Origin of the sequence: Bradyrhizobium sp. JYMT SZCCT0180 (assembly GCF_018130165.1) — a bacterium.
Taxonomy (GTDB): domain Bacteria; phylum Pseudomonadota; class Alphaproteobacteria; order Rhizobiales; family Xanthobacteraceae; genus Bradyrhizobium.
Genome location: NZ_JAFCLZ010000031.1, coordinates 1 through 56,045 on the forward strand (window position 1 = coordinate 1; position 56,045 = coordinate 56,045).

Here is a 56,045-nt window from a genome sequence, read left to right on the forward strand (position 1 = left end):
TGCGGTGGACGCTGGTTCACGCCTGACGACGGCGTGGATAAGCGTACGGCAAAACCGTGTGGTCCTGGCGCCCGTTGCCGGCGTCAAGCTGTCGGAGAAGCGCGAGCTGAACCGGCAGCGACGGAGTCAACCAAGAACTCGTCTCCGGGGAGATCACGGCATAAGCCGTAAAGCCATTGCGCAGGGAAGGCCGGGTGTTCACCGCTGCCCTGTATGCTCGTGTGCACTTTGTTTTGTGCAATCCGCACACGGGACCGCGGGTGCAGCGCGCACCCGGTCTTCCCTGCGCCCTCTTATTTGGGGGCAAGGAATTTCTGGCATAGCTCGGGCGCAATGCGTCGCGAGATCGCGGCCACACATATTCAGCTGTCATCGTCCGCGAAGGCGGGCGATCCAGTATTCCAGAGACGCTGATGATTGAATCGAGAAGCCGCGGCGTACTGGATCGCCCGGTCAAGCCGGGCGATGACGGCAAGGGCTGTTTGAAATTTGAATCCAAAGTCTGACCGCGTCATTGCGAGCGCAGCGAAGCAATCCATGCCTCAGCAAGTCGTGAAATGGATTGCTTCGCTTCGCTCGCAATGACGCGGAGAGAGACTGAGGACGTTCAGGCCCGTCAGCTTGTTGCGCTAGCTCGTGGTCGACGGGCGCACCACGCGCTTGATCTTGTCGGTCGTGTAGCTTTGCCCGCCGATCGAGAGCAGCGGCGGGGAGGCGCTGAGGTCGACCGAATCCACGACGCCCTGGACTTCGGTGGAGATCGAGACGTTGTTGCCTGAACTGTCCTTGCCGGTCGCGGTGAGGGTGTAGGTGCCGGCCGGCCACTGCACGCCGTCATTGCCCTTGCCGTCCCAGACGAAACTGGAGCCGCCCTGCTTCAGCGTATAGCTGCCGGAATAGGCCGTCTGTCCCGTCGAGTTGGTGATCGTGATCGATGCCGTGGTGTCTTTCTCCGACTTGAAATTCCAGGTCGCCGACTTGTCGAACTGCGCCTTGCTGCCGTCGACCGCCACCGTGTTGCCGACATAGACCAGCGCCTGCGTCGCCTGGGCGCTCTTTTCGATTTCGATCAGCGACTTCAACTGCTCGTTGGACCGCAGCTGCTGCTCGACGCCGGCGAACTGCACCAGCTGCTGGGTGAACTGGTTGGTGTCGAGCGGATCCATCGGATTCTGGTTCTGCAGCTGCGTCGTCAGCAGCGTCAGAAAGGTCTGGAAATTGTCCGCGATCCCCGTCGTCGCCGTCGAGGACGTGGAGCTGGTGGAGGTCGAACTGCCCGTTCCGGCCGCCGAGACGATCGGTGTCGGCATGGTTGCATCGATTGCCATAACGCTCTCCGTTAAACCCTGATGTCCACGCCGCCGCTCGCTCCGAGCATGCGGCCATAGTTGCGGCCGGCAACCGCCGCCGGAATGCTGTCTTCTTCGCTGACGACCAGCCGATGGGCATTGGGATTGGACTGGTTGCCGTCGTTCTGGCCCTGCGAGGATTGATCGCGCAGGCTGAATTGCAGCCCGCTATTGCCGGTCGAAAGCCCGGCATTGTCGAGCGCGCGCTGCAGCTGGTTGGCGTCCTGGCGCAGCATCGACAGCGTCTCCGGCCGTTCCACCGTCAGATGCGAGGTGACGTGGCCGTTGCGATCGACATCGATGCGGACGTCGATGCGGCCAAGCTCGGCCGGGTCGAGCCGGATTTCGAAACGGCTCTTGCCGCTCTTGGCTGACGCTGCGATTTCCATCGCGAGCCCGCTGAGCGGCACCGCCGCTGATGTCGCGACCGCGACGTTGAGCTGGGGTGCCGGCGTGGTGGAAGATGCCGGCTGCTGCGTCTGGATCGCGCCTGCGGCCTGCAAGCCGTTGTTCGATGCGCCAGCCAGCGTCTGGCTGACGTCGGTCGTGACCGGATGCGCATGGGTGGCCGCATTGGCCGAAGGTGCGGGAGCGCCGTTGCCTGCGACATCAGCCTTCGCGGCATCGATGACGCCGTTCTCGGCTTTCGGCTGGCCTGCGACTTCCGCCTGCGGCGTGACTGATGGAACGATAGTGCCGGGTGCCGGAGCTGCGGGAGCGGCGATCGTGCCGGCAGCCTTGTCGGACTCGCCTGTTGTCGCAGCGGCTTCTTTCGTCGCGACCGTCGTCTTGGCTTGCGTTGCGGTTTTCGACACGCCGGCAGCCGTCGCAGCTGCGGATGCAGCCAATGCGATGCCTGTGACCGTGGTGTCGGCGGGCGTGGCCTGCGCGGTGACGGCTACGTTGACCGCCGTTTGGGACTCGACCTTCGCGCCCTCTATCTTGGCCGCGTTGGCGGTCGCAGCCGGATTTGCGCCGGCATCGGCCGCCGGAGTGGTTGCCCCGGTGAGCGAGGCGGTAGCGGCAATGGCGGCCGCGGCGATCGCAAGCGGCTCCGTCGCGGTATCGGTTGTGGCTTTGGCGGTTGAGGCTTGCGCCGTCGCCGTGGCGGCAGGAATCACTGATGCAACGGCGTTGGCCGTTACCATCGCTGTCGTATCCTGTTTGGCTTCGGTCTGATCGGTGGCCGCAGCGCCTTCGCCGGAAGCGGGCTTGCCTTCCGCCTTGGTCTCGTCCGGTTTCGAAGTGTCGGACTTCGATTTCGGCTTGGAGCGGCGGGTTGCGTCAGTGGTGTCCGCCTCGGCGTTGTCGTTGCTGCCGGCATCGCGGTTGGTGGCGTCCTGGCGCGCGTCGCTGCGCGCGGCCTTGTCGGATGCCGCTTTGTCCGAAGCCGCCTTGTCCGATGCGGCGGCGTTGTCGCGCGCCCGGTTGTCCACTGGGCTTTGCGAATCATCGGCGCGTCGCGGCGCAGTGTCTTGGGAACGGTGGTCGTTGTTGCCTGCGGCCTTGTTGCTGTCGACCAGCGCCGCAAAGCTGTCGTTTCCGGCCGTCTGGTCGGAATCCGGCCGCCCGGACCTCGCCGTCGCGCCTTGAAAAGACACGTTTGCCATTAGTTCTGACGTGACACTAACCACGGGCGACCCTCGCGCTGAAACCTTGGCTACCTCTGAGCAAGGACCGGGCCACGCTGGATTGTTGGAAAATATCTTGTTATTTCAATGCCTTAATTTGATTCCGGGTCCGCCGCGGAGGCCATGGGCCGGCCCCCTTTTCTGCCCGGCGGCAAGATTTGCCGTCTATTGCCGGCCCAAAACCCGGTCCGGCTGATTGCCTCCCGGGAATACGGCCTATATTAAAGAGCGGGCTTCCGGTCCGGCCAAAAAGGGCCGGACCGGGCCATAAAGCCTTATATGTAAAAGGCTTTTTTGAACTCTTGCCGCGCGGCGCTGCCTCGCGATTGAAGCCGATTGACCTGCCATGCCGAACAGTCTGGACCTCGAAGGCCGCCCCCAGGACACACGGATCGTGGTCGCCATGTCTGGCGGCGTCGATTCCTCGGTGACGGCTGCCTTGCTGAAGTCCGAGGGCTACGACGTGGTCGGCATCACGCTGCAGCTCTACGACCATGGCGCGGCCACCCATCGCAAGGGCGCCTGCTGCGCCGGCCGTGACATTCACGATGCCCGCAACGTCGCCGAGCGGATCGGCATTCCGCATTACGTGCTCGATTACGAAAGCCGTTTTCGCGAGTCGGTGATCGACAATTTCGCCGACTCTTACGCGCTCGGCGAAACGCCGGTGCCGTGCATCGAGTGCAACCGCTCCGTCAAATTTCGCGACCTGCTGTCGACCGCGCGCGAGCTTGGCGCCAGCGCGCTTGCGACCGGACATTATGTCGCCTCGCGCCGCCTCGCTGACGGATCGCGGGCGCTGGTGTGCGCGGCCGACGCCGATCGCGACCAGAGCTATTTCCTGTTCGCGACCACGCGCGAGCAGCTCGACTATCTGCGCTTTCCGCTCGGCGACATGACCAAGCCGCAGGCGCGCGAACTGGCGCGGCGCTTTGGCCTCGAGGTCGCCGACAAGCAGGACAGCCAGGACATCTGCTTCGTCCCGACCGGTCGCTACACCGACATCATCGGCCGCCTGAAGCCCGGCGCGATCGAGCCCGGCGACATCGTCGATCTCGACGGCCAAATCATCGGCCAGCATCAGGGCATCGTTCATTTCACCGTCGGCCAGCGCAAGGGATTGGGCATCGCGTCAGCCGCGCCGCTCTATGTCGTCAAGCTCGATGCCGCCAGCCGCCGCGTCGTGGTGGGACCGCGCGAGGCGCTGCGGATGGACCGTATCCAGCTGCGCGACGTCAACTGGATCGGCGATGGCGCGCTGGAGCGCGTGATCGGCGCGGGCATCGAGATGTTCGTGCGCGTGCGCTCGACGCGCCCGCCGCAGCCGGCGTGGCTGCGTGCGGTCGATGGCGGCTATGAAGTCGAACTCGTCGCCGGCGAAGAGGGCGTTTCGCCGGGCCAGGCCTGCGTGTTTTACGACGCGCCCTCGGGGCAGGCGCGCGTGCTTGGCGGCGGATTCATCAGAAGTGCGACCGCGCGGAACGCCGCGGCGAGGGCAGGGGCACAGGCGGCAACTTCACCGCCGCTTGCCGAGGTGATGCGCGGCTAAAAAAATGCGGGGCATAAGGGCGGGGGCTTAAGGGAATGACTGCGGACATCGACCGCGAGGGGGTCGAAAAGGCTTATGGGCGCTGGGCGCCGGTCTACGATCTCGTGTTCGGCAAGGTGTTCGAGCACGGCCGTCAATCGACGATCGCGGAAGCCGACAAGATCGGCGGGCGCATTCTCGACGTCGGGGTCGGCACCGGATTGTCGCTTTCGGATTATTCGCGCAGCACCAAATTGTGCGGCGTCGATATTTCCGAACCGATGCTGCGCCGGGCGCAACAGCGGGTTCGCACGCTCGGCCTTTCCAATGTCGAAACGCTCGCGGTGATGGATGCCAAGAATCTGGCGTTCAAGGATTCGTTCTTCGACGCGGTGGTGGCGCAATATGTCATTACCGCGGTGCCGGATCCCGAACGCACGCTGGATGATTTCATCCGCGTGCTGAAGCCCGGCGGCGAACTCATCCTGGTCAATCACATCGGCGCCGAAAGCGGCCCGCGGCGCGTCTTTGAACTCGCCTTCGCACCGCTGGCGCGACGGCTCGGCTGGCGGCCGGAATTCCCCTGGGAACGATTGACCAATTGGGCTGCCAAGCATGGCGGCGTCAGCCTGACCGAACGGCGGCCGATGCCGCCGATGGGGCATTTTTCGCTGATCCGCTTCCGCAAGTCCTGAAATTGCAAGTCTTGAAATAGTCTGGAACATCCGCGGCTGCGGACCGTTTTCCCTGCATGGCAATAAAACGCTCGCTCTTTCTGTCGTGTGTTCTGATGGCGGCCTCCGGCGTGGCGGCGGCGCAGGCCCCGCCTAGTCCGGCCACTCCCCCGGCTCCGACCGCGCCGCCATCGCTCGCGCGGACCGCCAATTGCGCGCCGATGCATCCAGCGCCGCATTCCGGCGCGGCAGCACCGGAAGGCACCACCACCGGCCAGCGGGCCGAACCGCTCGGCGAAAGGTTGGCCCGTTCCGATGGCGTACTCTGCCCGCCCGCCGGCATTGATCCCGAAATGCATGCACCGGCGCCCGGTGGCGGCAAAACGCCGGTGATTCCGCCGCCCGGCAGCCCCGGCGGCGACCCCTCGATCCGGCCCAAATAGCGCCGTTTGCAGGCACTTTTCGAACCAAGCGGGTTTGCTTGACAGGTCGGCGACCGACTCCTTATATGCCGCGCGTTCGCGACTGCGGTATATTAGAGCCGTGACGGTGAACCGTGGCGAGGTAGCTCAGCTGGTTAGAGCACGGGAATCATAATCCTGGGGTCGGGGGTTCAAGTCCCTCTCTCGCTACCACACTCCCCATAACCCGTTGATTTTCCATGCTTGGCCGATTGATCTGCGCCACGAGGGATATCTCATTGATACATCCGGGCTGGTCGCGGATCAATGCGCCGCGCGGAGGAGTTTCTCCGCTACGTCGACATCCGCGCCGCGGTCGGCATCGAGCTCGCCGAGGCAGACCGCGCCTGCCATGACCTGCTCGAGGCCAACCGGACGGTGCTGATCGCGGTGGCGCGCCGGCTGTTCGAGCGGGGCAGCGTTGTCGGCGCCGAAATCGCCGCGCTGCTCGAGGCAGCCCGTTCGAAGGAGTCGCCGAAGCCGGCGACGCCGGAGCGCGGCGTTGTCCTGCGCCTCGTCGACGACCCCGGCCGGCGGGAAGGGCCGTGACGGTGTCGCGGCGCAGGCCGCTGCATTGCCTGGAGAATAGTGGTTGCGCGAGCGGAAAGGGTCATTTTACGAAGGTGACGGCAGTCCGATCCCGTACTCCTCCAGAAGGGCCAGAGCGGACCGAAGCGCTTCCTCCTTAAGAGTAAGTTCGCTTTCCAGCTTGGTCGTCACCTTCTGCTGCTCCGAGATCCGCTGCCGGGCCTTTTGCTTCACCGCCTCGATGCGCTGATGCATCTGCATCGTGACGTCGGTCACGCGAGCCTGCGCCTCCGCCTGGGTCTTTGCGATCCGATCATCGATAACCTGTTTCGCCTGTGCCTTCGCCTTGTCGAGATCGGCCATCAGGCTGGCGCGGGCGTTCGCCAGCGACTTGGCCTGACGCTGCTGCTCCGTCCACTCCTCACGGTTCAGGCGCTGCCGGCGAGGGCCCAGCCTGGTGAGGCCGCAATGCGCGGCGACGTTCTCGTAATAGTCGTCCTGCAGTGCCTTCATGGCGGCCTTATAGGCCTGCTTCTGCTCGCGCTTGGTTTCGCCGCGGGCCTTCGACGCCGCGTTTGCCTCGTAGCCGGGATGCACGCTCTGGATCTGAAGCAGCCGGTTCTCCTGGAGGTCCGGAGTGACCACCCAGTGAACATGCGGGTGAGGTTCGTCCAGGTGTTCGACGACGCACTGAAGGTTCTCGCCCCACTTGTCGGCGAGCCACGCGATCGTCAGGGCGCGCCAGTGTTCGTACTCGGCCATCTTCTGCGGATCGCTCTCGATTTCGGCGACCGTATCGGGCCAGCTCGCGACGCCGACCGCGACGACCGGGCTGTCGCACCGCAGTTTGTGCCCGCGCTGATCAACCGCCTGATCGGCGCGCGTCGATGCCAATGCGAAGGACTCTATCGGAGACCGGCCAAAGAGCACTCGCGGCTCTCTGGGCTCCGCCACATGGCTGCATGCGTGCGGCGCCCGGACCATTTCGTCGCGGATATTGAAGAGAGACGGATTTCGCCGCTTGGACCGCCACTTGTGGGCGCCGCGCCGGGCGTATACGTTCTTACGAAAAAACTGGTAACCCATGGTGAGAGAGCTCCCTCTGGCCCACCATCTTCCGGATGGCTGCAAGAGGGAAGCGCTGTCAATCCGGTTTTCGGCAACATCTAGTCGGTTCACTAGATGTCGTTCGCCGGCCGACTTACGGTCCGATGATTACGGCATGGCTCTCTACTCTGATGTCCGGTCGGACGGGAGGGGGGCGACAGGACGTTCGCTCGGCCTCGCTCGTTGGGTCGTCTCGAGTCGCCGACGAAGGGCAGGGCGGCTGACATCACCCGAAAGGATGCCCTGCCGCACCAGCAGGTCCTCCATCGCAACGAGCATGAGGTCGTTCAGCCGGCATCCTTGGGTGGCCGCCAACATGCGCAGCGCGCCATGAAGGTCCGGCCTCATAGAGACGGTCGTCCGCAAGGTTTCCCCGGCCGGGCCCTGAGAACGGTTGGACTGCGAATAGGTGAGGGCATCGCGAAGATGCCGCGAACCTGCATCGAGGGCTTCCTTGGGGTTACGGCTCATTGAGCAGCTCCAGTCGGCGCAAAATCCACTCGGTGACGATCTGAACCTCGGTAGCTGCGCGGCCGTCCGGCTCATATTCGACCACCCCCATGCCGACCGCGATGGCGTCCTGATACGCGAAGCGGTAGGCGAGCTGTCCCTGCACGACCGTGCCCAACCGGCGATGGTTGTCGGTCCATTGAACGAGGCGGGCGGTCAGGGTCGGCGGCGTTTGGGACAGAAGGATCGCAAAAGGGATGTCGTGATCAATGAACAGGTTCCTGAGACGCATTGCGACCGACGTCGCCAGCATGGTGGGCTGGGTAACGATGAGAGCAAGATGGGCTACATTGACCGCGTCGGCGATCGTGTTGCCGTCGTGCGCCGGCGTGTCGACGACAACAAGGTCAAACAGGAGACGATTGCGTGCGAGCCACCCGGCAAGTGCCTCAGAACGCAGCTCTTCCACGCACGGCCAACGCTTTCTCCTCAAGTTCCTCCACAACTGCAGCGACCCTTGCGGGTCGGTGTCGAGCACGGCGACGCGATAGCCCTGGAGCGCTGCCGCTACGGCAACATTCAGGGACGCGGTAGATTTCCCCGTTCCGCCTTTCTGTTGAACTGTCGCCAAAACCTTCATTTGCCCGCGCCCAATTTCGGTCATCGAGCATCCCAGCTGGACGCCCGCGGATCAAATTGCGCAATCGAGAGCAAAATTTGTGGACAGTCCCTGATTGCTTCAGGCGAGATTCTGCGTTTGGAAAAGGAGTCGGCAAAATTGGATAAACTTGTCCACAGCAAAATCGATCAAAACCGCCCCGACGCCTAACATGAGACTAGACAGGGGCCGATACTGCATCACTGCATCACTGCATCACTGCATCACTGCATCACTGCATCACTGCATCACTGCATCACTGCATCACTGCATCACTGCATCACTGTCGGAGGCAGCGACCGCGCTGGAGGCGACGGCTGGGTCGCTTCGCGATAGCGCTCAGCGGCAGTGGTTGCAACCGTATCGTTGGCCAAGGAGCGTGATCGCGGTCCGCGCGGCCGACAAAGACAAGCCGTGGGTCAAGGCCCTGGTGCAAAGCGCTTAGCCTAAGGGATCACCGGCTCGCCGTGTCGCGGCCTGTGCGTCGCTCCGGCCGCGAAGTCTTGCTTCTGCGTTAACCATGCCTACGTCCCCCGCCTTGCCGGGCATGTCCGTGCGAGCCATATTATGAGCGTCTGCCACCCAGAAGTGGTCGCCCGTTCTACGGTGAAACTCGTAACGGGCTGAAGACAGTGAAGGGGTTAACCCGTTCGCACGCTTTGCGAGCGGCCCACTCCCCGCCAAGCGCAGCCACGCCCTTGGTCAAAATGTACGCCTTAGGCCTTGAGGCCAAAAGGCACTCAAATCAATCCCGATGAAGTGACGTTCGACGCAGGTCGTCCGATTTCGATGCGTACCGCAAGTGCGGACCTCCGTCCGGAATCTGGCGGCGGTTTTGAGTGGTTCAAGCCTAGGAGCGGACCGGTCACGGGACTGGTCACGGTGGATGACGATGCACGCCCACGAAGACCCTTCCTCGCAAGGCGAGGCCCATAGCGACCGTGCGGGACGCGGTGAACGCTCGCGGCACGGCCGACCGTCGGCCAGGGAGCTCGCGCACTTGCGCCTGAAGGAGATCGCCGCCTACGTCTCCGTCGACGAGCTTTCGGTGACCCAGCAAGACGAAACCGACGCCGGCATGGAAGACGATGTCTCTTCCGACACCAAGCGGAAACGAAAGCAGCGGCAGGAGGACGAGGCCGCCAATCGGCACCAATTCAGCGTGAAAATGCCGAAGGATGATCCGGTGTTGAAAGAGACCATCAAGATGGTGGCGGCGAGGCTTGTTCAAGATCGTGGGTTTCACCGCGCCTTGGACGGGCTCGTGTCGGATCCTTCGCTTCGCGAGATCGTCGACTGTGCTGCTTCGTCTCCCGGTGACGCAGCGTTGATCGCCAAGGTGGCCCGGACCGGCGGCCTGTTGCAGATGGCAAAAATCGCGGATGCAAACGAGAAGCTGGCTAATTGCATGGCGCGTTTGGTTGGCGATGTTGCGCTCCTGGAGGCTGCGAGCGCATTGCTCCGCGACTTCAGCGAGGTCGCGGCCGCGGGCGGTGCGAAGGAGCCACTGGAAGCTGCCTCTTTCGCTTTGCGAGACCCCTCCGTCACGCTCAGGTTTTGCGAGGTGCGCCAGCGGGGAGGGGTCCGAGCTCGGATCCTCGGTTGGATTTTGGGTGGCAAGCGACCAGACAGGAAACCTTAGAACCGTGGCGATGGGGTCATGATTGCCCTTGTCCGCCGCATTCTGAAACTGACGTAGGAAAGGAAATTGGTGATGTCACGTTCTGACAACATGTTGTTGCGGGCCAAGCTCGGTGAAGGTGGAAACATTCTGGGATTCGAGCTGGGCAACTATTCCGGCGGCGACTCGTTTGTCCTTCGTATCCACCGGTTGGCACGGGGAGACGCGTACTGGGTTGTCGAGGGAAACGGTTACAAGGGTACGGTTTTCGTGGCGCGAGCTGAGGATCGCGCGTGGGAGAGCAATGATCTCGATGAACTCGGTCATGAAATCCTGAGGCTCTGGCGTGCGGATGTGCTGCAAAAGCGGGACGCTCAGATTCGCGATCTGATCCGGCGGCTGGAGCCGATCCTGGGACCCGCGGGAAAGTTGCCAACGATGTTGCCGACGATGGATGAGTTGCGGAGGGCCGAGAAGGAGGAGCGAATGAGCGAGTCCCCGCCCGATGCGCCCTCACTGTGAGCGCGGCGCCAAGGAAAACTACGCGCGTGGGCTGATGTGAAGAATCACTGATCGCGCATTTGCTCCCTGGATAGCCCCTCCATAACATGCGATTGCGGGCGTCGCGTTTGGAGCAATTGGCAAGGCAGCTATTCCGCCGCCTCGCTCTTCGTCTCGATCATCGGCACATCCAGCCTCTCGATCTCCTGCATGGCGCTACCGGCGATGCCCTGGAGGTCGCCGTAAAGGCCGGCGGTGGAATCGAGCACGCTGTTGAGTTGTGCCTCACGTTTGGCCCACGACCGTGTCATGGTGGCGCGCTCGCGATTGAGGTCGGCCTGCATGTCGGTGAATTTTTCCACGATGGCCTCGATGCGGTGTCGGAACCGCGGGCCGGTGAGATAGTCATACATCAACTCGGTCTTGGTCTGCTGGCCTTCCTGCGCCTGTCGACTGGCGGCGACGTCGATCAGCGACTGGCGCAGCGCGATTGCGAGTGGAATCGCAAATCGCGGCTCCGCTACCCAGACATTATCGATAAGGTCGAAACTCTCGACCTCTTTGGGAAGAACGCTTGAGACGATCAGCGCGATCTCCGCTTTGGCGGCGCGCTGGTCATCGCGCAGTTTGGCAAGCCAGGCGCCGTTCCAGGCCTTCGTCCGTTTCGACTCCCAGAGAATAGTGCCGCAGCGCTGTCCGTTTGCCGCGAGCACGCGATGCAGCACATCGCCGCCAAACTCGCCCTTGGCCACCGGCTCGATCTGGTCACGCGGGAAGCGGCCGCGGAGAAGGAACTCCAGCTCGATCTCGAGGGCTTCGCCCTGCAGCTGCTGCGAGCCCTGGTCAGCCTTGCGCCGAAGTTCCTCGATCTGGCGCGCCATGCCGGCGATCTGGGTCTCCTTTTCGGTGACCTTGGACTTCAGAGCGTCCTCTGCTTCCAACTTGGCCTTGTCGCGAACGGTCGCAAGGTTCTCCTGCACCTTTTTTTCTACGGTGAGCTCGACCTCGCGCTTGGCGTCTTCGAGCTCACGCTGCTTGCGCAGCATGTCGGTCTGCGCCTGCTGGGCTTCGGCGAGCTTCGCGTTGTTCGTGGCCAGCATCTGCTGCAGTTCCGCAAGCTGGCGGTCGCGCTGGCCAAGATCATCGGCCAGCGCCAGACGGGCCTTCCTTGCCTCGGCGTCGGCGATGGCGGCGCGCTCGGCCTTGAGCTTGGCTGCAACCTGTTCATCGATGGCTTCGCGCGCCTTGGCGAGGTCGACTTGCGTCTGCTTGAGGTGGGCCTCACGGCGACCGAAATCGGCTTCCTTGGCCGCAAGCTGCGCCTCGAACTGCTTGCGGGTCGCGGCGACGATCGGGGCCGCCAACGATTCGGTCAGCTTGATCTCGGTGCCGCAGTTCGTGCAGAGGATCTGAGGGTCGGTCACGGTGTACGTCCTGTGGTGATTGCTCGGTATTGTATCGGGATTTCCGGCGTCGCTCGGGGCGTGGCGTGGCGTTATCCCCGGCAATCGCGCCGGTCGCGGCAATGGCCAAGCCCTGTGCGTGGCCGTCGGTTTGGGCTTTTCGTCGGGATCGTGCGTCATGTCAGTTCCTCGTGGCGCGGAGGGCATCATCGCGGTGGAGGGGCCGGCCAAGCCGATAGTAGCGGGACAGGGTGCGGGCCCAGGTGCCGTCAGGATCGGCAAACCAAACCGGGGAGGTTGCGATTCTGCGGTCGCCCTGAAGGAAATGGCCGGTCACGTATCCAACAAGGTGCAAGCCCAGCGGCGTCACCGTCGCCACCCAATCTTCGAGCAGAGGCGCTTTTTCCAACAGGACGGGCGAGATAGGGCGGCGGAGCTCGAGGTGCTCGCAGTCGTCAGCCAAGGCGCGCAGCCGACGGGCCAGGTTGGGCTCGATGCGCGCGGGGTCGAGAAAGGGGAATTGGCGAGTAAGCACGGGCAACTCTCAGCAAGACGAAGCGTGAGCGGAGGAAGGCGGGCGCGCCGGGGCGGAAGTGGAAACCTTCACTGGCCGACCTCCACCACCAGGGCGCCATCGAAGTTGGGGTTCTCGGTCCCGTAGCCGTGTGGGTTACATAGGACCCTCGCCTTGCCGACGAGATAGTCGGACGAGTTGTGGACGTGGCCATGCACCCACAACGTCGGCTGGTAGGTCTCGATCAACTCGGACAGGTCCGAGATGTACGCGCCGGTCAGGTGATCGCTGCGGAACCTGGAATGGATAGAGTCCCAATGCACCGCGTGATGGCTGACCACCACGGTCGGCCCGGCAAACGGCGCCGCGAGCGTCTCGGTGATGGCGGCCTTCGACCGGTGATGCAGCAACGCCGCTTCTTGCGGCCGGAATCTCAGCCACGGCTTCTTCTGCCAACCGATCAGGCGGTGGTCGTTCATGCCCCCGGCGCAGGCGCTCATCACCGCTGCTTGTTTCACTTCGCCAAAAACACCGTAATCGGTCCAGAGTGTGGCGCCGACGAAGCGGACGCCGCTGTTGCCACCAACGCCGAGCGTAACGGAATCATTCTCAATCAGACGGATATTGAAGTTGGGCGCCTGCGAGCGAGCCAACGCCAGTTCGTCGGGGACGAATCGGCGGTAGTATTCGTGATTGCCCATCACCATCACGATCGGGATGTCCATCGGTACAAGCCGGCGTAGGTGTTCGAACGCGCGCGGGGCGCCCTCACAGGTGTCGCCGGCGACGATCACGAGATCGACGCCGGGGACAATGGTGATGGGCTTGATCGGAAAGACGTCGACGTGCAAATCTGAAAAGATTTGGACCCTCACGCGTCATCTCCATAGTGGTGACGTTCCCGGAAAGCAGCCAGCAGCACGGTCTCGACCTCGATGAACTTGCGCGGATTGTCCGAGCAGCGCCTACCGTAGGCCAGCCACGAAGCAACCAGCTCCGTCGCGAAGGAGTGGCCAAGGTCGGTCAAGCCCAGGACCTGCGCCAACACCAGCGCCGCCGCCGCGTTGCGCTCCAGTGCACACCGCAGCAGCGCCGTCATGGCGATGTCGATCTTCAGGTTCAGTTCCCCGATCGGCATCAGGGCGAAGGCGACGCCGATCGCGGCCGACAGGTCGCCCTCGAGCGCTGGCGCGAAGTCGTCACCGCCGTGGAGTACGTCGATTTGTTTGAGCGTCGTCAGCAGGTGCAGGCGCTCGGTGTCCCCGAACGCGTCCGACGGCAGCGTCCGCCACCATGCCAAGGGCGAGGCGTCGGAAGGGGCGAACGGCCAAGGGCGCCGAGCCGGATTGTCCAACACGGTACACTCGCTCTGACGGACGCTCGGCGAATTTCCGATCTCGTGGTCGTTCGTTTTCTCATGCTGAGGCTCGCCCTTCAGCACCTTCAGTTTGTCGCTCATCGTTGTACTCCCAAACCAAGAAAGCTCCACCTACAGCGTCCGCCGCAGAAGCCAGCGGAGCGGTGGCTGCGTAGCGAACTAGCGTGCGAGGCTGGTGTGCCACTGGTCCGGGCCGCGCGGCCTGGCCGACAAAATGTCGGCGACCCGCGTGCGCTGATCCGGCGCGGTACGCGCCGGCTGTTCCACCGCGTGTTCCACGGCGACCTTGGTGCGAGAGGTGGTCAGCTTGGCAATCATCGGCTCCAGAATCTGGAGCAGGCCGGCATGAACTTCGTCACAGAGCGCAGTCGTCATGTTGTTGATCTTGGTCGTAATCGGAACTCCGAAGTGCCGATCGAGTTCGTCGCCGTTGATCTTGATGTTGCGAGGAAAGCCGGAGCGCCCATAATAGTCGATCACCGCAGAATCGACATGATCGACGTCATGTCCGAGCTTCTTGAGATGGGATTGAAGAACCAGGCGTGCCGCGCGCAGATCGTTTTCGATCGGCTTGCGCGACTTCCACGTAGTCTCCCCATTCCCTCGCTTTACGTCGTAGACGCCAGCCCAGCGCTTTTCCTGGTCAATGACCGTGATGTCCATCATCGCCGACCGCACCACGCGGGAGTCCGATTTCAGCTTGATGCTGGCGAGATGCTTTTCGGAATTGTCAGAGGTCAAGAGGTCAAGTGCAGCGGCCGTGATCGGAATGGGGCTTTCAGTTAGGATTTCGAAGCGTTCACTGGCCGCCAAAGTATCAGCAAGGACCCTCTGGATCAGGAGGCCATGTTGCTGAACGACCAATCCAAAGAATGAGAACGCGCGGGAAAACTCGGTGCCGATAATCGGGTCGATCGAAGAAGTCGCGTCCAGGGCGCTGGCAACGACCTGCTTGGTAGCGCGAGAGATGGCCTCGTCCGTCGTCAGCAATCCAAAGGCGGGGTCAATCTGCATGTTTCTCTCAATGCGTGGTGATCAGTCGGATCCAAAGGTAACTGCTCATGCGCACCATGTCAGCTGCGCACGCGTGCGCAAGTGCAAAGTTGTTGCACGTCTACCGCCCGAATTGCATTATGGTTAACGTTCGAATCGGGAGGGTTGGATGGCCAAAAGGTCCGCGAGAGAGATGAAGAGCAGGAGCGGCCCCAGGGCACCAGCTGGCAAAAAGCCGCTAATGGTCATCATTGATGAAGAGCTGATCAAGGCCGCCAAGATCGCCGCGATTGAGGATGGGACGAAGGTATCGAGTACCGTTGAAGGACTCTTGCGGGATTGGCTCGCGAAGAGGAGGGCGCGGGCATAGCTGTAAACGGTTGAGAGCGCACTTGCGTTGGAGCCGCTGGAATTGTGGCGCTGAAGCGAATGGGGTGACAGCAGTCGCTCACCTCGCAGCTTCCTCGTCTTCTTGGCTCTGATCGGGAACTTATTGCGTCTTGTCGCGTATCGGTTGAAGAAGCGCTGGAGGCAGTTATGAACGAGGTCATTCCGGTTCTCGTAGTCGATGACGACACCTCAATTCAGAGTATCGTCGAAGAAACGCTCAGCGATGCCGGCTATTCGCCAACGGTCGCTTCAACGGGTGAGGAAGCGGCGCTGCTATTGAACGCCAATAAATACCGCGCGATTATCGTCGATATCTCCTTTGGTAGAGACCGCGTCAGAGGTTGGTCAGTTGCGCTGCGAGCCAGGGCATTTGATCCCGCCTTGCCCGTTGTCTACATCACGGGGGGAAACACCGACGATTGGGCTGTCGAAGGTGTTCCGAACAGCATTCTGCTGACAAAGCCCTTTGCGCCGGCGCAGCTTGTCACCGCGGTTTCGCAGCTCCTGAACGACGGTCCAACTAGCGGAATTCACTGAAGTCAGCCCAGCGGGCGACGCGGTTGGGTCTTGCGGGCTGGGAGGTGGCCCTTGGGAACTACAGCCCCATGCGGGACTTGTCTTGCATGGAAAACAGCAAAGACCACGGCATAGTTCGAGACGCACGCGGGGAAGACCAACCCAAAGACAAAAAGCGCGCTCAGCAATCGTCAAAAACTCCCGCAGCGGGACCCCACGCCAAACCAGAGCTGACGGACAACAGCAAAACGCCAGGTGCGGGCGCGCTGCCTGAGCCCGGAAAGAGCGACGACAGCACGAGCGGATAGTGCCGCGTAAGGCACGAGGCACTCCATCGATGCCATAAGCCATCGGCTAACGAATGGGGCATGCATGCCCATGGGCTGCGTGACCTGCGCAGCAATCCAGCGAGGTTATTCAGCAGAGCTCGCCACTTCCCGTTGCTTGCTCCGGCACGGTTTTCGTCGGTGCCGAGAGAAGGCCGCCGATAAGCTGGCTGACTCTGAGCGCAACATCAGCGACTGCAAGGAAGAACTTCAAGAGGCTGCCGCAGCTTGACTGTTACTTGCGAGCAAGATCGAGGACACCCCAAACAGTAAGGCGGCGCGGTGTCTTGCGGTGCGGGTTGGGGCAAGGGCGTTGCTTGCGGTGGTGTTGCCTCCGCCGCGGCCACTTGAACGGTAGATGGCGACTGCGGGGCGGGTGGCGGCGGATTCTCCGACGGCAATGTTGAAACGAACTGGGGAGCCCAACGGGCGACAACCAGCTTGGCTCCCGCTCCATACGAGGACGGCAAAACCAGGGCAGCGACAACGATGCACACCGCCAGCACCAATCGCGAGATCTAGCCATTTGTATTCGGCCGGGCTGGCGCCTTCTTTGAACAGGAATGGCCCGGTGATCGAAGCGCAGGTTGTTTAGATCAACAGATTAACCCGCCTCAGTGAACGTTCTCGATATGTATGTGAGCTGACGCACAGTGCTCGGTCGCGATTGGTCAGACAACGCCGTTTCCCGTGGATGGAGAGTTCAGCCATGACCGAATCTGCCAAGCGACGCGTAATAGTTGATGTGATAATCCTAGCGGTGGGGGCGGCAATCTTGATCGTTTCTGCCTTTGTGGGCGTACTATAACTGAATGGGCGGCTTTTGCGTTCTCAGGCGAACAGTTCGGCGCCGGCCTGTCGTCGATTTTCCCGTCATGCACATTCCGCACTTTGGGCATGGTCTGGGTAGCGGTTTAGGCATAGCAGCGGGATAAATTGGCATTTGCGGCCGTTGCCAGGCAAAATGACAGGCATGTGTATTGAAGTGTTGCCGGTCAAAGAGGCCGCGCGAGAGGATTAGTCCTTAGTGGGAAACGTCACGACCTTACGGTCACCCTGCCATATTTCAATAGTGCATCCATCAACAACGAGCGGCCCATTGTTTGGCCTCAGCCTCGTCTATGCAGGCTATTTCGACCCTATCCGTGACGTGGCTGTCCGGACCAACCAAATAGGCGCGGTATTCCAGCATGGCATTAATCCCGAACTAAGGAAAAACTTAGAGACGCTCTAAATTGGAGTCTAGCGCGTACGGGAAGATATCCCCGTTTTCTCAGCTGATCCTGTCAACTCGCTAGGTGACAATGCACGGTATCGGGAATAAGTGGCAATGACCGCGTCAGAGTGACGAAGTGGTCGCATCAGCAATCCGGCCCCAGGCCGGCGGATTCTTAAGAGATCTGACGCGGTTGCGAACGTGTAGCTCCGGATAGGTCGTAGGAGACGAGGAATGGCAGCTCAACAAGCCGAAGGGCGACAATACACGCAAGGGCTCCGTGAAGAACGCTTTGGAACGTTAAGCGGCGGCCAATGCCGACGGTCAGCCAAGGGTCGGTGGACTAGCGTTCAGAGAATCCCGGAGGGCTTCAGCGGCCGAGAATGCCAGCTTCACAAGCTCCTCGCCCTTAAGCCTGGCTGGTCGCTTTAATAGTCGGTCCCACACCATCCAATTTGTGCCGCTGCCGTCTTTCCTAACAAGGAAGCGGGGTGAGGATTCAACCATGACAGCCTTCCGTGGCAAGGCGCGGCCGGGATTGATCCCGGCCGCCCAGTCAATCGCTGCAGGAAGAATTGGGTCCTAGCCGAACAGCTCGGTCCCGGCTTGGGTGAATTTAACGTACGTCCCGCTCTCGTGCAGCAACAAGCCAGCCGCGCGAAATCGCGCGATCAAGGCCGGCGTTGTATTCGGCCGGGGTGGCGCGCTCCAAGTAGAGCATCGGAGCGTTTATTTTCTCAACGTAAATCTTTCCGTCTACCGGCTCGGTCGCATTGGCGAAATCCAGCAGCTTGCAAGCGGCCTTTTCAGGATCGGAGTAGGGGCGGTCGGTGCTGAACTTCATGCGTGTTCCGAATCCATATGCGCATCGTTAACGTGCCGATCGGTTACCGCCATATCGATCGTGGCGCCACAGAAACACCGTGCCTGTCCACTGGTCGATTGGGTCGGCAGCTGCAGGCCAGCGGCATACATGGCGTATTTCCAAGCCGTCCATGCCCGCCCGGGCCGGTACTCGTGTCGGCTTCCGTGCAGCGTGGCAGATAGTTCGTCCAGGCTCGTTCGAAACCTGCCCGCGCTTCGTCGAAGGTTGCAGCGTAGCTCCGAGCGCGAGCGACCGCGATGTGACAGTGGATAAAACCCGCAATCCAGCGCCATTGCCTAGCGTGTGTCGGCAAGCCCGATTGGACTGCGATCGTGGCACGTCTACTACGGTGAAGTTCGGGTCGCGCTGTCTCAAGCCAAATCCGCAAAGAGCTTGATACAGTCGTCAGTCCCGAATCAAGCCATCTGGGGTGAGCCGTCGTTTTTTGCTGAGGTCGAGTACCGAGACATCACCTCTGAGGGTCTGTTACGGCAAGGCTCGTTTAAGGGGCTGTCACGGAAATAGTGGGGAACCGAAGCGTATTTTTCAACGCAGTTCACGGTGATGCCCGCATGGAACATCCCACGCTACAAAGCGTTAACGACCATGGATTACGAGACTCAAGAACAGCGACCGGCTACGAAGGAAGAGCGAGCGGCCAAAAAGGAGAAGGCTCGTCAGGAAGCCGAGAAGGTCCTCTCCGAGCGCAAGAAAGAAGATGACGCCTTCCGAGCCAACTTCGAAAGGCTGAAGGCGGAACGCCTCGCCCGCGAAAGCAAATCATAGCGCAACAATGCGCTAGAGTGGTGTCACTAAGGGCGGATGCACCCCGAGTGACTGTAAGACCTCCGGCTTCGGTTCGGGGGTCTTTTCGTTGTGAGCACAGGAACCGTGGTTCGCGTCCGGCGTTTTAACTTCATGACGCCCTTGCTTGATGGAATACGCGGTGCAAATCGCGTGGGATTATCTGGAGAAGACCGGTCAGATCGACGACGGCGTATTTGCCAACCGCTTTTTGATGCAGATCGTGGAAGACATGATGCGCAAGGGCGTGCGGCATCGGCTGTTGCTGTCGAACGGCGCGATTACTGTTTATGAGGCCTATAGACGCGATCGAAAGATGGATGCGGCGGCCTGAACCTCCAAGCACGGCCGTTATCAGGGCGCGCGGGATGCCTGCGATCGTTAGGAGCAGGGGCCGCGTGTTCCTATGACGAAATATGAAGTATGCCTGTCCGATATGCCCGGGAGTAGGCTTCGTCCGCGAAAATAATCCCGACAAGGCATGGTCCATGGCTGCTAGTGTTTTGCCAGTGTGTCCGCGCTGAAGGGCCGAAGCACCTACAACGCAACCACGTGCAGGTAGAGACCCAGTAAGATCAGAACGCTGATAACGATGATCCCAATGAACAAGCGGCCCATTATTTCTCGCGCCGAACGCCTTTGAATTTCTTCGCGCTCTTCTTGACAGCCATGAACTGCCCGCCAACCTTGTTGCGCTTGGTGGAAGTCTTAGTGAGCGGGTTCTTCAGCTGCGTCCGTTTCTTCACTGCGCCCTTGCGAGCATTATCGCCTTTAGGTTTATTCACAGCCATGTCAGCCTCCCGTTTGGCCGTTAACGGGGAGGGGAATCCTTTGTTCCACCAACCGGCGTAGGGTGTATTCTTGACGAGGTAACAGTGTGGGGCGTTGCGTGAGTTTTCAGATCACGGTCCTGAAGGGTCTGGAGGGACACCCTGGCGGGTGTGCATCGCACACTGACGTCACGAGATCCGTTACTATCCTGATTTCCAGCGGCATGGATTGGTCGCAAAGGATGAAGCGCCTTGCCGCTCGTGCGCCAGACCTAGACATAATCATATTCTCTAGCGGTTACGTCATTCGAGATGCCACCAGAGGGTGGCAGATCGCCGACCTTGGCCGAGCTTTCCTGAAGTAGATCGACTCGCCGGCGCCAGATTCGGTGCTCAAGCCCGCGACCGCCCGTCGTTTCAGTTCCGCAAGACCTTTCAAATGTGGTCCAGCTGGTCGACCATCAGGGCAAGCACCGCCGGCGCGCCGCAGCCTAAAACTGCCCGGGTCGCGCAGGCCTTCGCGGGGATCACGATTTTCACCGCAGTCTCTTATCGGCTGCACCTATCCCGAGTACCTCGTTGAACCAATGCATCGGGCAATCGTTACTGGTGGCGACTAACCGGAGGAAAATCCATGCGCGCTCTTGTCATCGCCAGCCTTCTATTGGCCTCGTCGAGCCTGTCCTCCTTTGCCCAGGGCGAAGGGAAGCCGCCAATTTCTTCTCCACAAAGCGTGCCTACTCAACCCGCCCCATCCGACCAGAATGCCCAACAACCGCGAGATCAACGAACGGACCGAGGCCAATCTAAGAGCGAGGAGCGAGAAATGGGCCGGGACTGGCGGATGCGCCGGGGTGACGGCAACCGTATGAGTCGCGATGACCGTGAGATGGATCCGGATGTGCGACGCAGTGATCGCGACGAATATCGCGAGCGCGACATGGATCGGCGTCGATACAGTGATCGAGACGACCGTGACAATCGCGGCTGGGACCGTGCGGACCACCACCGTGACTATCGAAGCTACGACGATGATCGCCCTCGGCGGCGCGTGAAGATCTGCGTCGAATACGACAACGGCGACGAGTACTGCCGCTATCGGCAAGGACCATGAGGCGGTTCCGGCGCACACGTTCAAGATCCGAAAAGCAGCCTGCCGAACTGGGGCGCTTTGTCAGGTGCCGATGAGTTTGCGAGCCCTTGCGTCGGGAATGTTCTTTGCACACTCTGCTTAGCACTGGCTCAAGGCGCTGGTGGAGGTGCGGGTGCAGACCCGGCGTAGGTACTTGGGGGCCCAAGCGGGATTGGCGAAAAAATAGATGGCGCCGCCGCGAGGCACAAGCCAACGGCGCGCCCGTAAGTCGGGTGAGAATATTATCGACTTACTTGGACATTCCGCCCTTGTTCTGCTGACCGATGCCGTCCTTCGAGGCGCCGCCCGGCATCATGACCCCTTGTCATTGGCCATGCTGGGCTTATTCATGTCGGGCTGGGCGGCTGCGGTGGCGCCGGTGCCGGCCTTAAGACAGCTGACGCGGTTGCGAACCTGTATTTCCGATTGCGTCGACCTCACGATCGCTCAGGGCTTGTGCGGCGATAACAACTTCGAGGCGGTTACGGGCGTTAAGTTTTTGCATCAGAACTGTCATGTAATTTTTGACGGTCTTCTCGCTGATTTTTAGCGAGGTGGCGATCGCTTTGTTGGTAAAGCCCCGCAACAACAGGCGAACGATCTGGTCTTCGCGAATGCTGAATCTGACGGCCTCGGCCGCCACTCGCCGCAGCGACGCGTTTCGCAGTCCTGCGATGACCTGGCTCGCAAAGCTTTGTGTAATGTAAGTTTCGCCATGCCGAACCGCTTCAACAGCCTGGAGGAGCTCTTTCGCGTTGCTGCCTTTCAGTACATATCCGTTTGCGCCAGCATCGAGGGCGCGGATCGCGGTGTCGACGCCGGTTGCAGCAGTGAACGCAACTATCTTTGTGTTTGGAGCGAGCTTGATAGACGTTGCGATTGCCTCGTAGACGTCGCCCGCCATGCTTAAATCGACGATGATGACGTCTGGATGGAAACGCAAGGAAATGTCGATGATGTCTTTTGCCGTCGAACCCGTCGACAAAATTTCGAGACCCTGAGCGCGCGACAACAGCCCGACGATGCCTTCAATCATCAATGGGTGGTCGTCTACAACACCAATGGAAACTTTACTCATAATGGCCCCTGTAAAATCGACGCTACAATGACCGGCCGTTGCGGATGTTGCGAGTCGCCAGCTTTGGCCATTACCCGCAATAGAGAGGTACCTCTGGCGATCCGCTTTCACGCGCAATGTACAAAAGTGAACTTAGCAACAGGACGGCAATCTAATTCGGACGACTATGTTGTGCGGCAGCTGAACTACAGCGAATGATGCTGTCATCCGCAGGAACAATTCGACCTGCGCCCACTTGACTCATAAGCGGCCGTTTATCTTGCAGGATTCTCGATTTCATGCTGGACCTAACAGAAGACAAGATACGGACGCTGGCCTTTAAGTTGTGGAAAGATGCTGGCGAACCTAACGGTATGATGGAGACGTTCTGGTATCGAGCCGAGAGAGAGTTGTTGCAGCAGCGAAGCGACAAGCCGGCCGAAAATCTGGATTTGCGCTAACATCCTTTGGCAGGTGGGCACCCAGGGCTCGCAGCAAGGAAATGGGACTGGATTAGGTTCCACCAGGCCCGGCGCGCGAGACGACGACTTTCAAGACAAGGCGGGAATCGCATAGCGTAGTGCGGCACCGTACTCCGCAGGCGAAGCGCCTTGTTTGAGCAGCAAAAGTAGCTACCGCCGCAAGGATTCCAACCATCTTTGGGTTTAGAGAGTTCGTGGATGCGGACGGCCTGATTTCGTACGGAGCGAACTTCATCGACCCGTTTTTGCGCGTGCTGCTGAGTTTACCGACAAGAGTCTGCGTGGAGCGACGCCAGCTGACATGCCCATTCAGCAACCAGTAAAGTTTGACCTCGTCATCAATCTCAAATCAGCCAAGGCGCTCGGCTTGAATATCTCGGAGACTTTCCTTACCCGCGCCGATGAAGTGATTGAATACTGGGACCTTGATTTATCGACGGACCGGCAATCTCAGGGCTATCCAGCCCTTGCTCGGGCACACCAAATCGAAAGCGCGGTGAGATACCTCGGCATTGAGGTTGATGACGCGCCGGCAATAGCGGAACAAGTGGATGTCTGAAATAACCGGGCAGAGCGGACACACTCTGCCCGTCCTTCAGCCCCTTTGTGCCATTAGCAGACGACCGTTTCCCGCAAGTCCCTAGGTGGCTAGACAAACAAATCGGGCGTCAGATGGTGCTTGGCGCCCTTTGCGTGATCAACGGCGTCTTGCTCCGCGAGTGAAAGGCCAACCACGTGTGCTTCCGGGGCCAGTCCGTCATGTCGGATGTGCAGGCCATGTTCTGTCGAATCCGGTCCGTGGCCCACATGTAGCTCAAAGACATCCGAGGCTTTGGAGGCAACCATCTCCTTCTTGAAATGAAACGAATCTCCAAACGCTGGCGCAGCTGCCGTTTCTACCTGACCGGTGTCATCGGTCGGTTTATCCTTCCCTCCAGCGTTCAGGCCCGACCCTGAGTGTAGGTGGTTACCAGCGTTTGCGGGCACCGCGTGCGAGTCACGCTGCGATTGGCCGCGATCGACCTCGATCTCCGGTGTGGCGTCAAGCTTGGCATGCGCTGCGGAGCCGTCAGAAGCGTGTAAATCGTGCTGCGATTGCCCATGGAGCAAATCGTTTCCCTGTGGATCGTTCTTGGCATGCTGCTTGGCAGCTGCGGAGCCGTCAGAAGCGTGTAAATCGTGCTGCGATTGCCCATGATTCAAATCGCTTCCCTGTGGATCGTTCTTGGCATGCTGCTTGGCAGCTGCGGAGCCATCAGAAGCGTGTAAATCGCGCTGCGATTGCCCATGATTCAAATCGTTTCCCTGTGGATCGTTCTTGGCATGCTGCTTGGCAGCTGCGGAGCCGTCAGAAGCGTGTAAATCGCGCTGCGATTGCCCATGATTCAAATCGCTTCCCTGTGGATCATTCTTGGCATGCTGCTCGGCAGCTGCGGAGCCGTCAGAAGCGTGTAAATTGCGCTGCGATTGCTCATGACTGTGATGCTCACCCGCGCTTAATATTGCTTTGCCGTGTCCGAAATTCTGCGACGTGTCGGCCTTTGTTGTCTCGCCAAAACCGCCATGATCCATCGGATGCCCCGCGAGGGCGCTCACGGATTCTTTGGAGATCGTGTCAATGCGGTTGTCCGCCTCATTGGCGGATTTTGCATCGAGAGACCTATCCTTGCCATGGTCGCTGGCGCCATCCTCCCTTGCGTCTACACTGACAATCTGAAGTTCATCGCCGTCCATGGAGATGGTCTGGCTTCGGGGAGAATCGAAGGCGAATGACTGATCGTATTTTCCGAGACGTTGCCAAGCCAAGTCATCGAAACCGTCGTTGTTCGCATTGGCGGTGCCAGAGATGTTGAAGGCCACCAGTTCTTTGCTGCCGTTTGCAGCAGCTGATGTGGAGACCTCAGTCAGGCTATTGCCAAAATCGAATGCTTGCGCAGGTCTGCAGATGTGATCGAGCTCGTAAATCAGGACTCCGGCCGCCACCATCATGAAAGCGCTAGAGCTGCCCACGCTTAGCCTCGCTGAGTTGGCTGTCGTCAGCGTGACCGTACTGCTGGTGATATCGAAACTAGAATCGACGAGCTGGACGGCCGGTGTCGCCCTGCCATTCCCGGGATTGTCAACGCGGCCGGCTTTGAACGCGGCTCTGACCCCGACGCCCAAAGCACCGACCGATTTCCTGGGGGTGATAGTGATAGCTGCGACCTCGGCGGTGCCGTCGGCGACCATTACTGTGAAAGTACCGCCAAGCGTATCGTCGAGTTCGTTGGCGTTCGCGGCATGGCCGTCGTCCAGCGCTGCGATAATCAGAGCTGCAAGCACGCCGATCCCACCGGAAAGACGCGACAGGACAACCGCTGTGAGTTCCGACCGATTGCCGATCGGAAGCTTCTGAAATATGCGATCGAGGTCGGCCTTGACGGCGCCCGGGCTGACGTTAAGTTGGCGCGCAATCCCTTTGTTCGACAAGCCGTAGGCAACCAGACGCATAACTTTGCGTTCTTCGTTCGTCAGTGCTGCCAGAACATCCTCACCGATCGCTCCATTTTCTTCCTTGCTGGCCCGCGTCCGGTCGGGTCTTGGTGCCACCAGCCTCAGCGAGTTCAGCACCGTTTCGGGCTTCGCGCGCATTGAAATCGCGTTGCAAACACCCTCCGCAATTGCGTCTGCGACATCGCCACGTGCGACGGATGCGGTGTACAAGACTAACCGGGTAGAAAAATTTTCGGCATCGGCGACCGTAAGCAATTCAGTTGCCGTCACGTCAGAAAATCCGTCCTCTACAAGCACAACATCGGGGGTCAAATTCCGAATTGCTTCGAGGCAGCTAGTTCCATTGAGACAGGACGCAACGACCTCGAAATCGCGCTCCGCCGCCAACAGCGACGCAAAACCTTGCAGAACGATCGGGCGTCGATCTGCTATCACTAGTCGGATGCGACGCATGAGCGCTCCCCTCGCCGGCATTCGCTTTATCCCCCAAGCAACCCCGTCGCAGGTATCAACGGGCGTGCAGTGCGGCCAACCGCTCGCCATTGATGGGCCACCGAAGGAATGGCGTCCGCAGCAGCAAAATGCCACCATAGGATGAAAGCCAATATAGCTCAACGCGGAATCTACGTCCGCAGGGGTCACGAAGGACTTAAGCCAGCGCCCCGCCTCAAGTCAGCTTTGGGTCAAAACCTGACCTCGATGGAACGTCCGCTTTTGGCGCAAAGCGGTCATTCGCTGGTTTGCCCACGTCTGCTAAGTGCCATCAACGGAAGTGGGAAGTAGACTTCGGCCTCCAATGATTTAGTCAAAAGCTTCGCTAGTCCGTGGGGCGACTTCCTTATCGCGTGGCGATTAGCAAATCGTATCGGCCCGCCGGAAACAGGTGCGCGACGCGAAGACCGGCACTGGTCACGAGCTCGCAATAGGCCGCTTCGGTTCGTTCGCGGCCGCCGGGCCCGCGCAACATGTTGAGGTCGCCCAATGCCGTCGACGCGGACTTGCTGGAAGAATCTCGCGGCGGCAAGAAGCGCTCGGCGATGACGACGCGGCCCGCATCTATCAGCGCTGAACGGCAGTTGGCGAGCAGTACGGCGCAGTGTTCGTCGTCCCAATTGTGAAGCACGTTCTTCAGAAGGAGCGTGTCGAAGCCGGCAGGCAGGCCGGCAAAAAAAATCCGCGGTGAGGAAGCTTGCGCGCGACTGCATGCCGGCGGCGGTTATGGCCTGCCGGGCAGCGGCTTCGCATCGTTCCAGATCGAGGATACTGCCCGACGTTGTGGGACAGGCGCGGAGTATCTCGATGAGCAATGTTCCGGCGCCGCCGCCGACATCCAGAATTCTGCCTGCGCTGTTGAAATCGCCGGCTGCGATTAGATCACGCGCGACGAGGCGTGTCATGTTTGCCATCGCCGCGTCGAACACCGATGCGGCCTCGGGATCACGATGCATTTGTCCATATCGTCCGCCTTCGGCTCCCGCCAGCTCGGCCACCGTTCTGCCGCTCCGTACAGACTCGGAAAGCCCCATCCACGAACGCGACAGCATTTTTCCCTCGAACAGCGCCCAATTGCGCAGTGAATGCTTCGCGTCGTTGGCGAGGCATGCGCCCATATCCGTCAGTCGATAGCGGTTCGGGCCTGCCGATTGACAAATGCCGAGCGCCACCAGGGCGATTAGCAATCGATCGGTTGAAGGTGCGTGGGTCGAGCATTCATTGGCGACCTCGGTAGCGGTTCGTTCGCCGGCAGCGAGCGATTCGACCACCCCAAGCTCAACCGCAGTGTACAATGCGGCGGTGACGCGGTGTCCGCCGAGAAGGTCCAGCAAGCGATCCGCGAACACGATGCCATCCGACACGGCGTGCCTTCCGTCTATCTGACTGACTTCAGGTCGATCGACCTCGAGATTTCGACAACACGCGCCGCCTGCTGCTCTACGAGTCTCCTCAGCACGTCGGGGCCGCCACCGATCACTTGCTGGCCCGCCGCCTTTAGTTTTACGGTGATCACAGCGTCTGACAGCACCGCATTGACGTCGGCGATGACTCGCTCGCGGATGCTGGCCGGCATGTCGTTTCCCACAAACAAGCCCGCGCCGCCTATAAACGAGAGTTCGTCGTAGCCTGCCTCAGCCGCGCTGGGGACCTCTGGCAGTATCGTCGTGCGTTGCGGCTCGGTGGTCGCAACAAAGCGCGCTTTTCCGGCAGCGACCGCGGGCATCGACGTCGGAATGGCCGCGACGAAGGCATGGATGCGACCTTCCCCGAGATCGGCTTGTGGTTGGGAGGCGTCACGATAGCCGACATAGTTCATTTCGAGACCGCGTTGCTTCAGGAAAATCGTGAACACATAGCGCGGCAACGTTGGGCTGGAAGCCCATGCGAATTCGCCCGGTCGCGAACGGATGAGGGCTTCAAGTTCGGAAAGTGTTTTCACCGCAAGACTACTCGTGACGGATACGGCGACAACCACCGACACCGTAGGGACGAGTGGGACCAGGTCGGTTTGCGGATTGAACGGCAGGTTGTCTGCTGTGAGCGGCAGGACGGAGACCGTCCCGAACGTAGTGTAGAGCAGCGCGTGCTGATCGCGCGCGGAGACAAATGCACTTGTGCCAATGATCGTCTCCCCACCGGGCTTGTTCTCGATCACAACCGATTGTCCCCAGCGTCTGGCCAACCCATCGCCGATGATGCGCGCTGCGACGTCGATTGCGCCTCCGGCTGGAAAGGGGACGACGATCCGAACGGTACGCTGCGGCCAGCTTTCGGCGACCGCGAACCTTGATCCGCCAACAATGACGAAGACGAGAATGAGCGGGGACACGACTTTTCGAAGCCAACAGAGCATGGGAGCATCCTCATACAGCTACTGGTGATCTCTTCTTTCGGCCCGTGCCAGGGCGGGCAAGCACTTCGTTCGCGTTGATCACGCGGATCAGCATTTGGATGAAAAAGTCGCGCTCGGCGGCGCTTAAGCCCGAGAGGAGTTTGTCCTGGCCGCGGCGCACGATCGGCGCGAGGTGTTGGTGAAGCGCCTCGCCACGCGGCGTCAAACGCAGCTGGCGAACGCGGCGGTCCGTCTCACTGACGCGGCGAACCAGCAGGCCTTTCGCTTCGAGTTGATCCACGAGTAGTCCGGCATTGGTGCGATCGATGCCAACGCGCGCAGCAAGTCCTACCTGATCGACGTCGGGCTCCCCCCACACATAGGCGAGCACCCCATACTGAAGCGGTGTGAGTTCGTTGCCTTCAAGCGACTCCGCCATCGCCGTCGTGCAAATCTGCTGAAACCGCCGGGCCAGAGGCATCGGCGCGAGCCGCACCGGAATTTGTGTCCGTTTTTCGGTGGGACTGGGCGCGCGTGTCATGTCGAGCTATAATCAAATATTTTATCATCATATATTTGATTATATCTCGCGTCAAGGAGGGATAGCCGGAATGTGGAGGAGAGTGTGAACAACGCTTGCCAGCGCGGAGTCTCCGCTTTGGGTCATCAAAAGCTGACGGGAAGGTCCGCTCCTGGCGCAAAGCGGCCAGTCGCCCAGACAAGGTCCGGAAATCGCAATCGCGTCGTTCTGACCAGCCGCCGGTCACTTCCAATCTACCCGATGGAAGGGCAGCCGGTCGGCATATCTCAATAGGTGCCAAGGGCCTGCGTTCAGTAAGTTCGACTTACAGCAGGTCTGAGACGTGCCGACCAGGCGGACGATGTCCGGTCTCAGGGGAAGATCGGAAGTCGCCGGTCCTTTGTCAAAGTGACGCGTTTGACCCAATTCCAACATCCGGCAGGCTTTGCATTCTATGAATTATTATTGGCCCTCTCTATGATTGATCAACTCGGATCGCCTTGAACTGCTGGTTAAGGGAGATGGCCATGAAGCGCATTCTCGTACGACTAGTCCCATTGACCATTGTTGCGGCATCAATCGTTCCAGGTGCCGGCCACGCTCAAACCCCTCTCGCCTGCGAATCTTTGGCGGGGTTAAAGATCGACAACGTCAACTTGCTTTCGGCGACTAAAGTCACTCAGTCTACGGACCTGCCTTCACACTGCCGCGTACTGGGTGTCGTGCGCCCCGCGATTAATTTTGATATTCGCTTGCCCGCCCAGAACTGGAATGGGAAGTTCTTCATGGCAGGCTGTGGCGGCTTCTGCGGCACACTCGACAGCGACCGGGTCGGCTTCACCAATGCGATGAACTATGCGCTGCGGCGCAACTATGCCGTTTCAACGATGGATGCCGGTCACTGGGGTCTCTCAGTGCTGGACGGACGCTGGGCTTACAACAATCGTATTGCCGAGATCGACTGGGGCAGCCGCGCCGTTACAGAGACGGCGAAAGTTACAAAGGCGATTATCCGCGCCTTCTATGACGAACCGCAAAAGAAGTCCTATTTCGCCGGCTGCTCGACCGGAGGTCGAATGGCGGCGCTGGAAGCCCAACGCTATCCTGACGATTTTGACGGGATCATTAGCGGCGCTCCGGCGCTCGATTACACCGGCCTCGTTGCGACGCACTTTGCCTGGCTGGTGCAAGCCAACACAGGCCCCGACGGCAGGATATTCTGACCAAAGCCAAGGTTCCGTTGATCCGTGACGCGGTCGCTAACCAGTGCGGCGATGCAACCGGTCTCGTCGTCGATCCTGCCGCATGCTCCTTCAAACCCGCGAGTCTGATCTGCAAGGCAGGGCAGAACTCGGAATGCCTGAGCGCGGCCGAAGCGGCGGTCCTCGAGAAGTGGTACGCTGGCCCCAAGAACTCCCGAGGCGAGCAGTTGTACCCGGGCGGTCTGCCGAAGGGCTCGGAACCCTACTGGCCTTTGTGGGTGACAGGGCTTGAGCCTGCCGGGGGCAAGTTGATCTACAGCTTTGGTCTCGACTTCCTGCGCTACATGGCGTTTCAGGACGATCCAGGCGAGCGCTACCGTGCCGCCGATTTCGATTTCGAAAAGGATCCGCCGCGTCTCGCTTTCATGGCTGCGATCTACAATGCAATGAACCCTGATCTATCGAGGTTTAAGGCGCGTGGCGGCAAGCTGTTGATGTATCACGGGCTCGCCGATCCGATCGTCACGCCGCAAAACACGCTCGACTATTACGCGACCGCCGAGAAGGCCGCAGGCGGAAGCGTTGCTGACCACTTTCGCCTTTTCATGATTCCGGGCATGGATCACTGTGGTATTCCCGCGCAAGCCGGTCCGGGCATCACCGAGGCGGGGTTCGATCCGCTAAGTGCGCTTGAAAAATGGGCGGAAGACGGTGTTGCACCGGATAGCATGCTTGCAACCAAGACCGACAAGGATGGCAAGGTTTTGTGGACGCGCCCGTTATGCGCGTTTCCAAAGAAGGCAACGTACTCGGGAACGGGAGAAATCAAAGATGCCGAAAGCTTTCGTTGCGAATGACTATCTATCTTTCTTTGAGAAGTCTTCGTGTCGTTGCCTTCCCATGGCCGCTGTTGGCACCTTTGAAACATGCCTGCCTATCCTGAGAATGTCCGTTCACCGGGGTAGACCGGAAGTGCCGTGGTCCGGCTAAAACCGACGCGAATGACCCATCACGGACATGGGACCATTGGCTTTGACTGCATTGTTTGTGCGACATCGTAGCCAATATGAAGGTCTTTTGGATGGGCGTGGGATCCTGTAATCTTCTTTAAAGCTGTTTTTCGAGACGGGACGGGCCGACGTCTCCGTCTTCGAGACGATTGGCACCGGGAAATGCCGTCGGCGGGCATCGCACGCTCAATAAAACCGACCATCTTTTTTTTGCTGGTTTATCAAGAGCATTCGCCGTGCGCATGGGCAGGCGAAATGCTTAATTTGACCGCAACGAGGGAGGGCTGCTCATGGTTGGAAAAACTCATCCCGAACCAGGCGATCCGGCGGCGGGCAATGGAATTCTAAGCCGCCGCATCTTTCTTGAAGGCGCGCTCGTTGCCGGTGCGACCAGCGCGGGCCTGTCCCGCGGATCGGCAGAACCGCTTACGGTGCAGCCATGGATGAAGGTGCCGGGTCCGGGATTTGGGGGCTACGGCCAGCCTTCACCGTTCGAGAGCAAGGTCATCAAAGTCTTTCCGCCGCCCCCCAACCCGGCCGGTGTCGGCGCGTCACGCACGCCGCTGCATATGCTCGAAGGAATGATCACGCCATCCGGGCTGCATTTCGAGCGTAGCCATTCCGGCGTCCCAGAAATCGATCCCGATCAACACCGACTGGTGATCCATGGACTTGTGAAGCGCCCGCTTGTGTTTACGGTCGAAGCGCTGTCGCGCTATCCGATGCAATCGCGCATCGCCTTCATCGAGTGTGGCGGCAACAGCCAGGCGCTCAACGCGCCTCAGGCGCAGCCGCTCAATGTGGCGGCTATTCACGGCCTGCTGGGTTGCTCGGAATGGACCGGCGTACGGCTCTCCACGTTGCTCGATGAAGCTGGCATCGAACCTCAGGCGCGCTGGGTGATCGCCGAGGGCGCAGATGCTGCCGCCATGAGCCGCAGCATCCCACTCGCCAAGGCGATGGATGATGCGCTGCTCTGTCTCTATCAGAACGGCGAGCGAGTGCGGCCTTCGAATGGCTATCCGGTGCGGTTGCTGCTGCCTGGGTTCGAAGGCAACATGAACGTGAAGTGGCTGCGCCGGCTCAAGTTGACTGCCGACCCCGCGATGACCAAAGACGAAACATCGAAATACACGATCCTGCTCAAGGATGAAAAGGCCTGGCAGTTCGTATTCCCGATGGAAGTGAAATCCGTTATCACGCGTCCGTCGCCGGGACTCACGCTGAGGGGACCGGGATTTTACGAGATTTCCGGGCAGGCTTGGTCGGGCAACGGCAGCATCCGACAAGTCGACGTGTCGGCCGACGGCGGACGAAGCTGGGCGCCGGCTGCTTTGCAGGGCCCGATCCTGCCAAAGGCGCCGGTGCGCTTCCGCGCAGCATGGCAATGGAACGGCGGTCCCGCCGTGCTGCAGAGTCGCGCCACCGACGACACGGGCATGATGCAGCCAACGCGCGCGCAGTTCGGCGACGAGCGCGGCTTGCGTGGGGTCTACCACTACAACGCCATCGCAAGCTGGCGCATCGACGAGAAGGGGGAGGCTAGCAATGTTTACGTCTAAATCCGTTGCAGTCTGCGTATCGCTGACTAGCGGATCGGCCGCTCTGGCCCAATCCCCGCAGTTCGGGCAATCGATCGAGCCCGCCGACATCGCAGCGTGGGACATCAGCATCGGACCGGATGGCGCAGGTCTGCCGCCTGGTCGTGGCACCGCCATCGAGGGAGAAGCCATCTACGTAGCGAAATGCCAGGCTTGTCACGGCGATAGGGGAATCGGGCCTAGTGTCGTGCTCGCTGGAGCGCTCGTCGGCGGCATGGGCACACTGGCACCGGACAAAACACCGATAAAGACTGTGGGAAGTTACTGGCCCTACGCAACAACACTGTTCGACTATGTACGTCGCGCAATGCCATTCCAAGAGTCGAAATCGCTTACCGCGGACGAAGTCTACGCGGTAACGGCCTATATCCTCGATCTCAACGGGATCGTCGGGTCGAACGATGTGATCGATGCGCAGTCGCTGCCCAAGGTGAGAATGCCGAACCGGGACGGGTTTATCCCGTTCCCGCGCAATCCGAAGTAGCTTCGGGGCCGGCCGTTGGTCCGCTTGGCACTTTCCGGACGTGGAAGTACTGCCTGACGATGTCCGTTTAATGGGTTTGACGCAGACTTCGCACTTGTGTGAAGCGAGGTCTGAAAATGAGCTAAAGCGGACATTATGCCCGCAAGGGTGGTCTCGCGCCCCCGTGCCCCGTTAAAGCCCAATTTATGCGCCGCAGCGAGAGCTGCGCCACTTTCGGACGAAGCGGTAGAGTTATACAGAATTCGGCAGACAGCCAGTCCAAAAGCCAAACAGCCAGGATGCGTCATCTCGACCAATAGTCCACGCCAGTGGAAAGAAGGAGACTGACCGTGCCCACCGTGTGGAGGGTCCGCATGTGTGGGCACCACAAAGGGAGGCGCAAAATGAGATCCGATTTAAGATTATCGGCTGCAACTTTGCTGCCGGGCATAGTCGCGGCAGCGCTGTTGGCAGCGCCCGCGCGCGCCGATGTAGTCACCGATTGGAACGTCATCACCAATGATCTGGTGGCGAACGACGTCGGCAACAATCCCAAACTCCGCACCTTGGCCATGGTGCATGTCGCCATGTCCGACGCGATCAACACGGTTCAGAATCGTTACACGCGCGTGGTCGCAACGCTTCCGGCCGCACCAAGCGCATCCGCAGAAGCCGCGGCCGCGGCGGCCGCGCAGCAGATCCTCACCCAGGTCTATCCTCAGCAGAAATCCAAGATCGAAGAGGGCTACGCGGCATCACTCAAGGCGATCCCAGAGGGGCCCGCAAAGACCGAAGGCATCAAGCTGGGTATGGAGGTGGCCGCCGCGGTCCAGGCCGACCGCGCCAACGACGGCACCAACGCTCCCGACGCTTACAGGCCGCACGCTGCTCCCGGGGCCTACGTGCCGACGTCACTGCCGGCGTGGGAGCAATATGCGCGCGCGAAGCCATGGGTGCTCAACGGCGCCGACCAGTTCCGGCCCGGCCCGCCGCCGACGCTGTCGAGCGCAGAGTGGGCCCGCGACTACAACGAGGTGAAGAGCCTCGGCGGCACCAAGAGCACGGCGCGCACTCCCGAGCAGACCGAAGCGGTAACATTTTGGGGCAACGTCAATTTCGGCCCTGCGCTGCAAGCGGCGGCGCGCGAGCTTGCGAAGACAAAGGAAATGCCGCTCGCTGAATGTGCGCGCCTGTTCGCGCTGCTCAACATGGGTCTGGCGAACGCCTACGTTCTCAATTGGGAGGCGAAGTACTACTACAATTTCTGGCGGCCCGTCACCGCTATCCGCAATGGCGACCAGGACGGCAACGATGCGACCGAGCGGGATGCCGGCTGGACATCGTTCAATCCGACGCCGATGCATCCTGAATACCCGTCGCAGGCGACCTACAACGCCACCACAGCGGTGGCGGTCCTGGAATCGGTTTTCGGGCCGGTGAAGGCCATTCCGTTCACGGCGACCGATGTGCGGGATCCGAAGCGGACCAGGCAGTTCGCCAGCCTGGCCGATATGGCCGAGGAGCAGAAGAATGTCCGCGTCTGGGGTGGCGTGCACTATCGATTCGCGATCCGCGCCAGCGAGGATGTAGCCCCAAAGGCCACGGCCTACCTGATCGAGAATACGCTCAAGCCGGCACGCTAATGCCGTAGCCAAAACGTAATACCCCGGGCTCGTGATGCGAGTCCGGTTATTCATCAAAATCCGAACTTTGTAGTTGCGATTGCCGCTACAGAAGAGGTCGCCTCTGCGCGGGCGCGAGGGCGCCGGGGCTGATCGTGCCGCAAGCACTTTTGGTGTCTGCGAACGAGGTCATCGATAAGGGCAGGGACGGTCTGTCGACGAAGCGCTGCGCCTCGTCGGTTGCGAGCATGTCCGCTTCGGGCGCCTTTGCGACATGCCGACAACCTTTGGTCCGCTGTTGAGGGCAAAGCCGACTTCCCGAAGGCCCGCCTGGACTTCTCAGTTTGACCCGGAACGGACCTCGTCGAGGGGCGCGTTCTCGAAGCGTACAAATTTCTTGATCCGTTCCCATATCTCCTCAGGTGTTGGCCCCTTTCCATTCCGTTCGATGGCTAGTGGCCCCTTTACAACTTTAGCAGTGGCTCCTTTTGAATCGGGAACCGCGTCGGGGGAATGAGAGTTTTGGGATGGGGCGACGGAGGTTCCCATGTCGGAGCGACGGCACATTGAACACGATCACCCCCCTTTGGACGAGCGGTTAGCCCTAGAGGCAATCAAACTTAATCCGCCAAAAGTCTGAAGCCGGGATCGAAGCGGCAGACGCTTCTACGCAAAGCCCGCGAGGCAGAAACCGCCGCCAGCATTACCGCCTGGATTTCGTCACCCGGACTGAAGCCGCCAGAATAGGGAGGCAGCGCAGTGATTAAGTCGATAGGGTGCTTCGTATGCGATGAAACGCGGTGCGTCTGTGACGCCCACCCTGACCGGCCATGGTCAGGGAAATATGCGTGCGGTTGCGGTGCCACCGCCATGGCCTGTCCCTCATGCAGCAGGTTCATTCCGCTGCCACAACTCAACAAGGGATTTGAAGTAAAGGTACAAAGTTAACTTGTTCTCGATTTTACCCAGCCCTACTTTCCAGCACCGATTCACGGGCTGGTATGACATGCAGCACATTTACCGCGCTTTCCTGATCAGTTCGGACCACCATATCGTTGATCGCGTTGAGATCGAATTCGATGGTGATGACACCGCCAAAGAGCGCGCCAAGCGGCTCGTTGACGGCCATGATGTAGAGCTGTGGGACGGAACGCGGAAGATCGCGAAGTTCACGAACAAGAATTAAGGCCGCCTCAGGTGGGCACTGTGTCCCGATTTCATCAGTCCGTAATTTTACCGTCACGAACCTTTCCCAGGTTCCCGCAGTTGAATAGGTTGGGCGCTGGGGTAGCAATGGGTGGCGTAATAATGACAAGGCACACTCAGTTGGCAGTGACACCACGCGACCGCTTTTTTGAAGCGGCACAAAAGGAACTTGCGGCTTTCGAGCAGCGCGAGCACGAGTTTTCCAAGAAGGAACGGAAAGAACGGGCTGCCGAATTGCAGATGCCCATCGAGAGGGTCGGACTTCAAAGCTAGGCGGGGGCCTAGATCGCAAGGCAAAGAGGCCGCCAGATGAGGCGGCCTCTTTCATTATCGATGCCAACCCGCTCCGTGGCATAACGGTCGGGCTTGCCGTAGACCTCCATCGCTCCGCGGGTGAGCCCTAGCATGGCAAGTGAAATGGCCGCGAATGCGAAATGATGATGGAGCATAACACTGAAGAAGCGCGTTATCAGGATCTGGTAGGAAAGTGTCGCGAACGCCAGCACAAAGACTGCCAGATAATAGCGACCGGGAATCTTGGATATGGATTGCAACACGCTGCCCTCTTAGTGGAGCCCTGATGGGCTCTATTGGGCACGCTTTGACCAACTCGCGCTACACGCGATCGCCGGATGACTACGTCGTTCCGTCAATCGTGATGGTGCCGAATGTAGTGCGTTCGATCTCCATGGCCCTGACCCCTTCATGATCTCGGCACGAGGCCCTGACACCCGCGTCGGCAGACCCATCTGGCCGGGCACTACTTCCGAGGCTGCCCCATAGGACACGTCCTTGGCGGTTACCGCCTGGCACCCTATGACGCGCGGTTGAGAAAGACCGGCAGCCCCAGCTTGTTGCCGTAGGTAGGGCGGTAGCGCTCCGTGTTGTATGTGCTGGCGACATCCAATTTGCGAGGCCCCAGCTTGGGGTCAGGGATGGGCACGAGGTCGTAACGGCCCTCTACCAGAGCCGACATGAGACCGGTCTTGCCTTCCAGGATGGCATCGTAGGCCATGTTGCCGAAAGTCAGGGCTACAAGCTTGTCGATGAAGTCAGGTTCGCCCGATCGCAAATCGTAGGTAAGGTCAGAGGTGATTGTCTCTTCTCCAACGCGCTGCTTGATCTCCTCGGCAAGCGATTCCGCCACGCTGGCCTTCTTGCGGTGACCATAGGCGTCGGGCTCGCCGTATTCCTGCAGCTTGTAGCCCTCCCACTCGGCGCCCTCGCTGAGCACGATCAGCGCGTAATTGCTCGGGTTGGCGCGCTTCTCTTCAAGGAGCAACTGGATCAATCTGTCGAGATTGACCTTGTACTCCGGTATAACGCATCGGATCGAGGTCGCGTACGCGGTGTAGAGCGCGGTAAATCCGGCATCGCGGCCAAAGACGCGGAAAATGCCAATTCGCTCGTGCGAGCCGACAGTGGTTCGCTGCCGCTGGATAGCTGCGCTGGCGCGAGTGATCGCGGTCGAGAAGCCGATGCAGTACTCGGTGTTGCGGACGTCGTTGTCCATCGTCTTCGGGATGGCGATGATCTTGACACCGAGTTCGTTGAGCTTGGCGGCATAGCTAAGCGTGTCGTCGCCGCCGATGGCGATCAGGTGTTCGATGCCGAGCCCCGAGAGGTTCGCCAGCACCTGGCCGGTGAGGTCCCACGTCTTGGTTGCGCCGCCGCCCCTGGTACTTAGGGAGACCGGAAGGTCCTTGCCGACGAGATGTTCGGGCAGCTTTTGCATTTTGGACGGATTGATGCGGCTCGAGTGCAGCACGGTGCCGCCGCTCCGGTCGATGGTGCGCGTGTTTTCACGATTCAGGGGCATGAGGTAGTGAGATTTGCTGGCCGGGTCCTCCAGGTTGAGGTGCGTGAGGGCCTCCCAACCACGGCGGAGGCCGATGACCTCGATGTCGTTCTCACTGCCGCGATAAGTGACGCTCTTGATGACAGCGTTAAGGCCGGGGACGTCGCCGCCGCCCGTGAGAATGCCGATGCGTTTTCTCGCCAAGCCCACCTCCCAGCATTGGCATGTCGCAATTTGCGACCTCGCCAGTTCAAATGAAAAATATCACTCAGACTCGACCCAACGATCGTCCTAAGGTTTTTAGCCTATGCCGGTCTCAGATCGCCGGGGCTACCAGGTTGAAGAGGTCACTGCGAAATGGTCTGCTACGCTCTCCCACGATGGGTCCGCTACACTCTCTCACGAGGGGAAGGACTGACCTTCTTCGTCGGTGACGGCGGCATAGAGTTGCTAGAGGCCCCGCTGCCATGAGCGTTTCCGCCGTTTGTGGCTTCAAGGCGCTCTTGCGCACTATGGGCGGCCTCTTGCATGGCGGCTTGAGTTATTCGCATGAGGCGCTGCGCTTCCTCGCCATACTGGGAAAGAGCTTTTTCCCAAAATTGCAGATATGCGCGTTGCATACTCGGCAACTCTCTGCACTCACGAAGTGTCTGGAGCAACTGCGACTCTTCATGCAGACGCGCTCCGACGAATTCGGTCCATTCCTTACCGAGAGCTTGCAGGGTTGTGCTCAATTTCGAGTTCTGCTTCACCGTTTCTGTCAGCGTGTTTCGGCTCATTTCGATGAACCCTGCGAAATCAAAAAACGGCACGGAATCCGGAAACTTACCGGAATAGTTGTCACTCGTTGGTTGGTTTGCCATTTTTCAGACCTTTGTTTTGCATGAGGAAGGAGGAAGACGTACGCCGATGGCAGAATCCGTGCTGGGAATGTTTTGCCGACCAACGGTCTACTTTCGCGAAGGTCCTCCTCCGCGTTTAAGCGCTCCGCAATGTCTTCTGCAGTTTTCTTGACGCGCGCTTCAGCGATAGTGTTACCGTCGTTCCTGACGACTTCTTAGTTCGCGTGAACTGGAAAGTCTTTCGGTTTTAGCGATTCGTCGTCGGCCCTGACCATCTTCCTTGTTTGCAAAGATAAATCGTGATTTTGGATTCGGTTTCAAAATCATTCTAAATTTCATGGGATTAGGACACCCGTTCTGACGAATTAGTGGATGGGCTTGGAACCGACAGCCGATTCCTTGGCAGGTCAGACTTAGTCCGGCACCTTTCGGACCTAGCCACTGGGCTGACAATGTCCGTTCACAGGGTTGGAGCGGACGTCGCCAACGCGCGCACTAACTTCCGACAATGACCCAGAACAGACATGGCTGGATTTCTCATGCTCGAGCCGAATCGAGCGCGCGGCAACCTCAGCTCTTATCGGAAAGAGTCGGAGGGGCTGCAGCGTAATCGCCGGATTTCGTAAGTCGAGCCAGCGTAGCCAATTGCCGCAACCACTGCATTCTTGGTCGGGCCGGATAGCCGCCCCAGGTTTTTCCCGGCGGGACGTCATTCATAACTCCTGAACCCCCTGCCACCCTTCCACCCCTGCCGATCGTGACGTGGGATGCGATGGCAACTCTGCCACCTAGGACGACAAAATCTTCAAGCGTCACGCTGCCACTGAGACCCGACTGTGCGACGATAATACAATGGCGGCCAATGACTACGTTGTGGCCGACCTGACATAGATTGTCGATCTTTGTAGCTTCTCCAATGATCGTGTCCCTTATGCCGCCACGATCAATCGTCGTCCCGGCGCCGATCTCCACGTCGTCATGGATAATTACCCGTCCAGTTTGGGGAACTTTCTGCTGTGGTAAACCCGCAATATAACCAAAACCGTCCTGCCCAATACGGCATCCGGGATGAATTATGACGCGCTCACCTATGAGCGTATGGGTGATCGAACAGCCTGCGCCAATCGTGCAGTCGCGGCCGATCAACACGTCAGGCCCGATTACGGCCGTTGCGGCGATGATGCTTCCCGCTCCAATCTCAGCCCGAGGCCCGATCACAGCTCCCGGATCAACCGTTATTCCGCTCCCAAGGCGCGCAGTTGGATGGATGGTTGAGCCTGGAGAAATTTCGCCAGTTTCGTAAAGGGATGTCGGGCGAAGGGATCGCGGATACAGTTCACTATGTACGTCAACAAAAGCCTGATAGGGCTGCTCCGTCGGCAACAGGATGAGAGTACCTGGGGCGCGGCTTTCGAAGCGCCGAAGCATTAGACAGGCCCCCGCGCGCGTTGTCGCAAGCGCGTCGGCGTATTTATTGCTTTCGATAAAAGCGAGGTCATTCGGCCCGGCAAGTTCGAGTGGCGCCACATCTGTAATCAGGTGGGAAAGCCGCCTTGCATCATGGCATTCGGCACCCGTCAGCGAAATGATTTTGGCTACTGTCAAGCCAGCGGGGCTATCGAAGAATCTGCGTTCACCCATATCCCACCCCTAATTGAAAACGGAGAATCGAGTTCTCGGTAACCTGCATCGCCAGTTTTATTGCCATGCTTTCGGAGAGAGCGACGTTCGACCCGTCAAGCAGCGCGAAGGGAGACAGCACGACCGAGTTTTGGTGAGAGCAGATCGTCCCGCAGGGCGAGGAGCGAAGGCGACGCGATATAAGCTCGACGGACCCGTTCCTACTATGGTACCGAGCCCTCGTTATTCGAGCCCGTCGGGTCACAAGATAGCACGTCGCCATCCGAAATTGGCACTAAACGGACCTCCGGGAATGTCCGTCCAATGTCCGCCTTCGGGAGTAAAGCAGACTTCCCACCGCAATGCCGCGACTTCTGTTTTTGACCCGAAACGGACATTTGCCTGGCCTGCTGGCACCTGTGGCTCAGCCCAATCCGCCCCTTCTGAAGGACGGTCTAGCCCGATAAGATGCTCGTCCTGACCCTGGGGGCAGACATGGCGCGGCCATCAAGAACGGGCGGCAAGAAGAGCGAGGCGAAAGCCCGCAACGCAAGCCCAGCAAAGGGCCGCAAGACCACCAAGACCAAGCCCCGCACTGCGCCAGCAGCCGCCCGAGTTAAGCGTCGTTCGGTCTCCGATCCGATAAAAGACCTGAAGGAAGCCCGCGAGCAGCAGGCGGCGACTGCCGAGATATTGAAGGTCATCGCCTCTTCGCCGTCGAACGTGCAGCCGGTGTTTGAGGCGATTGCCTCAAGCGCCAACCGGCTGCTCGGCGGATTCTCCACTGCAGTCTTCCGCTTTCTCGACGATACTGTGCATCTCGCCGCGTTCACCCCGGTAAGTCGGGCTGCCGATGCAGCCCTCCAAGCGGATTTTCCCAGGCCGGTCGATGCGTTCGAGGCGTTCCGGCTGGCCCAGCAAGGCAAGCCCTTCCCGATCCCGGACACCGAAGAGATACCGCACGCGCCGATCAAGGAAATCGCGCGGCTGCATGGCTTCCGCAGCATGCTGTTCGTGCCGCTAATGAGCAACGGCGTGCCGATTGGCGTCGTCAGCATCACCCGCGCTACGACAGGGTCATTCGCCGAGCATCACGTGCAACTGATGCAGACCTTCGCTGACCAGGCCGTCATCGCCATCGAGAACGTCCGGCTGTTCAACGAAACGCAGGAAGCGTTGAAGCATCAGATCGCCACATCGGAAGTGCTGCAGGTGATCGGGAGGTCAATGACCGACACGCAGCCGGTCTTCGAGCGCATACTCGATAGCACGGAACGGCTTTTGGATTGCAGGCAGGTTTCGATCTTTCTCGCTCCTGGCGATGGGTTGCTGCATGTGGCGGCACGCCGTGGAACTGGCTACGAAGCAATCGACAAGGTGTACCCGCTGCCAATCGAGCAGACATCGGCTCCCCGCGTCCTTGGCGAGCGACGGCAAGTCTATCTTCCCGACGTGATGAATGGTGCTGACGTGCCTTCGAGCATACGTCGCGTGGTTCAGGTGTTTGGCAATTTTTCCGTCGTAATAACCCCAATGATCTGGGAGGGCCAGGGGATCGGCCTAATCTCGGTGCTGCGCGAGCCAAATGCCGCATTCACGCCGAAGGAACTCAGCCTTCTTAGGACCTTTGCCGACCACAGGCCGTGATCGCCATCGAGAATGTGCGCCTATTCAAGGAGGTTCAGGCGAAGACCGCCGACCTCTCGGAGTCACTACAACAGCAGACCGCCACCGCTGACGTGCTCAAGGTGATCAGCCGCTCGGCGTTCGATCTGCAGACTGTGCTGGAAACTTTGGTCGTATCCGCGGCCCGCCTGTGCGAAGCCGACGAGGGCACGATATTTCAGCCCCGAGATCACGCCTACCGCCTGACGGCAAGCTGTGGGCTTTCCCCTCCCAGGAAGGTGTTTCTTGAAAGCTGCTCGTTCCAGCCGGGCACGGGCAGCACAATCGGACGGGTCTTGCTTGAAGGTAAAACCGTTCATATCGAAGACTCTCAGACTGACCAAAATTACCGATTTCAAGATCCGGAAGTGCGCACACGGCTCGGTGTCCCTTTGCTGCGCGAGGGTGCACCCATCGGCGTCTTCGTGTTGGCACGCCGTGATGTCCGCCCCTTCAGCGATAAGCAGATCGAATTGGTCCAGACCTTCGCCGACCAGGCCGTGATCGCGATCGAGAATGTCCGGTTATTCGACGAGGTGCAGACGAAGACGCGCGACCTTACGGAGGCGCTGACCTATCAGACAGAGAGCAGCAACATCCTCGGAGTGATCGCGTCCTCACCGACCGACGTAGGGCCTGTTCTCAATGCCATTGTCGAAAGCGCCTGCCAGCTTTGCGATGCTTATGATGCGGCGGTGGTGCTGCAGGACGGCGAATATCTGCGGATCAGCGCGCATCACGGACCAATTCCGATCGGCATCGAGAAGTGGCCGATCAACCGCCGCTGGACCGCCGGCCGCGCCTTCGTCGACCAGACGCCGGTTCACATTGAGGATCTGAGCGACGAGAAGCACGCCGACTTCACCGATGGCCGCGAGCTGTCGCTGCGCATGGGCCATCGCACCATCCTCAGCGTGCCGCTGCTGCGCGAAGGCGAAAGCATTGGCGCTATCGTACTTCGCCGCACCGAAGTTCACCCGTTCAGCGAAAAGCAGATTACCTTGCTTCAAACCTTCGCTGATCAGGCCGTGATCGCCATCGGCAACGTTCGTCTGTTCGAAGAAGTGCAAGCGCGCACGCGAGACCTCACGGAGTCGCTGCAGCAGCAGACAGCAACATCGGAGGTGCTGCAGGTCATTAGCAGCACGCCTGGCGATCTAGCGCCGGTGTTCAAGACGATGCTGGAGAATGCAACACACATTTGCGGTGCAAATTTCGGCCTGATGAATCTTTGCGAGGAGGGGCGCTTCCGCCCTGTCGCCAATTACAGTGTGCCAGAGGCCTACACCGCGTGGCTGACGACACAACCGCCATTCCACCCGCACCCGCAAAGCGGTCTCGGCATGGTTGCCCGAACCCACCAAGTGGTCCACGTCGCGGACATCAGAGCGTTGCCGGCCTATCAGGGCGGCGATCCTTCCGTTGTTGCGATAGGCGATCTCGCCGGGGCCCGGTCGTATTTCGTCGTGCCGATGCTCAAGGAAAACGAGTTGATCGGCGCCATCACAATCTACCGTCAGGAAGTTAAGCCGTTTGCTGAAAAACAGACCGAAGTCGTCGCCAACTTCGCTAACCAGGCCGTGATCGCGATCGAGAACGCACGCTTGCTGCATGAATTGCGCGAACGCACCGAAGATCTGACCCGGTCGCTCGAAGAACTGCGCGCCGCGCAGGATCGTCTGGTGCAGACCGAGAAACTAGCTTCGCTCGGCCAGCTCACCGCCGGGATCGCGCATGAGATCAAGAATCCGCTCAATTTCGTCAACAATTTCTCCGCGCTTTCGGCGGAACTGACCGACGAACTGAACGGCGTGCTCAAGCCGGTCGCGATGGACGGCAAGGTCCGCGAAGAAGTCGACGAATTGACCGGGCTGCTGAAGGGCAACCTCGAAAAGGTCGTCCAGCACGGCAAACGTGCCGACTCCATCGTCAAGAACATGCTGTTGCACTCGCGTGAAGGCCCAAGAGAGCACCGACCTACGGATATCAATGCGCTTCTCGATGAGAGCCTCAACCTCGCCTATCACGGTGCGCGCGCAGAAAAAGGCGAGTTCAACATTGCCCTGCAGCGCGATTTCGATGCGGACGCGGGTACAATCGAACTGTTCCCTCAGGAGATCACCCGTGCATTTCTCAATCTGATCGCGAACGGCGTCTACGCGGCGACCCGGCGCAAGTCCGAGGATAAAGAACCCGGTTTTGAGCCAACCCTCCGGGCCACCACCAAGAACCTCGGCGCCACCGTCGAAATTCGTATTCGCGACAACGGCACCGGCATTCAGGCCGAAGTGCAGCAAAAGATGTTCAACCCGTTCTTCACCACCAAGCCAGCCGGTGAAGGAACCGGCCTTGGTCTCTCGATGACGCACGACATAATCGTGAAGCAACACGGCGGCAAAATTGACGTCGCGACCGAGCCCGGGCAGTTCACAGAGTTCACGATCGTCCTGCCGAGGAAGAGCAGTGCTTTAGGCACGGATCGAGGTAAGCCGTGAGCGTTCTGGTTCTGGTGGTCGATGACGAGCCCGACGTCGAGGCGCTGTTCCGCCAGCAATTCCGGCACGACCTGCGTGCGCAACGCTTCGTCATGGACTTCGCCATTTCCGCGGCGGATGCTCTGTCGCGGATCGCACGCCCTATTGAGCAGACCCTGATATTGATCCTCTCGGACATCAACATGCCCGGCATGACCGGACTTGAGATGCTGCCAAAAGTCAGGGAGATACGACCCGAAGTCCCCATCATCATGATCACCGCCTATGGCGATCCCGAAACCAAACGGAAGGCGATAGAAGGCGGCGCGATCGGGTTGCTGACTAAGCCCATCAACTTCACCTTGCTTCGCGAGGAGATCGACAGACGGCTGGCCCAGGTGAGCTATTCTGGCAAACCTGCCATGTCCGCTTCTGGCACTTTTGAGACATGCCGACCGGCCGTGACTATGTCCGCTTCCGGGGGCAGAACGGAAGTCGCCGTGGTCCGGCCAAAACGACGCGAATGACCCAGAGCGGACAATGCGCAACATACCGATGAGGTAATGCAATAGTCCGCCTGCGCAATGTTGACGCGCGGTCCGTCCCGAAACGTCACGCAGGCTTGGTTGTGAACGCCGGAATGCGATTGCCAAGCCAAAGAAGCAGCGGGCAGGCGAGGATCATAGCGGCGCCGAAATCAAGAGCAGACGCTGCGCTACCGGCCCATTTGCCGATCGCGCCGGCAGCGGCGGGTCCGAGCATCATGCAGACATAGAAGACGGTAAAGAATAGACCCATGCCGATCGCACGTGTTCCCGGCTGCAGCACCTTCGCCAGCAGACTCATGATTGGACCTGCCGGCAGCCCGGAAATAGCGCCAAGCGCCATGACGGTCGCTATCACTGCGCCGCTGCGCGGCAATGCCAGTAACAGTGCACCGAAGGCGACACAGCTGACTACGATAATTTGCTGCGGACGTCGGAATCGGTCCGCAAGGAAGCCTCCGAGGGGAACGGTCACGGCCGAGATCCATAAGACTATGCTGATGGCCGAACCTGCGGCCGCAATCGACCATCCTTGCTCGACTAGCATCGATGGTCCGAAGCTAAAGATCATTGCGACTCCAATGTTGAAGAAGCCCCAGATCAGTCCCGCCGTGACGAGCGCCATGACGACAGCACGGCCGAGGTGCCGACTTGCAGGTTGGGACTGCACGGTATCCGGTGGCGCGCGGTAGCAGACCCCGAGCAGCAGCATGCAGCTGCCGATGAAGGCGGCTACGCCGAGGTGCACAGCGCTGACGCCAAGGCGTGTGCCGAGCAGCGGCAGCAGCAACAGCGACAGCGCGATGCCAACCGGCCAAGAATTGATAAAGATCGCCATTGCGGTTGCGGTTTCCTTTCCGGCGAACCAATCTGTCAACATCTTCGTCAGCACGACGCTCATTATCGCGGCGCCGGCGCCGGCGACCAGTCGGCCTGTGATCTGCAACGGCCACGACGGCGCCAATGCCATCAGCACGCCACCGGCGAGCATGAGGGCAAGCGCGCCGAGTACGGTTGCCTTGTCGCCGAACCGCTGACCGAAGGCGCCACCGGGCAGTGCCAGTGCAATTCCGGGGGCGTGGTAAAGGCCGATCAGGATGCCGACGTCAGCAATGCTGAATCCAAGTTCGCGTGAAAACAACGGCGCCACTGCACCAAGGCTCGAAAACTGTACAGCCATGGTGGCACGCACAATGAACAGAACGGTGAGAACGCCCCAGCGGTTATTCAACATGGCGCCCCTCGTGCAAGAACTGCGCGGTTCCCGAATTAAATCAAGACGCAACGTACCGCCTGTTCATCGGGATGATCAACGGCGCGAACATTGGCTGGCAACTAGGGCCGGCTTTGCGGGCGGCCCCGCTGGAGCCATCTTGGCTCGATCCTAAAATCTTGATTTCGGCGGGGTCTGTCCAATAGCGGACTCTCCGAACATGAAATTCATCGGCCCTCAGTGGCCTATTTTGGCCTGATTTGATTTGATGTTCACTTGTGCACTGCGCATAAGTTCCATGGCGGTATCGACACCGTCGATGGAACACAAGGGCATCGAATATGGCATAGTCCACACAACCAGCCCGGATGGCTGGAGGTGGATCGTCTACCTGCCCGGCCGGCAACCAAAGACCGGCACCAGTAGCAGCCGGGAAATCGCGCTTGGTCTTGCTCAAGCGGCCATAGATAGAGCAGTTAAAGTGAAGCGCACGAAGCCAATTGCGAAGAAGTAAGGCCGCCTCAGTTGGCGGCTTCTTTGTTCTTGGGGAAGTACACTCAGTTGCACCGGCTCTTTCCCATAGTGCGGAGCCACTTTGTCTCGCAATTCCTTAATCGTTGAGCATGTTTTGCTCATGCCAATATAGGAACCAATCGATTGTCGATCCGATTGATTCATTGGGCGGGCTCCTAAAATCGGAGTTGCCACATGGCTCGCTTTTATTTTCATCTTCGTAAGATGGGCCAACTCGCGGCCGACGACGAGGGACTTGAATTACCAAACAAGTGGGCGGCCCTCCACGAAGCACAACAAGCCGCCCGTGAACTTCTCGCCGACGCGATCAAGTCGGGCAAAGACAAGGTTCCCGAAGCGTTCGTCATAGCGGATGAGCAAGGCCGAGAGATCGCCACACTACGACTAGAAGCCCTGCTGCCAGAACCGCTTAAACGAAAGTAAGGCCGCCTACAGTTGGCGGCCTCTTTCATTCGTCGATGCAATCCATGTCGTCTATTGGCACTTTTGAGACATGCCTGCCTGTCCTGAGAATGTCCGTCTATTGGGGGTAGACCGGAAGTCACCGTGGTCCAGCGCAAGCGACGCGAATGACCCGAACGGACTTCCAGCCAGCGATGGTCATGTTCCTGAACACGATCTGTTCCTACGGGCGGGGGGACTGGCCCCTTTTCATTCCCTTGCTAAGTTAATGCTCCCTTTTGATTTTTAGGGTGGCCCCTTTTGGCCCACACCAGAGCCGCGATCCTGCCGGGCTCTGTTCATACTCCGAAGGGGGTAAAGCGGTTCGTAGTTTGGAATTAGGCAAACGTAAGTCCACAACCGGACAGACGGCCTGACGATTCGGTCCCTAGTGTCTTCTGTCTTGGGGACAGAGATGAAAGAGTACCGCGCCTATTTGATCGACCGGGACGGCCATATTAAGCGCCGGGTTGATCTGGTCTGCGAAGCCGAAGAAGTCGCCGTCGGGCGCGCGAAGCTACTGGTTGATGGCCACGACGTTGAGCTGTGGCTAGGCACCGAGAAGATTGCCAACTTCCGGCGTCTCGACAGCTAGGCCGTAGTTCTCCGACCGTGAACAGGTTCCATCCGGGAACGGAAGATCGCCTACCAAGTTGACCCCGGGGCAGCATAAACGGGTGCTGTCATGTGGGACGATCTGTTGGCGTTGGTGGTGAGTGCCGTCTTTATCCCGACCATCGTTGTGCTTGGCCTATTCCGGCTCGCGGCGTTAAAGCGGGCCAAGGATTTGCCGCCGGCTCAGGTCGATGAATGGGCCGCATCGCGTGAGCTACAGACCCCAAGGTAGCGGCGAGAACTTAGCGTCTCATTCCGGAACAATGCAGCGCCCGCGGCATAGTTACTTCATGGACAATCTGGACCAGCGCAAGGAAGAGGCCCTAGTCTATGTGTCGCTGAGCACAGCGACACTAATAGTGTGCCTCGCTGTCGTCCTTGCGCTGTATTAAAGGCCGCCTCAGTTGGCGGCTTTTTTATTAAAAATTCGCGAGTGCGAGAATTGCAACGCTGAGATGATGCCGCTCGGCAAGCTGCCAGCTTTTGGGATCAAACCCGGGTGCATCCGCATTGAATTGGAGACACACTAAAGCCTCCTTCGTTGGCGGCCACTTTCATTCGTTGTTTTGCTTGTCACCATCATAATCGGGGACATTGCCAATGAGAACATTTTGGATTGTTGCCATTGCGGCTGGAGTTGCTTTTTTGATCGATTACGAATTTTATAATGGCCACTACTGGCATCTGGTATCAACGATGCTGCGCCAAATTGGCCGTTCCTTTGGTTGGCGTTGATGAATGGCGTAGTCTGTAATGGTCGAACATCGAGCGCGAGGTCGTCCAGCCGATCATCACGCTAGATCCAGGCCGGGTTTGTATTCAGCCGGGCTGGCGCTTTCTTTGAACATGGCCCATTGATTGAAGCGCAGGTGACCGCGTCAGTTGGTTTAGGCCAACAGATCAGCACCCGCTTCAGTGAACTTTCTTGATATGTATGTGAGCTGACGCACAGTGCTCGGTCGCGATTGGTCAGACAACGCGGTTTCCCGTGGATGGAGGGTTCAGCCATGACCGATTCTGCCAAGCGACGCATAACAGTTGATGTGATAATCCTAGCGGTGGGAGCGGCAATCTTGATCGTTTCTGCCTTTGTGGGCGTGCTATAACTGAAGGGGCGGCTTTTCGCGTTCTCAGGCAGCCGGCCCGCGCCTGTTCGAAGCTTGGCGCGTACACCGCGTCAGAGATCCTCTCTCAAGCCTTTGAAGAACGGGTGTCGAACCTTGCCTTCGGCAGATTTCGCCCGGTACTCAATTTCGGCCAGTAGCTCCGGCTCGACCCAGATTCCCCGATATGCGATGCGCTTGGAATAGGGCTGGGTTTTGCGGATCAGCGGCGTGAGACGTTGGCGCAACTCTGCCGCGGATGTCTTGTCGAAGCCATGGTCGACCTTACCAGCGTAGAGGAGGTCGTTGCCCTTGCGTCGACGAAGATAGATACCGTCCCAATCGTTACCGTCGAGCGCAAAGCCGGCAATCGTCAGCGTCTCGCGCTGGGGACGGGTTCGTGATGGGCCTTTCGGCTCCGTCTCTCCTCATTTGCGGATTTCTGACCGAGCACCGAGGTCAGGCCGCTTCGGCGAGCGAGGGGGACGCTTGGAAGGATGTCGGAAAACTCATTAGAGAAAGCGCCGGCAACCACCCCGGACTCTGGCGCGGTCCCGAGAAGCGCCGCGCCTAATCCCGAAATACTGACCAGACTAGAGCGCGCCGGAGTGCCCGGCGACGTTATCCAAATGGTCAAGATGGAAGTGACGAGGCACACGGGGCCGCTTCCATCTGTCGAAACCTATGAAGGATACGAGCGCGTTTGTCCGGGGGCCGCTCGTGAGATTTTGGATATGGCTGTGCGCCAACAAGGGCACAACCACGAGATGGAGCGTTACGCCGCTCAAAGTGACTTTTGGCTACCGGTAATTGGGATCATTGCCGCTGTATTCACCATAGGCTTGATGTTCTCGGCAGGCATTTACCTCGCATTCAACGGCCACGAAAATCTTGCAATAGGAGTCCTGAGCGGGGCCGGTCTTGTCACGGTTGCTGGCGCTTTCCTGCGCGCGGAAAGTCAGAGGAGCCTGAAACTCCTGAACCTGCGCGGTCCGGCAAAAAACTGACGAGACGCGAAAGGCGCGAGCGCACCGCTCAAGCTCGAAAAAACACAATCAACCGCTAGTCGGCAATATGCCGCTGCCAGTATCCGGTGAAGTCCACGGAGTTGTCGCGCTTCCGATTCAACCCCAAAAGCGGCACGTATAGCAAAGCGTGGATCATCCCGGCCAACAAGCCGGCGACGTCGCGATCATGATGTCGTTTTCCCGAAAGGGGCCTTCATCGACGATCATGCCCTCATGCGCGGCAAGACAAGGTTCAGTTTCTTCGCCTTGGCTTGGACGCCCATAAAAGATCTGCGAAGCTCTTTGCCTATGCTGCGGGCGTCTTTTCCGGCCTGAGCCATTGAACGTAATGCAGCCAGTTCGGTTTCCGTCCAGCGGCGCGTTTTGTATGGCGCCCGCCGGGTTATCATTTGTTCTTCGCCTTCAGCCCACCGGCCGGATCGGCTCGCGATTTGCCGTCTAGCCAATCCTGCTCTTCTGCCAGCGCTCGCCAGGCAGCTTCCATTCTCTTAAAGCGTTTCTTTTTTGGTTCAGTTTCAGCCGCTTCCGCCATCACAGCGCAGTTGTCAGCATTTGCGCGATATTGGTCTGCTGTCTTCATCGCGTCACCGGCGTAAATTTGTACGGCACGGTGTCAAGCTAACGCAACCCGAGCGCGCGCGAAAGCCCCGAGGGGCTTGGCAAATCGCTTGCTCAGATTATCGGGTTCCGAACCCCACTTTGCGAATTTCGGGAAAAAGCGGCAATGGGCCGGCTTGATTGATCTAAGTCAAAGATTACGGATTCTTGTGGGATCAGCATTCCGAGCATGCCCCAGGACCGAGATTGGATCGACATCGCTGGATATGCCTCGCTGGCGCTGGCCGGAGTGGCGCTCGTTGTGATTATTGTGTCCTTGTCCTAGCACATCAGGGTGCCCGAAAGCCGCCCCGAGGGGGCTTGGCAAATCGCTGGATCAGGGTTTGGGCTTCGCCTTCAGTACAACAGGGGCGCGCATTGCTGCCTTTCCCAACTCGGTCAATCGGATCTCGGTTCGCGGTTTCATTCCGCGAAGTTCTATCCAACCATGGCCCCGTATCCGATCGAGCATACCAGGGCCAGCCGGCACAGGTAGGTGAGCCACCACCTTCCATTCAGTCAAACTGAGATACTGCATCACCGCGCGTTGGCTCATGTTGGCGGCGAGTATTGGAGTATCCCGGGTCATTTACTTGTGCTTTTAAGGCCGAGTCTCAACAAGCCGGCCGATGCGTTACCGGGAGATCGGGGTGATAAAATCTCTGTGCAGGCAACTCGGTCTTTCAGCGCCATCGAACAACACGGTGACGCCCGTATTGCGATGGGAAACCTCGACAACGATCCCTGTCTTGCCGGCCAGGGTTCGCAATCGAGTGGCTCCGAGTTCGCTCATCTTGAAGCGAGCGCCGACGGCAAGTCTAAATTCTTGCACCTCACTCACAATTTTACCCCATGACAAAAGCATTACAATTAAAATGACTTTTTGAACCTAGAATGACATTCGCCCGAAATAAAAAGGCCGCCAAGTGAGGCGGCCTTACGAGCGATTGGAGCTAGTGGATAACAGGAACTGGCTCATATCAAGCGCCGTTTCAATCTGGCGAAGCTTCTGGACTAATCCGTCGCGCTCGCTGCATGGCGCAAGCGTCTCCACATCGGGCCGGACCCGTCGAGCTAAATCGATCAGGCGTTCTTCAAGCGTCGTGCTGTGGCTGAAACGGCGGCGCTGCATAGTTCACTCCGGGGCTTTGAGGTTGCTGTATTGCCAGCCCGACTTATCCGACATCGGATCACGAGCTGCAGTGCGCGTTATCGTGTGATGGCAATTGGCGCACTCAAAGGTCCGGCTGTCGTAGCCCTCAGACGCTGGACTGATCATGGTCAGCATCATTCGTTTGGAACATTGGGGGCAGCGGGGCCGCTGAATTGGGATCAGCGACGGTTCTGGACGAGCATGAGGTTGGGGCATGTGATGCATCATCCCTTTTGGTCGGGCGGGAGCGCAACACACTCTCAGTCACCGATGGAAGCCGAAGGCCGAGCGGTGATCGGGATAATCTGGCATGTCCGGTAGCCGACGCAGTGGTCAATATTGCTCACACCTGCAAATTAATGATGGAACTGGACCCCACCGTTTGGTGTGCATCGGCAGTCCCGATTGGCCGGCGATTCGTGCCAACCTGAAGTCGCTGCACTACGATCGAACTGATCTCGGCCGGCCCACGGGGCGGCTCATCTGTTGCCGAACCTCAGCCCTAACTTATAGGCGTGCCCTAAAACAGCAGCTTGTGTTCGTTTCAACTTCTTCGCTATCTGCGCGGAGTTTTGACCGGCATTCATGGCATCTCGAAGTTGCTCCTCTTCCAGAGCAGTCCACGCAAGGTAGATTTCCTGGCGCAGCCCCTCGGCCGGCGATTTGCCGTCTAGCCAATCCTGCTCTTCTGCCAGCGCCCGCCAGGCAGCTTCCATTCGCTTAAAGCGATTTTTGTTCGGTTCGGTTTCAGCCGCTTCCGCCATCATAGCGCAGTTGTCAGCATTTGCGCGATATTGGTCGGCTGTCGTCATCCCGTCACCCCGGCCTGAATTGTGCGAAACGGAAGCTAACGCAACCCGAGGGCGCGCGAAAGCCGCCCCGAGGGGCTTTAAGCATCGGCGCCCCAGGGGTCAGGTAGAGCGGCCTATCCGGCGCGGCCCATCCCAAAGCTCGACCGGCCCGTCTGCAACAATAGCCTTGGCGCGCTCGATCGCCTCGGCTTCATCGGCGCAGTAAAGCTCGATCGAACTGACGACACCACCCTCGAACGTCAGTATGAAGGCCAAGTATCGTTTCATGCTGAATCAGGGTTTGGGCTTCGCCTTCGGCCCGCTCTCCGGCACGATCGCAAAACCTCGCTCTATGGCGGCTTTGAAGACGTCCTTCAGGCCAGGCTCCGCCATGACCTCGTCGGCTGCGCTAAAAGGTACAATTTCCTGCCAGCGAGATCGAGGCCTCGCGTCAGGAAGTGCGGACTCCGATCGCCCGATGTCATCGTGCAGTACCCTGTTCCGGACGCGCTTGTGTTTCAAAGTGCTTAACGACCGATCCATCAGTCAGATCCAATTTCATCAAGTTGCTCACGTTCTATTGAGGTGTTTCCTGAACTACGCCAACGTTGCGGAACCTATGATTTTCCCGCGCCAGCTTTGATCAATGCCGCCCTCACTGCCAAAGCTGATTTTAATTTCGCTTGAACGTGCATCGCTCTTGGCGTTTTCATTGCGAGGTGAATGGAGAAATGGGTGATTCCGGCCAGTTTCCGGAATGCAAGGAGTGAAGTTCGTCGTACAAGTGCAGTCGGTTTTGGTGTGCACCATCCATGCAGTGAGAATGCAGTAGTAACGATTTGGCTGCCTATTGGAGCGGATGTGATCCTAGAAAGATCAACATGCGAATGGGAGGACAAGATAAAAGCACTGGCGCCCAGGACCTTCCGTCGAAAGGGTACCTCACTGAAAGCCGGGCGTCTTTAGTAGCTATGGATCGATCCACGGACGTGACACGAGGAAATTAGCATCGTATCTGAGGCGGTTCGTAAGAGGTTCACTTCCAACCGTGCAAGAAATGCCCGATTGTATTGGTGGGCCCGGCAGGACTCGAACCTGCAACCAGACCGTTATGAGCGGTGGAAACTCGTAGTATTCCCGCCAGAAGTTCCCATTTTCATTGAATTTTGACGACGTTCGTTTTCTTCCTTTCGGCTCGTTTCTGAGGCGAAGCTGAGGCGGTAGGCTTGGCCGTCATCTTGGCGACGGCATCCTTCATGTGGTCCGGGTGGTGGTGCCGTACACGCGCAACAATGTTTCGACGCCGATGTTTCGGGTGATGTGAATGCAGCTCAGCAAGCCGTTATTGGCGAGGCCGGCAAGAGAAAAATCGCAGGATCAGTGGTTACGGAACGACCGCTTCTGGCGCGCAAAGCGGACATTCGTCCGAGCCCTAATGTCCGAAAAGTGCCAAATGCAGACATGCCCACTCGTGCCGCACAAAAGGACGGGGCACGCCGTGGGGTGCTTCAATTGTCCTTAGGCTTGCTAACGGGAGGCCGTCAGCGTCGTAAACCGCTCAACTCTCCCAGGAAGCGCTGCTATCTGTAATGTCGTATGTAGTGAGAATGAATTTTGCTACGATTGATTCATCGATCGCAGGTATTGTTCGCGATCAAAGATCGTGTGCATGTCGCCGGTCGGGTGGTCTACCTCATGAGCTTGGAGCCCGATACGCAATCGCTCAGTGGATAGCGCTACACGTCGGCCTTGACCGAGGGCACCCTCAAGAGCGCAGGATAGCCATGTTGCGACAAACGATGAAATGCGCACTCCTGGCGTTGGCCCTCTTTAGCAGCGCCGCCCTTCTTCTTGCCATCACCCGCGGCGTTGACGGCGGCGAAATCCTCGTCCGAATGATCGTTGTGCTTCCGTTGCTCATTGTGGTCGCCACGATCACCACGGCTATTATCTACGGGGTTGCCGCGGGCGGCGCTGCGCTCGCCAAGCAATCTCCGCTTGTTGCCGCCTCGATTTCAGGGATTTTGGGTTGGATCGCCGCAAGCGGCGGCTATCAGTCTTTTTGGGGGCTCGGCGGATATAGCGACCTTATCCAGCCCGCCTACGCCATCTCACTCGTTGCCCCCTGGCTTATCCTCGCCCTCAAACAACGCCGTTAATACGATCAAGCAGCCTTAAGGCGGCTCGCGGTGATCTGGTGGACCGCGCGGGATTCGAGCCCGCAACACCGCTCTAGGCGGTTTCCGGCAAAAACAGTTCGGAGTGGCCCGACATGTGTTCCCGCCATGCGAGTATCACCTTCAGCAACCTAACCATAGATCACGGCCCTTGCTGCTTCGGAAGCTGGAGAAATTCTTCTAAAATATAATCCGGCCACCAGCACCAACCCGCCCATAGGACCGGACAGCGACCATTGGCCCATTCAGGAACATCGCCAATCGTTGGATGTCCGCCTCGGGTCAATCGCTTCAGCGCGCTCGCCGCAGGCCAAGCCCCGGAGTCTGCTTTCGCCCGGAAACAGACCTGATTTCATCACCTAACCAGGCGGCTCATTCTTCTCGCCTCTGTAACCGAGCCTAGGAGTATCGCCATGCAGGATCAAATGAACGCGACCTCCACGCCCAAGCGGGTGCCGTGGAACAAAGGAAAGCTGACCGGGGCGAAGCCGCCGCTGCGACCAAAACACGTATGGTCAATCCGGACAAACCTCCAGATCGAGGGTCGCGCTCGCGATCTGGCTATGTTCAATCTGGCAATCGACAGTAAGCTTCGTGGCTGCGATGTCGTCGCCCTCCGGGTCGAGGATGTCGCCGCAGGCGGGTATACAGCAGATCGCGCAACGGTCCGGCAAAAAGAAAACCGGGCGGCCAGTCAAATTTGAATTAAGCGAGCAGACCCGCCAAGCGGTCGATGACTATCTAAAAATCACCGGCAAGCGACCCGGCGAGTTCTTATTCACCGGCCATCGCGGTCCTGACCGCAGTATCACGACCCGCCAATATGCTCGCCTGGTCTCCGTGTGGATCGGCAGCGTTGGACTGGACTCACGGCTGTTCGGGACGCATTCACTGCGACGCACAAAAGCGACCCTTATCTATCGGCGGACTGGCAATCTCAGAGCCGTCCAGCTTCTACTCGGACATACCAAGATCGAAAGCACGGTCCGGTATCTCGGCATCGAAGTCGATGACGCCTTGGCAATAGCGGAACAAGTTGATGTCTGAAATACCCGGGTAGAGCGGACATGCTCTGCCCGGCCTCAAACCTCCGGTTTGTGCCACAAGCGGACTCATACACTGCACAAGTTTTTGTCTCACTCGATCACCTCGTCGGCGCGCGGCTGGGCAGCGTTGCCGGGAATGCCAAGTTGTTTTGCCGTCTTGAGATCTATTACCAGTTCGAACTTGGTAGGCTGCCAACCTGCAGTTCAGAGGGCTTTTCGCCCTTCAATATCTGGCCGACATAGACACATGCTTGCCGCCGTGTGTCCGGCAAATTGGTGCCGTAGGCGACAAGGCCGGCGGCATCAACCGCACCGTATGACCCAGCGCCTGCAACTCACGGGACCGATGGTGCGATGAGGCACACGCCTCGATCCCAACCAGGCACGGCGGCAATTTCTCAAAGAACGCCAGCACGAACCGGCGCTTCAATTGACGGCGGATCACTATCTGACCGCCAGCATCAACGCCGTGAACCCGAAAAACTGATTTCGCAATAACCAGTCCGATTGTCGTGATCGTCTGCATAGATAGCTCATCCAGATCGCGGGAGCCCTATCAGCCCCGAGTCCGTGGCACTCGCGTGCCGGCTGGAGGAGCCGTCCGCAGCATCAAAGCGGACTCACACGCCGCGCCTAAACTTACCAACCTAATGCGGCGACCAACGTCCGGCAGGTCATGAAGATCAGGATTAAGGAGCCGATGGTCCAGAAGGTGGCGCGTGTGTCATGAGTCTGCGCTGTAAAGTAAGCGGCAAAATGCAATAGTCGCGAAATTACGTAACCATAGAAAAGCAAACGGGCCAGCAGCAATGATGGCTCGGTCAAAACAAAAAGGAAGCCGGCTACGAGGAAAAACGGAAGATTCTCGACGTCATTCAACAAAATCCGCCGGATTCTCTCAACGCGCTCGTTCGGCTCGAGCTGCTTTGGATTGGGCTCGGGGTTGAGGCGTGTCTTCCTGAGGTCTTCCGGTGAGCGGAAACCGCCCTTCTCTTGTGTCATCCGAAGCACCGTCAGCCAGGACATGCTAACGGCTTTAAGAATCATGATCGTCGCCGCGATGACGTAGGTAGCGAACACCGGGTCTTTCAGATCTAGCTTGTCC

General features: G+C 59.3%; 52 protein-coding genes, 2 tRNA genes and 7 pseudogenes (1 of these 61 running past the window's edge). 31 read left to right on the forward strand and 30 right to left on the reverse strand.

Annotated features, from left to right (window positions below; all coding sequences use genetic code 11):
- Positions 1 to 629 precede the first annotated feature (629 nt).
- A complete protein-coding gene (locus JQ641_RS33565; protein ID WP_212000665.1) occupies positions 630 to 1,328 on the reverse strand; it encodes a flagellar hook assembly protein FlgD in 699 nt (232 codons plus the stop codon).
- An 11-nt stretch (positions 1,329 to 1,339) separates the two neighbouring features.
- Positions 1,340 to 2,959, reverse strand: a complete 1,620-nt coding sequence (locus JQ641_RS33570) for a flagellar hook-length control protein FliK (protein ID WP_212000667.1) — start codon at positions 2,957 to 2,959, stop codon at positions 1,340 to 1,342.
- 367 nt (positions 2,960 to 3,326) lie between these two features.
- On the opposite strand from JQ641_RS33570, the gene mnmA reads away from it, so the two are divergent.
- From mnmA to JQ641_RS33595, 5 genes are all read left to right on the forward strand, one after another.
- Positions 3,327 to 4,529 (forward strand): tRNA 2-thiouridine(34) synthase MnmA, encoded by a 1,203-nt coding sequence (gene mnmA / locus JQ641_RS33575; RefSeq protein ID WP_212000674.1) that lies wholly within the window; start codon positions 3,327 to 3,329, stop codon positions 4,527 to 4,529.
- Between the two features lie 35 nt (positions 4,530 to 4,564).
- A complete protein-coding gene (locus JQ641_RS33580; protein ID WP_212000675.1) occupies positions 4,565 to 5,203 on the forward strand; it encodes a class I SAM-dependent methyltransferase in 639 nt (212 codons plus the stop codon).
- Between the two features lie 56 nt (positions 5,204 to 5,259).
- Positions 5,260 to 5,625 (forward strand): hypothetical protein, encoded by a 366-nt coding sequence (locus JQ641_RS33585; protein WP_212000676.1) that lies wholly within the window; start codon positions 5,260 to 5,262, stop codon positions 5,623 to 5,625.
- 115 nt (positions 5,626 to 5,740) lie between these two features.
- A tRNA-Met gene (locus JQ641_RS33590) sits at positions 5,741 to 5,817 on the forward strand.
- 93 nt (positions 5,818 to 5,910) lie between these two features.
- Positions 5,911 to 6,192: a hypothetical protein gene (locus JQ641_RS33595; RefSeq protein ID WP_249151042.1), complete on the forward strand. Its 282-nt coding sequence runs from the start codon at positions 5,911 to 5,913 to the stop codon at positions 6,190 to 6,192.
- Positions 6,193 to 6,258: 66 nt separating this feature from the next.
- On the opposite strand, the gene JQ641_RS33600 is transcribed toward JQ641_RS33595, so the two are convergent.
- Together JQ641_RS33600 and JQ641_RS33605 are read right to left on the reverse strand one after the other, a co-directional pair.
- Complete coding sequence (locus JQ641_RS33600) at positions 6,259 to 7,257, reverse strand: plasmid recombination protein (protein WP_212000677.1); 999 nt, start codon at positions 7,255 to 7,257, stop codon at positions 6,259 to 6,261.
- Between the two features lie 481 nt (positions 7,258 to 7,738).
- Positions 7,739 to 8,392, reverse strand: a complete 654-nt coding sequence (locus JQ641_RS33605; RefSeq protein ID WP_212000678.1) for a nucleotide-binding protein — start codon at positions 8,390 to 8,392, stop codon at positions 7,739 to 7,741.
- 994 nt (positions 8,393 to 9,386) lie between these two features.
- Here JQ641_RS33605 and JQ641_RS33610 point away from each other — a divergent pair.
- Together JQ641_RS33610 and JQ641_RS33615 are read left to right on the forward strand one after the other, a co-directional pair.
- Entirely contained in the window at positions 9,387 to 10,028 is a 642-nt protein-coding gene (locus JQ641_RS33610) for a hypothetical protein (protein WP_212000679.1), read from the forward strand.
- A gap of 72 nt (positions 10,029 to 10,100) precedes the next feature.
- On the forward strand, positions 10,101 to 10,529 hold the full coding sequence (locus JQ641_RS33615) for a hypothetical protein (protein ID WP_212000680.1): 429 nt from the start codon (positions 10,101 to 10,103) through the stop codon (positions 10,527 to 10,529).
- Between the two features lie 128 nt (positions 10,530 to 10,657).
- Here the strand turns inward: JQ641_RS33615 and JQ641_RS33620 are convergent, their stop codons facing one another.
- The 5 genes from JQ641_RS33620 to JQ641_RS33640 all read right to left on the reverse strand — a co-directional run bounded on the left by JQ641_RS33620 (position 10,658) and on the right by JQ641_RS33640 (position 14,817).
- Positions 10,658 to 11,932 carry a DUF2130 domain-containing protein gene (locus JQ641_RS33620; protein ID WP_212000681.1) on the reverse strand — a complete coding sequence of 425 codons (1,275 nt, stop codon included), beginning with the start codon at positions 11,930 to 11,932 and terminating at the stop codon, positions 10,658 to 10,660.
- A 160-nt stretch (positions 11,933 to 12,092) separates the two neighbouring features.
- On the reverse strand, positions 12,093 to 12,446 hold the full coding sequence (locus JQ641_RS33625) for a DUF6634 family protein (protein ID WP_212000682.1): 354 nt from the start codon (positions 12,444 to 12,446) through the stop codon (positions 12,093 to 12,095).
- A 68-nt stretch (positions 12,447 to 12,514) separates the two neighbouring features.
- A complete protein-coding gene (locus JQ641_RS33630) occupies positions 12,515 to 13,300 on the reverse strand; it encodes a metallophosphoesterase (RefSeq protein ID WP_212000683.1) in 786 nt (261 codons plus the stop codon).
- On the reverse strand, positions 13,297 to 13,884 hold the full coding sequence (locus JQ641_RS33635; protein ID WP_212000684.1) for a hypothetical protein: 588 nt from the start codon (positions 13,882 to 13,884) through the stop codon (positions 13,297 to 13,299). The genes JQ641_RS33630 and JQ641_RS33635 overlap by 4 nt, the downstream gene beginning before the upstream one ends.
- Before the next feature lie 78 nt (positions 13,885 to 13,962).
- On the reverse strand, positions 13,963 to 14,817 hold the full coding sequence (locus tag JQ641_RS33640; RefSeq protein ID WP_212000685.1) for a hypothetical protein: 855 nt from the start codon (positions 14,815 to 14,817) through the stop codon (positions 13,963 to 13,965).
- Between the two features lie 148 nt (positions 14,818 to 14,965).
- Between JQ641_RS33640 and JQ641_RS33645 the strand changes: the two genes are divergently transcribed.
- Together JQ641_RS33645 and JQ641_RS33650 are read left to right on the forward strand one after the other, a co-directional pair.
- Positions 14,966 to 15,166, forward strand: a complete 201-nt coding sequence (locus JQ641_RS33645) for a hypothetical protein (protein ID WP_212000686.1) — start codon at positions 14,966 to 14,968, stop codon at positions 15,164 to 15,166.
- 167 nt (positions 15,167 to 15,333) lie between these two features.
- Positions 15,334 to 15,723, forward strand: coding sequence for a response regulator (locus JQ641_RS33650; RefSeq protein WP_212000688.1), 390 nt, complete (start codon positions 15,334 to 15,336; stop codon positions 15,721 to 15,723).
- A 2,137-nt stretch (positions 15,724 to 17,860) separates the two neighbouring features.
- Here the strand turns inward: JQ641_RS33650 and JQ641_RS33655 are convergent.
- Positions 17,861 to 18,088, reverse strand: a complete 228-nt coding sequence (locus JQ641_RS33655; RefSeq protein ID WP_249151045.1) for a hypothetical protein — start codon at positions 18,086 to 18,088, stop codon at positions 17,861 to 17,863.
- 324 nt (positions 18,089 to 18,412) lie between these two features.
- On the opposite strand from JQ641_RS33655, the gene JQ641_RS38925 reads away from it, so the two are divergent.
- From JQ641_RS38925 to JQ641_RS33665, 3 genes are all read left to right on the forward strand, one after another.
- The gene (locus JQ641_RS38925; RefSeq protein ID WP_502755022.1) at positions 18,413 to 18,634 is read left to right on the forward strand and encodes an ATP dependent DNA ligase; all 222 of its coding nucleotides are present in this window, start codon (positions 18,413 to 18,415) and stop codon (positions 18,632 to 18,634) included.
- A gap of 39 nt (positions 18,635 to 18,673) precedes the next feature.
- Positions 18,674 to 18,895: a hypothetical protein gene (locus JQ641_RS33660; RefSeq protein WP_212000690.1), complete on the forward strand. Its 222-nt coding sequence runs from the start codon at positions 18,674 to 18,676 to the stop codon at positions 18,893 to 18,895.
- Positions 18,896 to 19,043: 148 nt separating this feature from the next.
- Positions 19,044 to 19,247: a hypothetical protein gene (locus JQ641_RS33665; protein ID WP_212000692.1), complete on the forward strand. Its 204-nt coding sequence runs from the start codon at positions 19,044 to 19,046 to the stop codon at positions 19,245 to 19,247.
- 283 nt (positions 19,248 to 19,530) lie between these two features.
- Here JQ641_RS33665 and JQ641_RS33670 read toward each other — a convergent pair whose 3' ends face one another.
- Positions 19,531 to 19,704: a hypothetical protein gene (locus JQ641_RS33670; RefSeq protein ID WP_212000694.1), complete on the reverse strand. Its 174-nt coding sequence runs from the start codon at positions 19,702 to 19,704 to the stop codon at positions 19,531 to 19,533.
- A gap of 613 nt (positions 19,705 to 20,317) precedes the next feature.
- Between JQ641_RS33670 and JQ641_RS33675 the strand changes: the two genes are divergently transcribed.
- Positions 20,318 to 20,797 (forward strand): hypothetical protein, encoded by a 480-nt coding sequence (locus JQ641_RS33675; protein WP_212000696.1) that lies wholly within the window; start codon positions 20,318 to 20,320, stop codon positions 20,795 to 20,797.
- 406 nt (positions 20,798 to 21,203) lie between these two features.
- Here JQ641_RS33675 and JQ641_RS33680 read toward each other — a convergent pair whose 3' ends face one another.
- Entirely contained in the window at positions 21,204 to 21,893 is a 690-nt protein-coding gene (locus JQ641_RS33680) for a response regulator (RefSeq protein WP_212000698.1), read from the reverse strand.
- 278 nt (positions 21,894 to 22,171) lie between these two features.
- Here JQ641_RS33680 and JQ641_RS33685 point away from each other — a divergent pair, with 278 nt between their 5' ends.
- From JQ641_RS33685 to JQ641_RS38245, 3 genes and pseudogenes are all read left to right on the forward strand, one after another.
- Positions 22,172 to 22,333 carry a DUF2934 domain-containing protein gene (locus JQ641_RS33685; RefSeq protein WP_212000700.1) on the forward strand — a complete coding sequence of 54 codons (162 nt, stop codon included), beginning with the start codon at positions 22,172 to 22,174 and terminating at the stop codon, positions 22,331 to 22,333.
- A 283-nt stretch (positions 22,334 to 22,616) separates the two neighbouring features.
- Positions 22,617 to 22,754 (forward strand): annotated as a pseudogene (locus JQ641_RS38560) (ABC transporter substrate binding protein); the annotation flags it as partial.
- A gap of 22 nt (positions 22,755 to 22,776) precedes the next feature.
- Positions 22,777 to 22,913: pseudogene (locus tag JQ641_RS38245) on the forward strand (tyrosine-type recombinase/integrase); the annotation flags it as partial.
- Between the two features lie 89 nt (positions 22,914 to 23,002).
- Here JQ641_RS38245 and JQ641_RS33695 read toward each other — a convergent pair.
- The 4 genes from JQ641_RS33695 to JQ641_RS33710 all read right to left on the reverse strand — a co-directional run bounded on the left by JQ641_RS33695 (position 23,003) and on the right by JQ641_RS33710 (position 28,215).
- A complete protein-coding gene (locus JQ641_RS33695; RefSeq protein WP_212000702.1) occupies positions 23,003 to 25,300 on the reverse strand; it encodes a response regulator transcription factor in 2,298 nt (765 codons plus the stop codon).
- 275 nt (positions 25,301 to 25,575) lie between these two features.
- A complete protein-coding gene (locus JQ641_RS33700; RefSeq protein WP_212000705.1) occupies positions 25,576 to 26,703 on the reverse strand; it encodes a methyltransferase in 1,128 nt (375 codons plus the stop codon).
- 14 nt (positions 26,704 to 26,717) lie between these two features.
- The gene (locus JQ641_RS33705) at positions 26,718 to 27,671 is read right to left on the reverse strand and encodes a Bug family tripartite tricarboxylate transporter substrate binding protein (RefSeq protein ID WP_212000713.1); all 954 of its coding nucleotides are present in this window, start codon (positions 27,669 to 27,671) and stop codon (positions 26,718 to 26,720) included.
- Between the two features lie 34 nt (positions 27,672 to 27,705).
- A complete protein-coding gene (locus JQ641_RS33710; protein ID WP_212000716.1) occupies positions 27,706 to 28,215 on the reverse strand; it encodes a MarR family winged helix-turn-helix transcriptional regulator in 510 nt (169 codons plus the stop codon).
- A 506-nt stretch (positions 28,216 to 28,721) separates the two neighbouring features.
- Here JQ641_RS33710 and JQ641_RS38250 point away from each other — a divergent pair.
- The 4 genes and pseudogenes from JQ641_RS38250 to JQ641_RS33735 all read left to right on the forward strand — a co-directional run bounded on the left by JQ641_RS38250 (position 28,722) and on the right by JQ641_RS33735 (position 34,113).
- Positions 28,722 to 30,253 (forward strand): annotated as a pseudogene (locus JQ641_RS38250) (tannase/feruloyl esterase family alpha/beta hydrolase).
- A 443-nt stretch (positions 30,254 to 30,696) separates the two neighbouring features.
- Positions 30,697 to 31,968 (forward strand): sulfite dehydrogenase, encoded by a 1,272-nt coding sequence (gene soxC / locus JQ641_RS33725; RefSeq protein WP_212000720.1) that lies wholly within the window; start codon positions 30,697 to 30,699, stop codon positions 31,966 to 31,968.
- Entirely contained in the window at positions 31,955 to 32,491 is a 537-nt protein-coding gene (locus JQ641_RS33730; RefSeq protein ID WP_212000722.1) for a c-type cytochrome, read from the forward strand. The genes soxC and JQ641_RS33730 overlap by 14 nt, the downstream gene beginning before the upstream one ends.
- A gap of 383 nt (positions 32,492 to 32,874) precedes the next feature.
- Positions 32,875 to 34,113: a vanadium-dependent haloperoxidase gene (locus JQ641_RS33735; RefSeq protein ID WP_212000725.1), complete on the forward strand. Its 1,239-nt coding sequence runs from the start codon at positions 32,875 to 32,877 to the stop codon at positions 34,111 to 34,113.
- A 940-nt stretch (positions 34,114 to 35,053) separates the two neighbouring features.
- Here the strand turns inward: JQ641_RS33735 and JQ641_RS33740 are convergent.
- Positions 35,054 to 35,335 carry a hypothetical protein gene (locus JQ641_RS33740; protein WP_212000727.1) on the reverse strand — a complete coding sequence of 94 codons (282 nt, stop codon included), beginning with the start codon at positions 35,333 to 35,335 and terminating at the stop codon, positions 35,054 to 35,056.
- A gap of 65 nt (positions 35,336 to 35,400) precedes the next feature.
- Here JQ641_RS33740 and JQ641_RS33745 point away from each other — a divergent pair, with 65 nt between their 5' ends.
- Positions 35,401 to 35,571: a hypothetical protein gene (locus JQ641_RS33745; protein ID WP_212000729.1), complete on the forward strand. Its 171-nt coding sequence runs from the start codon at positions 35,401 to 35,403 to the stop codon at positions 35,569 to 35,571.
- Between the two features lie 8 nt (positions 35,572 to 35,579).
- Here the strand turns inward: JQ641_RS33745 and JQ641_RS33750 are convergent, their stop codons facing one another.
- The 4 genes from JQ641_RS33750 to lpxD form a co-directional block, all read right to left on the reverse strand.
- The gene (locus JQ641_RS33750; protein WP_212000731.1) at positions 35,580 to 35,855 is read right to left on the reverse strand and encodes a hypothetical protein; all 276 of its coding nucleotides are present in this window, start codon (positions 35,853 to 35,855) and stop codon (positions 35,580 to 35,582) included.
- 257 nt (positions 35,856 to 36,112) lie between these two features.
- Positions 36,113 to 37,300 carry a 6-phosphofructokinase gene (locus JQ641_RS33755; RefSeq protein ID WP_212000733.1) on the reverse strand — a complete coding sequence of 396 codons (1,188 nt, stop codon included), beginning with the start codon at positions 37,298 to 37,300 and terminating at the stop codon, positions 36,113 to 36,115.
- Between the two features lie 185 nt (positions 37,301 to 37,485).
- A complete protein-coding gene (locus tag JQ641_RS33760) occupies positions 37,486 to 37,959 on the reverse strand; it encodes a phasin family protein (protein ID WP_212000735.1) in 474 nt (157 codons plus the stop codon).
- Positions 37,960 to 38,508: 549 nt separating this feature from the next.
- Positions 38,509 to 39,579 carry a UDP-3-O-(3-hydroxymyristoyl)glucosamine N-acyltransferase gene (gene lpxD / locus JQ641_RS33765; protein ID WP_212000737.1) on the reverse strand — a complete coding sequence of 357 codons (1,071 nt, stop codon included), beginning with the start codon at positions 39,577 to 39,579 and terminating at the stop codon, positions 38,509 to 38,511.
- A 474-nt stretch (positions 39,580 to 40,053) separates the two neighbouring features.
- Between lpxD and JQ641_RS38785 the strand changes: the two genes are divergently transcribed.
- The 3 genes and pseudogenes from JQ641_RS38785 to JQ641_RS33780 form a co-directional block, all read left to right on the forward strand.
- On the forward strand, positions 40,054 to 41,205 hold the full coding sequence (locus tag JQ641_RS38785) for a GAF domain-containing protein (RefSeq protein WP_212000740.1): 1,152 nt from the start codon (positions 40,054 to 40,056) through the stop codon (positions 41,203 to 41,205).
- Positions 41,202 to 43,718: a GAF domain-containing protein gene (locus JQ641_RS33775; protein WP_212000742.1), complete on the forward strand. Its 2,517-nt coding sequence runs from the start codon at positions 41,202 to 41,204 to the stop codon at positions 43,716 to 43,718. Before JQ641_RS38785 ends, JQ641_RS33775 begins: the two co-directional genes overlap by 4 nt.
- Positions 43,715 to 44,101: pseudogene (locus JQ641_RS33780) on the forward strand (response regulator); the annotation flags it as partial. The gene JQ641_RS33775 and the pseudogene JQ641_RS33780, both read left to right, overlap by 4 nt.
- Before the next feature lie 208 nt (positions 44,102 to 44,309).
- On the opposite strand, the gene JQ641_RS33785 reads toward JQ641_RS33780, so the two are convergent.
- Complete coding sequence (locus JQ641_RS33785; protein WP_249151048.1) at positions 44,310 to 45,476, reverse strand: MFS transporter; 1,167 nt, start codon at positions 45,474 to 45,476, stop codon at positions 44,310 to 44,312.
- A gap of 277 nt (positions 45,477 to 45,753) precedes the next feature.
- Between JQ641_RS33785 and JQ641_RS33790 the strand changes: the two genes are divergently transcribed.
- From JQ641_RS33790 to JQ641_RS38565, 4 genes are all read left to right on the forward strand, one after another.
- On the forward strand, positions 45,754 to 45,969 hold the full coding sequence (locus tag JQ641_RS33790; RefSeq protein ID WP_212000745.1) for a hypothetical protein: 216 nt from the start codon (positions 45,754 to 45,756) through the stop codon (positions 45,967 to 45,969).
- A gap of 194 nt (positions 45,970 to 46,163) precedes the next feature.
- Complete coding sequence (locus JQ641_RS33795; protein ID WP_212000747.1) at positions 46,164 to 46,412, forward strand: DUF6894 family protein; 249 nt, start codon at positions 46,164 to 46,166, stop codon at positions 46,410 to 46,412.
- A gap of 433 nt (positions 46,413 to 46,845) precedes the next feature.
- Complete coding sequence (locus tag JQ641_RS33800; protein ID WP_212000749.1) at positions 46,846 to 47,025, forward strand: hypothetical protein; 180 nt, start codon at positions 46,846 to 46,848, stop codon at positions 47,023 to 47,025.
- Between the two features lie 620 nt (positions 47,026 to 47,645).
- A complete protein-coding gene (locus JQ641_RS38565; protein WP_283815250.1) occupies positions 47,646 to 47,780 on the forward strand; it encodes a hypothetical protein in 135 nt (44 codons plus the stop codon).
- A gap of 442 nt (positions 47,781 to 48,222) precedes the next feature.
- Here JQ641_RS38565 and JQ641_RS33805 read toward each other — a convergent pair.
- Positions 48,223 to 48,549 (reverse strand): annotated as a pseudogene (locus tag JQ641_RS33805) (ATP dependent DNA ligase); the annotation flags it as partial.
- Positions 48,550 to 48,777: 228 nt separating this feature from the next.
- On the opposite strand from JQ641_RS33805, the gene JQ641_RS33810 reads away from it, so the two are divergent.
- Positions 48,778 to 49,155, forward strand: a complete 378-nt coding sequence (locus tag JQ641_RS33810) for a DUF2335 domain-containing protein (RefSeq protein WP_212000750.1) — start codon at positions 48,778 to 48,780, stop codon at positions 49,153 to 49,155.
- A gap of 406 nt (positions 49,156 to 49,561) precedes the next feature.
- Here JQ641_RS33810 and JQ641_RS33815 read toward each other — a convergent pair whose 3' ends face one another.
- The 5 genes from JQ641_RS33815 to JQ641_RS33835 all read right to left on the reverse strand — a co-directional run bounded on the left by JQ641_RS33815 (position 49,562) and on the right by JQ641_RS33835 (position 52,856).
- On the reverse strand, positions 49,562 to 49,756 hold the full coding sequence (locus JQ641_RS33815; RefSeq protein ID WP_212000751.1) for a hypothetical protein: 195 nt from the start codon (positions 49,754 to 49,756) through the stop codon (positions 49,562 to 49,564).
- 954 nt (positions 49,757 to 50,710) lie between these two features.
- Complete coding sequence (locus JQ641_RS33820; protein WP_212000752.1) at positions 50,711 to 50,905, reverse strand: hypothetical protein; 195 nt, start codon at positions 50,903 to 50,905, stop codon at positions 50,711 to 50,713.
- Between the two features lie 500 nt (positions 50,906 to 51,405).
- Entirely contained in the window at positions 51,406 to 51,738 is a 333-nt protein-coding gene (locus JQ641_RS33825) for a hypothetical protein (protein WP_212000807.1), read from the reverse strand.
- A gap of 99 nt (positions 51,739 to 51,837) precedes the next feature.
- Positions 51,838 to 52,005 carry a hypothetical protein gene (locus tag JQ641_RS33830; protein ID WP_212000753.1) on the reverse strand — a complete coding sequence of 56 codons (168 nt, stop codon included), beginning with the start codon at positions 52,003 to 52,005 and terminating at the stop codon, positions 51,838 to 51,840.
- 783 nt (positions 52,006 to 52,788) lie between these two features.
- Positions 52,789 to 52,856: transfer RNA gene (locus tag JQ641_RS33835), tRNA-Met, on the reverse strand.
- 645 nt (positions 52,857 to 53,501) lie between these two features.
- Here JQ641_RS33835 and JQ641_RS33840 point away from each other — a divergent pair.
- Together JQ641_RS33840 and JQ641_RS33845 are read left to right on the forward strand one after the other, a co-directional pair.
- Entirely contained in the window at positions 53,502 to 53,876 is a 375-nt protein-coding gene (locus tag JQ641_RS33840; protein ID WP_212000754.1) for a hypothetical protein, read from the forward strand.
- A gap of 443 nt (positions 53,877 to 54,319) precedes the next feature.
- Positions 54,320 to 54,941: pseudogene (locus JQ641_RS33845) on the forward strand (tyrosine-type recombinase/integrase).
- Positions 54,942 to 55,232: 291 nt separating this feature from the next.
- Here JQ641_RS33845 and JQ641_RS33850 read toward each other — a convergent pair.
- Both JQ641_RS33850 and JQ641_RS33855 read right to left on the reverse strand, forming a co-directional pair.
- Positions 55,233 to 55,466, reverse strand: a pseudogene (locus JQ641_RS33850) (IS110 family transposase); the annotation flags it as partial.
- A gap of 113 nt (positions 55,467 to 55,579) precedes the next feature.
- Positions 55,580 to 56,045, reverse strand: the 3' portion of a protein-coding gene (locus tag JQ641_RS33855) for an MAPEG family protein (RefSeq protein WP_192739743.1). 2 nt of this gene lie beyond the right edge of the window; 466 of the gene's 468 nt are visible here — the last part of the coding sequence; its start codon straddles the right edge of the window (only 1 of its three bases is visible, at position 56,045); it ends in the stop codon at positions 55,580 to 55,582.

Coding starts and splice junctions, on each gene's coding strand:
- mnmA (WP_212000674.1), top strand. CDS start 3,327: ATGCCGAACAGTCTGGACCTCGAAGGCCGCCCCCAGGACACACGGATC.
- JQ641_RS33670 (WP_212000694.1), bottom strand. CDS start 19,704: ATGGCTGTGAATAAACCTAAAGGCGATAATGCTCGCAAGGGCGCAGTG.
- lpxD (WP_212000737.1), bottom strand. CDS start 39,579: ATGGGTGAACGCAGATTCTTCGATAGCCCCGCTGGCTTGACAGTAGCC.
- JQ641_RS33585 (WP_212000676.1), top strand. CDS start 5,260: ATGGCAATAAAACGCTCGCTCTTTCTGTCGTGTGTTCTGATGGCGGCC.
- JQ641_RS33680 (WP_212000698.1), bottom strand. CDS start 21,893: ATGAGTAAAGTTTCCATTGGTGTTGTAGACGACCACCCATTGATGATT.
- JQ641_RS33605 (WP_212000678.1), bottom strand. CDS start 8,392: ATGACCGAAATTGGGCGCGGGCAAATGAAGGTTTTGGCGACAGTTCAA.
- JQ641_RS33685 (WP_212000700.1), top strand. CDS start 22,172: ATGCTGGACCTAACAGAAGACAAGATACGGACGCTGGCCTTTAAGTTG.
- JQ641_RS33710 (WP_212000716.1), bottom strand. CDS start 28,215: ATGACACGCGCGCCCAGTCCCACCGAAAAACGGACACAAATTCCGGTG.
- JQ641_RS33820 (WP_212000752.1), bottom strand. CDS start 50,905: ATGCAGCGCCGCCGTTTCAGCCACAGCACGACGCTTGAAGAACGCCTG.
- JQ641_RS33795 (WP_212000747.1), top strand. CDS start 46,164: ATGGCTCGCTTTTATTTTCATCTTCGTAAGATGGGCCAACTCGCGGCC.
- JQ641_RS33580 (WP_212000675.1), top strand. CDS start 4,565: ATGACTGCGGACATCGACCGCGAGGGGGTCGAAAAGGCTTATGGGCGC.
- JQ641_RS33730 (WP_212000722.1), top strand. CDS start 31,955: ATGTTTACGTCTAAATCCGTTGCAGTCTGCGTATCGCTGACTAGCGGA.
- JQ641_RS33675 (WP_212000696.1), top strand. CDS start 20,318: ATGCGCGCTCTTGTCATCGCCAGCCTTCTATTGGCCTCGTCGAGCCTG.
- JQ641_RS33790 (WP_212000745.1), top strand. CDS start 45,754: ATGGCGGTATCGACACCGTCGATGGAACACAAGGGCATCGAATATGGC.
- JQ641_RS33650 (WP_212000688.1), top strand. CDS start 15,334: ATGAACGAGGTCATTCCGGTTCTCGTAGTCGATGACGACACCTCAATT.
- JQ641_RS33815 (WP_212000751.1), bottom strand. CDS start 49,756: ATGAAGACAGCAGACCAATATCGCGCAAATGCTGACAACTGCGCTGTG.
- JQ641_RS33570 (WP_212000667.1), bottom strand. CDS start 2,959: ATGGCAAACGTGTCTTTTCAAGGCGCGACGGCGAGGTCCGGGCGGCCG.
- JQ641_RS33810 (WP_212000750.1), top strand. CDS start 48,778: ATGGTCAAGATGGAAGTGACGAGGCACACGGGGCCGCTTCCATCTGTC.
- JQ641_RS33600 (WP_212000677.1), bottom strand. CDS start 7,257: ATGGGTTACCAGTTTTTTCGTAAGAACGTATACGCCCGGCGCGGCGCC.
- JQ641_RS33645 (WP_212000686.1), top strand. CDS start 14,966: ATGGCCAAAAGGTCCGCGAGAGAGATGAAGAGCAGGAGCGGCCCCAGG.
- JQ641_RS33635 (WP_212000684.1), bottom strand. CDS start 13,884: ATGAGCGACAAACTGAAGGTGCTGAAGGGCGAGCCTCAGCATGAGAAA.
- JQ641_RS33800 (WP_212000749.1), top strand. CDS start 46,846: ATGAAAGAGTACCGCGCCTATTTGATCGACCGGGACGGCCATATTAAG.
- JQ641_RS38565 (WP_283815250.1), top strand. CDS start 47,646: ATGAGAACATTTTGGATTGTTGCCATTGCGGCTGGAGTTGCTTTTTTG.
- JQ641_RS33615 (WP_212000680.1), top strand. CDS start 10,101: ATGTCACGTTCTGACAACATGTTGTTGCGGGCCAAGCTCGGTGAAGGT.
- JQ641_RS33735 (WP_212000725.1), top strand. CDS start 32,875: ATGAGATCCGATTTAAGATTATCGGCTGCAACTTTGCTGCCGGGCATA.
- soxC (WP_212000720.1), top strand. CDS start 30,697: ATGGTTGGAAAAACTCATCCCGAACCAGGCGATCCGGCGGCGGGCAAT.
- JQ641_RS38785 (WP_212000740.1), top strand. CDS start 40,054: ATGGCGCGGCCATCAAGAACGGGCGGCAAGAAGAGCGAGGCGAAAGCC.
- JQ641_RS33830 (WP_212000753.1), bottom strand. CDS start 52,005: ATGAAACGATACTTGGCCTTCATACTGACGTTCGAGGGTGGTGTCGTC.
- JQ641_RS33695 (WP_212000702.1), bottom strand. CDS start 25,300: ATGCGTCGCATCCGACTAGTGATAGCAGATCGACGCCCGATCGTTCTG.
- JQ641_RS33565 (WP_212000665.1), bottom strand. CDS start 1,328: ATGGCAATCGATGCAACCATGCCGACACCGATCGTCTCGGCGGCCGGA.
- JQ641_RS33640 (WP_212000685.1), bottom strand. CDS start 14,817: ATGCAGATTGACCCCGCCTTTGGATTGCTGACGACGGACGAGGCCATC.
- JQ641_RS33785 (WP_249151048.1), bottom strand. CDS start 45,476: ATGTTGAATAACCGCTGGGGCGTTCTCACCGTTCTGTTCATTGTGCGT.
- JQ641_RS33655 (WP_249151045.1), bottom strand. CDS start 18,088: ATGAAGTTCAGCACCGACCGCCCCTACTCCGATCCTGAAAAGGCCGCT.
- JQ641_RS33825 (WP_212000807.1), bottom strand. CDS start 51,738: ATGACGACAGCCGACCAATATCGCGCAAATGCTGACAACTGCGCTATG.
- JQ641_RS33665 (WP_212000692.1), top strand. CDS start 19,044: ATGGAATACGCGGTGCAAATCGCGTGGGATTATCTGGAGAAGACCGGT.
- JQ641_RS33595 (WP_249151042.1), top strand. CDS start 5,911: ATGCGCCGCGCGGAGGAGTTTCTCCGCTACGTCGACATCCGCGCCGCG.
- JQ641_RS33760 (WP_212000735.1), bottom strand. CDS start 37,959: ATGGCAAACCAACCAACGAGTGACAACTATTCCGGTAAGTTTCCGGAT.
- JQ641_RS33745 (WP_212000729.1), top strand. CDS start 35,401: ATGACAAGGCACACTCAGTTGGCAGTGACACCACGCGACCGCTTTTTT.
- JQ641_RS33840 (WP_212000754.1), top strand. CDS start 53,502: ATGTTGCGACAAACGATGAAATGCGCACTCCTGGCGTTGGCCCTCTTT.
- JQ641_RS33660 (WP_212000690.1), top strand. CDS start 18,674: ATGCCCGCATGGAACATCCCACGCTACAAAGCGTTAACGACCATGGAT.